This is a genomic window from Geomonas propionica (assembly GCF_016458235.1).
Classification (GTDB): Bacteria; Desulfobacterota; Desulfuromonadia; order Geobacterales; family Geobacteraceae; genus Geomonas; species Geomonas propionica.
On sequence record NZ_JAEMHK010000022.1, the window covers coordinates 1 to 44158 of the forward strand.

Below are 44158 nucleotides of genomic sequence, written 5' to 3' on the forward strand. Positions count from 1 at the left end.
GGAAGTTAAGCCTCTCAGGGCCGATGGTACTGCATTGGTAACGATGTGGGAGAGTAGGTCGCCGCAGGGAATTTAATAGAAAAAGCCCCGTCTGATTCCAGACGGGGCTTTTTTCGCGTCCTGAGTCAGCAGGTTTTCTTTCTTGGGCAGCGTTCACCCAATTCCTATCTCCTCCCCGTATCTTCTGTGCTGGTCTCCCAACCTGCGCGTTGCAAAAGCCAGCATGCTGGTTAAAATTGGCGAGTGCTAATTCTATCCTCTGGAGGTTCCTCTTGAAACTCTCCTTACTGGCTATTTCTGCTGTTGCCCTTATGCTGTCCGGTTGTGTCACCAAGGGCTACGTCAGCAGGCAACTAGACCCCATCTCGTGCAGAGTAGATGTCCTGGAAACAAAAAGTGCTTCCCTCGACCAACAGGTGAACGCTCTTGAAAGCAGGCTCGCCACGTTAGAGAGCACAGTCTCTCAGGCACAACTCGCGAACAAAGCCATGCTCGACGACGCTACTGCCAGGGCAGCTGACAGTGCTCAAAGGGCCGAGGCTGCTGCGGCAGCGGCAACACAGGCCGCTGATAAAACGGAAAAGATGTTCGAGTTGGGCCAAAAGAAATAATCACTATAACCGCCATGGTAGGACGGATCTCTCTCGTCTTCCGCGCAGCAGCGGCGGCGTTGGTTGTACTGACCATTTTCGCAGGCCCAGCTCAGCCAGCCGAGTCGATGCCCTCCACTTACATTGGTGGGTATCTTGGCGAATTGCGTCAGTACAAGGTGCGTCAAGGTGAGTCTCTTATCGAAATTGCACGCAGGTTCGACCTCGGGTACAACGAGATTCGTGACGCCAATCCTGGAGTCGACCCGGTCATCCCTGCGCCTGGCACTGTTGTTACCATACCTTCTGCCTGGATTTCCCCGGCAGTTATCGAACGTCCTTCCATCGTGGTGAATTTGGCGGAACTGCGCCTTTATGTCTTTTCAAAAATTGGGGATGCCGCGGTTCAGTCTTTTCCGCTAGGCATTGGTGATGAAGGTACCGACACTCCGGTCGGTAAATTTGTCATAGTTGAAAAGATCATCAACCCCAGCTGGCACGTCCCGCAATCAATCCGACGCCAGCGACCGCAACTCCCTGCCGTAGTTGCACCTGGAGCGCGAAACCCTTTGGGGCGGCATGCGTTGCGCCTGTCACGTCAAGACATTCTTATTCATGGGACTAACCGGCCTTGGGGAATTGGCAGACGGTCGAGCCATGGTTGTCTCCGCCTCTATCCCAAGGACATTGCTTCGCTGTTCGCAATGGCCCACAAAGGAATGCAAATTCAGATCATATACCAGCCTGTGAAAGTAGGAACTAAAGAGGGGAGGGTGTTCATCGAATTCCATTGTCAGGGTAGAGATGCAGTTGGTGTTGGAGATATCCTGCACATGATGGCTGACCGGAATTTGCTGCGGCGAATCGACATGGGGAAACTGGTTCGTGCCTATTATGAGAATAAAGGGTACCCGATAGACATCACTTGGACTGGAAAGTGAGGGGGCTGGTGAGCCCCCGGGAACAGGTTTGCATCAGCTACTTCTTGGGCTTCAAGGGGCTGTCCTTGTAGAAAATGCCCAAAACCGACTGCTCGTCCGCCGTCAGTTTTACCCCTTTGAGTTCCATGCGGTGCTGGATCTTTTGCATGTCCTTCCCTGCGGCTATTGCGCTCTCGATGCGCTGGGCGGTGTGGCAGGAAACGCATTTCTTGTCGATAACAAGGTGTGCCTCCTTGAACACGCCCCCGGTGACACTGCCGAGATTGGTCCCAGCTGTGGGCGCTGATTTGGGCGCTTCCTGGGCTGCGTAGAGTGAGGTAATGGACAGTGCAGTTATCGCCAATGCCACAACTATTCTATTTTTCATTGCATCTCCTTTGACTTCTGACGTGAAGGTAAAGCTTTGTATAAGATATATCAGAAAAACATCGCCTCGCTCTGAACAACTGTGACCTAACACTTCTGTGTGGGAAAAGCATCGATTACTGGAAGATAATTGGCGTTATTATAATGGCCTAAGAGTCGGATGTGCCGGCAGCGAGGCCATTAACTCAACAGCCGATACCTTCCACTGGAGCGGGAAGCCCGGTAGTGTATCGCAATAAAGACGTGGTAAAATCTGTGTGTCCAGCAGTTCATTGGGATGGGTTCCATATGAGGTGGGGGACTAAAGGAGATACAGGGATGTTAAAGCTAAAGCGCATACTGTTGGTTGAAGACAACGCCAACGATGCCGAACTTACCTTGGAGGCATTGGCTGAGCATAATTTAGCCAATGGGGTCGACGTGGTTAGAGACGGCGCCGAAGCGCTTGATTACCTTTACCGCCGGGGAAAGTATGCTGGGGAGCCGCCGGCGAACTTGGCTGTCATACTCCTGGACCTGAAGCTGCCCAAGGTCGATGGCCTGGAGGTGCTCAGCATCCTCAAAGCAGATGAAAGGCTTAAATTCACCCCGGTGGTGGTGCTGACCTCTTCTCGAGAGGAAAGGGATGTCGTCGACAGCTACCGGTTGGGGGTCAACGCCTATGTTGTAAAACCGGTGAACTTTTCCGAGTTCATCACCGCAGTCAAGGAACTCGGCGCCTTTTGGGCCATCATCAATGAGCCGCCTCCGATGTCTCAGAAAGGGCAATAGGCAATGAAACAGGAGCGTCTGCGCATATTGCATCTTGAAGATGATCCAATGGATGCCGAACTGGTTCTGCTGACACTTACCTCCGAAGGGGTTGATTGCGAGGTCCAGGTGGTGTCGAGACGGGATGAGTTCAGTGTCGCCTTGGAACGCGGGGGCATGGATCTCATTCTGGCTGATTTCGCGCTTCCGGCTTTCGACGGCATGACCGCATTGGCCATGGTGCGCCAGAAACTGCCCGATCTCCCCTTCGTCTTTGTTTCAGGAAAGCTGGGTGAAGAGGCGGCCATCGAATCGCTGAAAAGCGGAGCGACGGATTACGTCCTGAAGAGCCGCTTGTCCAGGTTGGTCCCGGCGGTGCAGCGCGCGCTGACCGAGGCGCAGGAGCGATCCAAGCAACGGCAAACCGAGCGCGACCTGGAGGTGGCCCATGCCGAGATCGAGAAACGTGCCGAAGACTATCGCAACCTCTTTAACAGCATCCGCGACGTTATTGTCGTCGCCGACCATAACCGCACCATCCTCCATGTGAACCAGCCAGCGCTACAGGACATCTTCGGCTATGACTCCCCTGACGTCATCGGCCAGAGCAGCGGAATTCTCTATGCCAACGACGAGGATTACGAGCGTACCGGCAAAGAGGTTTTCGACGTCAAAGCCCCGGTGAAGGGAAAGCTGGTGGAACTGCACTTCCGCAGAAAAAGCGGCGAGGTCTTCATCGGTGAGCTTTACGCGATGAAGCGCCTGGATCGATTTGGCAACGTGACTGGCAACATCTCAATCTTCAGGGACATCAGCGAACGCAAAAAAGCAGAGGCAGCCCTAAGGGAGAGCGAGTTGCGCCGCATGCAACTGCAACTGGAACTGGTCTACGCCGCCGAGATCCAGGCCAAGCTGCTGCCGCGCGTTTATCCGCAGATTGGCGGCTTCGAGATTTCCGCCCGCTGCCTTCCCGCCAAACAGGTCGGTGGAGACTTCTACGATTGGCAGCAGGTGTCGCCCACGCTCATCAACCTGACCCTTGGCGACGTGATGGGTAAAGGGATGGCCGCCGCCATGCTGATGGCCACTGTGAGGGCCGCCCTCCATGCCGTCACTCTCTACAACCGGCCAGCCCAGGCGGTATACCTGGCCGAAAAGGCGCTCTACGAGGATCTTGAGAACTCGGAAAGCTTCGTGACCCTCTTCCATGCCCAGTTGGACGCCACCGCCCGGACCCTCTCGTTTGTCGACTGCGGCCATGGGTATGTTTTCGTGAGGCGCCAAGATGGTGCAGTAGAAACCCTGAACCCGCGGGGGCTTCCTCTGGGTGTGCAGGGGGATGAGGTGTATCAGGAGGGGACGGTGCGGCTCGGCAAGGGCGATGTGGTGGTCCTGTACAGCGATGGGCTGGTCGATGCGAAGCCGGAACTGGAGCTCACCCACGAAGCGCTTGCCAGGCAGCTTGCGGGAAAGAAGAGTGCGCAGGAAATGGCAGACGCCTTGATCGCACTTACCGGTAAACCCGATCCGCAGCCGGACGACATCACAGTTCTGGTGCTGCGGGGGCTGTGAGATGAATACCTGCTATTCGCCGATGATCTTTACCAGTACCCGTTTCCTACGCAAGCCGTCGAATTCCCCGTAGAACACCTGCTCCCAAGGCCCCAAATCCAGCTTTCCTGCAGTGACGGCGACCACCACTTCACGTCCCATGATGGTCCTTTTCAGGTGCGCGTCGCCGTTGTCCTCGCCATGGTTGTGGCGGTACCGGCTGTGCGGTTTCTCCGGTGCGAGTCCTTCCAGCCACTCTTCGAAGTCCTGGTGCAGCCCCAATTCGTCATCATTTATGAAAACACTGGCGGTGATGTGCATGGCGTTACACAACAAGAGCCCTTCCCGTATGCCGCTTTCGCGAAGGGCGGCCTCAAGTTCAGGGGTAATGTTGACAAAGCCGCGCCTACTCTTGATCTGGAACCACAGTTCCTTCCGGTGATGCTTCATCCTCTCTCCTTGCTGGTGTCGTTGGTTCAGTATCAGGTGTTCTTGCTAGGGCGCGACGCGGCGACGAGGCCGCGAAGGCGGCATCGAGCAGGGCCGGTGCGGCACCCCACCGGTTCCTGGAGTGCATGATCACCAGGAGGACCCTGGTGTCCTCGCGCTGGGCAATGGCCACAAGGCATTGCCCAGCGTTGGGGGTCGTCCCCGTTTTCACCCCAATGGCCCCGGGATACCTTCCAATCAGCCTGTTTTTGTTCCTCAGATAATAGCTGCGTCTGCCGTCGATCGTGGTGATGCGCATGTCGTGCCTCGCCACTATCTTCGCGAACTGCGGCAGTTGCATCGCCCTCTCCGCCAAGCGCGCCAGGTCGTGTGCGTTCGAGTAGAGCGCCCTGTTGTCGTGGCCGCAGGCGTTGGCGAAGTGGGTATTTTCGAGGCCAAGCGTTCTAGCCCGGGCGTTCATCTGTACCACGAAATCCCCTTGATTGCCACAGGCGTGATCGGCGAGGGCCCGGCAGGCGTCGTTGGCGGAAACGATCAAAGTGGCCGCCAGCAGGTCGCGCACCCGGAATTTTTCGCCGCGTCTCAGGCCGATTCTGCTGCCGGTTTCGCGTGCGGCGCCGCGGCTTACCACGACCACCTCGTCCAGCCCGCATTTCTCGATGACAACCAGAGCGGTCATCATCTTAGTGAGGCTCGCCGGGGGGCGGCGGATGCCGGCATTCTGCTGGCGGAGTACCTGGCCGTTGACCTTGACGAGGTAGGTAGTGGCGGGGTGGTAGCTGCGGGCTGCGGCTGGCTGAGGAAGGACCAGGGCTGAGATGATGGACGCTGCAAAAACGTGTCTCTTGGCCGATGAGAAAAATTTCATGCAGCATGTTATAGCATCGTTTCCCGCTCCCGCAATGAGCGCTGCGCTGAGCACATGAAGCTGCCTGCCCCATCGAATCTTGGATTTACAAAGGGGCGCCGGTTAAGGTATCTTGCTCACTTCGATTACCGCAGCGTGAGGTCGACATTGGCAACCAAGATCCGAATACTCCCCGAAAACCTGACCAACAAAATTGCCGCCGGCGAAGTCGTGGAACGCCCCGCGTCCGTGGCCAAGGAACTGGTGGAGAACGCACTCGACGCGGGCTCCAAAGAGGTCGTGGTCGAGATCGAGTCCGGCGGCAGACGGCTGATCAAGGTCACCGACTCCGGTAGCGGGATGTCGCGCGAGGACGCCCTTTTGGCGCTCGAGCGCCACGCCACCAGCAAGATCGCCAGTGACGAGGACCTGTTCGCCCTCTCCACCCTTGGTTTCCGTGGTGAAGCTCTGCCGTCGGTGGCCTCGGTGTCGCGACTCACCATCTCCACCCGCACCGGCGACAGCCTTGAGGGAACCGAGATCTACGTGGAGGGGGGGCGCATCAAGGAGGTCAAGGAGTGCGGCATGGCTCCCGGCACGGTCATCGCCGTGCGCAACCTCTTCTTCAACACGCCGGCCCGGCTTAAGTTCATGAAAAGTGCGGAGACCGAAGGGGGGCATGTCGGAGAGCTGTTGACCCGGCTGGCCATCTCCCGGCCCGATGTCCGCTTCACCTACAAAAATGACGGCAAGACGGTGTTCCGCGCCCTCGACGCCGACCTGAAGGAGCGAGTGGCGACGCTGCTTGGCCGCTCCATCGCCTCCTTTCTCTATCCCGTCTCGTATGCGGAGCAGGGGGGCGTGCGGGTGACCGGGCTGGTGGCCGCGCCGGAGTGCAGCCGTAGCGCCGCCAGCCATCTCTACACCTACATCAACGGCCGCTTCATCAGGGACAAGGTGGTGCAGCACGCCGTCCTCCAGGCCTACCGCAACTTCCTGGAGCGCGGTCGCTACCCAGTGGTCGCGGTATTCATCGACATCGCTCCGGGCGAAGTCGATGTGAACGTCCATCCGACCAAGCACGAGGTGAGGTTTCGCGAACAGGGGAAGGTGCATGACGCGATACAGTACGCGGTGGAAAGCGTGCTGAAACAGACACCCTGGCTAAAGCGCCCGGCCACGCCGGTTTCGGCCGCCTCGACTGCGCAGCCGGCGAATGGCGAGCTTCCCACCGGGAGCGCCAGTGCGGCACGTCTGTCCGTTCTGGCCCCGGCAGGTGCCCCGATGGGGGCGCAGCCGCAGGTCCTGACTCCTCCCCGTGAGGCAGCAAACCCCGGTCCGGAACCGGTTCCCCTCGCGGAGCCTGCAATGCGGTCGGTCAGCGACGCCAAGGTCGCCGAGATCCGCGAACTGCTGGTGGGGTATCAGCCCAAGCCGCAACCGCCGTTGCGACCGCAGTACCACTTCGAGGCGCCTGCCCACAAGGCCGAGGAACCCGCCCTTCATGACACTCTTGAGGAACCTGTGCCCGCCCCTGGCCCGGAGAGCGAGCCGCCTGGCTACTTCTCATCACTTGCGGTAATAGGGCAGTTCAACGCCTCCTACATTTTGTGCCAGCGGGGTCCGGACCTGGTGCTGATCGACCAACACGCGGCGCACGAGCGGGTGGCTTTCGAAAAGCTCAAAGCGGAATTCGTCGGCAAAGAGGTGGACAGCCAGGGGCTACTTTTCCCGGAAACGCTGGAACTCTCCTTCCGGGAGTCGGCGGTGCTCAGGGAGAATCTGGAGGAATTGCGCCGGCTCGGCTTTTCGTTCGAGGAGTTCGGCGGCAATACCTGGCTTTTGAACGCTGTGCCTCAAATGCTCTCCGGCACCGACTACCTGCGCACCATCCGCGACATCCTCGAGGAGCTCTCCAGCTTAAGCCGCAGCCGGACTTTCACCGATATCCAGGAGGATCTGCTGGCTCGGATCGCCTGCCACAGTGTCGTGCGCGGCCGCCGCACCCTGACCACCCAGGAGATCGCGGCGCTTTTCAGGCAGATGGACGAGACGGATTTCTCCAGCAACTGCCCGCACGGCAGGCCGGTGATGCAGACCCTTACCCTGGTTGATGTGGAGAAGATGTTCAAGCGGGTGTAGCGCCCGCACGGCAGCCGGTAACGCTGCGGTAGATGAGAAGCCATGACGCAAAAAAAGATAAAGCTGCTGGTGGTAGGGGGACCGACCGGGTCCGGCAAGAGTGATCTCGCCTTGAGGTTGGCGGAGCAGATCGACGCAGAGATCGTAAACGCAGACTCGATGCAGATCTATCGCGGACTGGACATCGGGACCGCCAAGCCTTCGCCGGAAGAGCTGGCGAGGGTGCCGCACCACCTGATCGATATCGTGTCTCCGGACCAGGATTTTACCGCTTCCGACTTTAGGCGCGAGGCCGCGGTCGCCATCGAGGACATCGACCGGCGGGGCAAAAAGGCGATCGTGGTCGGCGGGACCGGCCTGTACCTGCGCGCCCTGTTGGAGGGGCTGCTCGACTCCCCGACCGGCGACCCAGAACTGCGCCGCCAGTTCGACGACATCCCCGGCGAGGAACTGCTCAGGCGCTTGGCGGAGGTCGACCGCGACACCGCGGCGAGACTGCACCCCAACGACCGCGTGCGCCTGGTGCGCGCCCTCGAAGTCTATACCCAGACCGGTCGCCCCATCTCCGCCTTCCGCGCCGAGCATGGCTTCTCGGGAGACCACTACCGTCCCTTGAAGCTGGCCATCACCGTGGACCGGGGTGAGTTGTACCGGCGTCTTGAGGCAAGGGTGGACAGGATGCTGGAAGAGGGGCTGGTGGATGAAGTGCGTAAACTTCTTCTGCAGGGCTACAGCCGGGATCTGAAGTCAATGCGCTCCATAGGGTACAAGGAGATGACCGCCTATCTGGCAGGTGAAATGACGCTGGATGAGGCAGTTACGCTGATCAAGCGGGACAGCCGCCGCTATGCCAAGCGGCAGATGACATGGTTCGGCAGGGAAAATGATATTTATTGGCTTGAATATCCCGCAGCATTTGCTAGTATCCTTGGTCATGTGATTGAATTTTTTGGGTAAAGGAGCGGAACAATGCCTAAAACGCCTTTTAACATCCAGGACCAGTACCTTAACCAGTCTCGCAAGGAGCGCGTGAAGGTCTTGGTACAGCTCATGTCCGGTGAAAAACTGGAAGGGCATATCAAGTCGTTCGATAACTTCTCGGTGCTGATGGAAGTTCACGGCGATATCCTCATCTATAAGCACGCGATCTGCAGCATCACTTCTGTGGATGGCGTTTTCCGACTGCACCAGTAGCAATATGGATGGTGCAGAAGCGGGTGTCCGGATCAGCAGCAGTGACACGGACGGCACCTGCTCGTCACGACAGTAACTCCTCCCAGCCGGCTCTAGAGGGCCGGCTCGTTTTTTATCTGTTGCCAAATTCCTCCTTCTCCACCTATCATTAAAGTCTGCGCGCCGCCGCTCTCATGCCAGTTGCCTCGCAGGGAATCCTGCGACTGCTGTTCCCGCAGCCGAAAATCTTCTCCTCCGCTGCCGGGGCGCGCACACCAGGAGGGATTCATGTCAGGTTTGACTATAGATAAGGTGATGCCGGGAAGTATCGCCGAAGAGCTGGAGCTCGAGCCGGGGGACCGGCTGCTGTCTGTGAACGGGCACCCCTTGCGGGACGTCATCGATTACAACTATTTCGCCTCCGACGACGAACTGGAGCTGGAAGTCGAAAAGGCGGACGGCGAACTTTGGGGAGTCGAAGTGGAGCGCGAAGAGGGGGAGCCCCTGGGGATCTCCTTTCAGGCGCCGGCACCGGCGCGCTGCGGCAACAACTGCGTCTTCTGCTTCGTGCACCAGTTGCCCCGCGGGCTGCGCGGCCCCCTTTACGTGAAGGACGAGGACTACCGGCTCTCCTTTCTCTACGGCAACTACGTCACCATGGCCAACATCGGCCGGGCCGAGCTGGACCGCATCAAGGAGCAGCGCCTCTCCCCGCTCTACATCTCCGTGCACGCCACCGACGCCGCCCTGCGCGAAAAGCTCTTGGGCAAAAGCGGCATCCTCCCGATCCTGGACGTCATGCGTGAGCTGGCCGAGGCGCGCATCACCATGCACACCCAGATCGTACTTTGCCCGGGGTGGAACGACGGTGAAGCGTTTGCCCGCACTGTGGCGGACATGGCCGACCTCTTCCCGTGGGTGGCATCCCTGGCGGTCGTGCCGGTGGGGTTGACCGAGCACAGGCACAACCTGCCTGCTCTGGTCCCGGTCACCAAGGACTTCGCCGCCGAGTTCATCGGCACGTGGTATCCGGAGTCCCGGCGGCTCGAGGAGCGACTGGGGGCTCCCTTCCTGTTTCTGGCCGACGAATTCTACATCAAGGGAGACCTCCCCTTTCCGGCGCTGACCGATTACGGAGAGCTGCCGCAACTGGAGAACGGGGTCGGCATGATCCCGCTGTTTCTGTCCGAAGCGGAAGAGGTGCTCCAGGAGGCGGAAGCCCTGAAGCCGGGGAAACTGACCGTGGTGACCGGCGAGTCCCCCTATCGGTATCTCTCAGATTTTCTGAAACAACTCTCCGACGCCACCGGGGTGGCCATGCAGCCGGTGGCGGTGCGCAACAGGCTCTTCGGCCCCACGGTAACCGTTACCGGACTGGTCTGCGGGGCCGACGTCGTCGCCGCCCTGCAGGGGATGGAACTGGGAGATCTGGTGCTCGTGCCCGACGTGATGTTGAAAGAGGGAGAAGGGGTATTCCTGGATGACCTCACTCTGGACGACGTGGAGCAGCAGCTAGGGGCGGAGGTCCAGGTAGTGGAGTCGACTCCGTACGGTATCTACGAGGCTTTGGTGCAAAGGCTGGGGTAGGGCGAAAAGGACGTGAAACGAAAAGAGCCGGAGGGGATGCGCGATCCCTCCGGCTCTTTGTGTCTGGTGCGTGCGTTTTAGCGACTCATGGCGTCGATGACGTCGAAGTCGAAGACGCTCTCGGCGGTGGACTTGATCAGGTCGATCTTTTCATTGTCGTCCGCCGTGATCTTCGATACGTGCTCGGTAAGGGTGATGAAGGCATCGGCCGTGTTCTGCGAGGTGCGCAGGTAGGGGATGTTGCTGTCGTCTAGGATCCGCTGGGTTATGGCCGACACCGGTGCCGACCCGGGGATCACGATGCCCGCCAGCTTGCGCCGGTAGGCCGGGATGTTGTACAGGGCGGACGCGGTGACAATCAACTCGTCCCTGGAACTGGTGGTGATCAGCAGCGTGGAGTCCTGCAGGGTGTCGATGACCCGCTGCGAAGATGCCGCCCCCAGTTGAATGTGGTTGATGATCCGGTTCTTCCCTTCCTGGTCTCCCTGCAACGGCAGCTTCAGGAGCTTGGAGAGGTCCAGCAGGGTGGGGTTCGCCAGGGTGGGGGAGTAATCGAAGGCGCCGGCGACGCTCTGCTGGCGGCTCTCGAAGAAGGTCCTCAGATAGCCCAGCGTTTCCTCGCGCTTGTTGGCCAAAAGCTTGTTGACCAGGACCAGCTTGACCTGCGCCCCCTGCTGCTGGAACAAAGAGAGGTTCAACTGCACCGAGTCGATGACGCAGCCGATGCCGCCGCTGGCTACCATGATCACCGGTGCGTCCAAGGTGCGGGCGATCTGGGCGTTGTTGATGCCCACCACGGAGCCGACACCGCCGTGACCGGAACCCTCGATGATCAGGAAATCGTTCTTCGCCTCCAGCTCGCTGCAGGCTTTCTTGATGGCCTCAAGCGGAGCCTCTGGGGCGATCTCGCCGGAGAGATACTTCTTGGTGTACCCTTTCCCGACCACAACCGGCGACATAAGCTGCCGATCCGCCTCCATGCCGTAGATGGAGGCGATCAGGGCGGCATCCATATCCATTTCCACGCCGTCCAGCATGAAGACCTTGGGGCCGATCGGCTTTATGAAGCCCACCCGGGCGTATTTCTTTTTGGCCAGATGGAGCAGCGACAGACTGATGGTGGTCTTGCCGCAATGCTGGCCGGTGGCAGCTATGAAGATCTTTTTGCACATATGTCTAAGCCTCGTGGACTTTCTTTGCGAACTCGCACGCTATCATCCGGATTATACTTTTTTGGAAAAATAGGGGCAACATGGTATACGGTACCGGACCCGATGCCTGCCAAAACCGCCTTTCTCTTTGACTGCAGCGCCACGCACTCGCCTCCCTGCTGAGCATGCGCCAAGTCCTGTTATCTTCTTGACGCTTCCGCCATATTCTGTAATAATCCGCCGGTCCAAACGCCTGTTTGTTTACATCAAATCTTTCTAAGCTTCACCATCACTTACCACAGCATAGAAAAGGAGCGTAAACGTGAAAAAGATCTGGGTTGTCCTGTCGTCTCTGCTCGTCCTTGCCTGTGCCGTCTCTGCCTTTGCCGGCGACGGTTCCTTCAAAAGGGTCAAAAACCAGGGTGCTCTGACCATCGGTCTCGATGATGCCTTTCCGCCGATGGGGTACCGCAATGACAAGGGGCAGTTGGTCGGCTTCGACATCGATGCCGCCGAAGAAGTGGGCAAACGTCTGGGCATCAAGATCAACTGGCAGCCGACCGCATGGGACGGCGTCATCCACGCTCTCAACTCCAAGAAATTCGACTGCATCTGGAACGGCATGACCATCACCGACGAGCGCAAGAAGGAAGTCGCCTTCACCAAGCCGTACAAGATGGACGGCCAGGTCGCCGTGGTCCGTTTCGCCGACAAGAAGATCAAGAAGCTTGCCGACCTGAAAGGCGCCAAGGTAGGCGTTCAGAAGGGCTCCTCCGCCGTCGAGGCCGTCAAGAAGCTTCCGGCAGCCCCCGCCGAGGTGCGTGAGTACGAAGACAACCCGAAGGCGCTGCTCGATCTCGAATCCGACCGTCTCGACACCGTCATCATCGACGACGCCACCGGCCGCGACTTCATCGCCAAGCGCCCCGGCAAGTTCCGGATCCTTCCGGGCAACATCACCAAGGAGCCGTTCGGCGTCGCCTTCCGCAAGGAAGACGTGGAGCTGCGCGAGGCGGTCCAGAAGACCCTCGACAAGATGGTCAAGGACGGCACCATGGCTAAGATCTCCAAGAAGTGGTTCGGCGAGGACATCACCAACCCGAAGAAGTGGAAATAGTTAACGCTTTCCCCTCCCCGTACGCGGGGAGGGGGACTGCCACAGTTAATCAGGTGTGCCGATGAAATTTTTTACCGGCAGGGTCGTCACCAAAGCGATCCTGCTTTTTTCATGCTTGCTGTTACTCCTGGCCTCGGTCTGCTTCGCCACGGATTACGATCAGCTCTTCACCGACGCCAACGACGCCATGGCGCAGGGGGATCTCCCCGCAGCCATCACCCTGCTGAAAAAGGTCGAGTTCGAGAAGGGTGACGAAAGCGGCGCCTTCGTCAGGAGCAGGATGCAGATCGCCAGGCTGCAGTTCGCCCTGAAGGACATGGAAAAGGCGAGCTCCGCCGCCAAGGAAGTCCTTGCCGTCTACCCCGACAACAGCGAGGCGCTCAACTTCCTTGCCTCGGTCAAGCAGGAGCAGACGCCCCGCTACCAGGTGTTCGTTCAGGACTGCCTCCGCTTCCTGCCGCAGTTGTTGAAGGGCGCCGTGATGACCATCACCCTGGTGGTCTGCATCATCCTGATCTCCCCTGTCGGCGGCCTCCTGATCGCGCTGGGGCGCATCAGTACCTTCAAGCCGGTGTCGTCGATCTGCTGGTTCTTCATCTGGCTCTTCCGCGGCACGCCGCTGTTGCTGCAGCTCTTCTTCATCTACTACGGCCTCCCCTCCATGGGAATCACCTTCAAGCCGTTCACCGCCGCCATTCTCGGTCTCGGCCTCAACTATTCCGCCTACCTGGGCGAGATCATCCGCGGCGGCATCCAGAGCATCGAGCACGGCCAGATGGAGGCCGCCAAGGCGATCGGCATGAGCTACTGGCAGGCGATGCGCCGTGTGATCATCCCGCAGACCTACAAGCGGCTCATGCCCCCCATCGGTAACGAGTTCATCGCCCTCATCAAGGACACCGCGTTGGTCTCCACCATTGCCATGGTCGAACTCATGCGCTCCGCAGACCAGATGTTCAACGCCTACTTCAACGTGACTGCGTTGATCCTGGCGGCGCTCATCTACCTCTTGTTCACCACCATCTTCACCTTCGTCTTCGAAAAGATCGAGGTTCGGGCCGGCATCTATGAAAACCGCTAACCAACCGTTGTTAAGCCTCAAGGGGATCACCAAACACTTCGGATCGCTCACCGCCGTGAACGGCGTCGACCTCGACGTCTGCCCCGGGGAGATCGTGGTCATCATCGGGCCGTCGGGTTCGGGCAAGTCCACCTTGCTGCGCTCGATCAACTTCCTCGAGGAGATCGAGGAGGGGACCATCGTCTTCGAAGGGGAGGAGATCGGTTACGTCACCAACAAGCATGGGCGGCGGCACCTGGACGCGCCGCACAAGATCTGCGCGCTGCGCTCCGAGATAGGCATGGTGTTCCAGCACTTCAACCTGTTCCCACACATGACCGTCCTGGGCAACGTGATGGAAGGGCCGCTCACCGTGCAGAAGAAGAGCCTGGAGGAGGCGCGGCACATCGCCCTCGACATGCTGGCCAAGGTCGGCCTCTCCGACAAGCGCGATGTCTACCCGGCCACCCTTTCCGGGGGGCAAAAGCAGCGCGTCGCCATCGCGCGAGCGCTCGCCATGAGGCCCAAGCTGATGCTCTTCGACGAGCCCACCTCGGCGCTGGACCCGGAGCTGATCGGCGAGGTGTTCGACACCATCCGCGACCTCGGCAAGGAGGGGATGACCATGATCATCGTCACCCACCAGATGGGGTTCGCGAAGGAAATGGCCGACCGGGTCATCTTCATGGAGAAAGGCTCTTTCGTGGCGCAGGGAACTCCGGAAGACTTTTTCGCCAACCAGATGGAACACGAACGCATCAAATCCTTCCTGAACCGCATTCTTTGACCCCTGCGGCGGCAGCGCCCCTGCCGCCGTTTTTCTTTCCCACCCTTTCTTCTCTATCTGCCCGCTACACGTTCCCGTCCCGCCCGCGTTCGACAACATCCCTCCCCATGCTACAATGTATCCGTTCTTTTCTCGGCGTTTATTAATGTCAAGCCCCGGCTGTTCACATGGGAATCCGACCGTTTCCGAAGAACGAGCTGGGAAAGGGGGAGAGGCATGATCAGAGCGGAAGAGGTCATCGGAACCATTCGGGCCGCACTCGAGCGTGAACCGCGGGTGAACCTGCACGGCCATCCCATTGAACTGGACTTTGCCGATGGTGTGGTCACCGTGGCAGGGGAGGTCGGGGGTATTGCCGCCAAGAAGCTTGCTCTAGAGATCGCCGCCAAGCCGCAGCCGGTGACCGGCCTCGTGGACCGGCTGCGTGTCGAACCGTCCGAGCAGATGGAGGACGGGACCATCCGCGACCATGTCTGCAACGGACTCGCCAGCGAGCCCGCCTTCATGGAGTACGCCGTCCAGGCCGTCGTCAAGCAGGATCTGGAAGAGGTGCGGGGCACAGCGCAACGGGGGCTCGACCGGGTCATCGAGGTCGAGGTCAACGACGGCCTCGTGACCTTGAACGGCCGGGCCGAGAGCATCTCCCACAAACGTCTGGCCGGTGTCCTGGCCTGGTGGGTGCCGGGGAGCAGGGACGTGGTCAACGGGATCGAGGTCTGGTCCGACCCGGAGGAGAACGATGACGAACTGGTGGACCTGATCAGGATCGTTCTGGAGAAGGATCCGCTGGTGAACGCGGCGCAGGTCTCGATCCACTGCAAGGACGGGGTGGTGACTCTGGACGGGGCGGTTCCAACCCCCAACAACAAGCGCGCCGCCGAGTCGGACGCCTGGTACGTGCTGGGGGTAAACGAGGTGGTCAACAACCTGGTCATCACCGGGTGAAGCAGCGACCCAGGCAGCCTTTCGTGCCGCCGCGGCGGGACGATACTGTGCGCCAGGAGCTGACCGCATTGTTGCGGGAGGAGGACCTGACCGCGTGGGAACTTTCGGGGCTGGTGGGGATTTCGGAAAAAGAGGTGCTGGAGCACCTGGAACATCTAAGAAGCGCACTCCACGGCCGGTTGGATATGACCCCCTCCCGCTGCCTGGAGTGCGGTTTTTCTTTTCAGAAGAGGGAGCGCCTGAAAAAGCCGGGGCGTTGCCCGGTCTGCCGCAGCGAACGTATCACGGACCCTTCCTTCACCATCGGCTGAGCCTACACGTCCAGCACCACCGTCGCCCGCCACCCCTCCGGCACCTGCTCCACCTTGTAGCGCAGCATGGTCACCGCTTTCACGTCGGTCCTCAACTCGTGCCGGGTCGGGGCGATCTCCTCTCCCGACAGCGTCGCCCGCACGGTGAGGCCGCTGTCGCTGGGTGAGATCTCGATTTCGTCGGGGAGCAGGATCAGCCTCCGTGCATCCTTGTAGAAGATCAGTTCGTTGAGAAAGTCGAAGAGGAGCATCTCCTCGTTTTCCTGTTCCAGTTTCAACTCCAGCGACTGGGCCGGGCGCACCTGGTCCAGGTTCTCCACCATCACCTCCATGGTGGCGCGCGCCGCTTCCCGGAACAGCCCTTCCAAGGTCGGCGCCCAGGCGTCGAAGGCGACGTCGGCGTGCGCGATGTCGCCGCGGTACTCAAACGGCATGACTTGTCCCCCTTACCCCTTGATATTGCCGATGGGCACCAGGCGTGCCACCCGCTTGCTCAGGCCTGCCAGTTCGGTCGCTTCCACTACATCGTCGATGTTCTTGTACGCCGCGCCCGCCTCCTCGGCGAGCCCTCCGAAGGAATCGGTGCGCACGTAGATGCCGCGCTGCTCCATGTCGCGCTGCAGCTTGTCGCCGCGGAAGCTCTTCTTCGCCTCGTGCCGGCTCATGGTCCTGCCGCTGCCGTGCGCAGTGGTAAACCATGCGTCCCCTCCGGTCGACATGCCGGCCAACAGGTAGGAGCCGGTCTCCATGCTCCCCCCGATGATCACCGGCTGTCCCGTCTTCTGGTAGCACTCGGGCAGCCCCGGCAGCCCCGGCCCGAAGGCGCGGGTGGAACCCTTGCGGTGCACCAGCAGTTCCTTGCGGCTGCCGTTGACAAGATGTCTTTCCAGCTTGGCGGTGTTGTGGGCCACGTCGTACACCATGCGCAGGCCTAGTTCGTCCGGCGAGGCATGGAACAGGTCGGAGAATACCTCGCGGATCCGGTGCAGGATAACTTGGCGGTTGGCGAAGGCCATGTTGACGGCGCATTTCATGGCGCTGAAATAGGCTTGCCCCTCCGGAGAGTGGAAGGGGGCGCAGGCGAGCTCCCGGTCCACGATCTTGATGCCGTACTTGCGCTCCATGACCGAGAGGAACAGTTTCAGGTAGTCGGTGGCGACCTGGTGCCCGAACCCGCGGCTGCCGCAGTGGAACATGATCACCACCTGGTTCGGGACGGTGGTCAGGCCGAAGGCGTCGGCGAGTTCCCGGTCCATGATGTTGTGCGGCTGCACCACCTGGATCTCGCAGTAATGGTTGCCGCTTCCCAGAGTCCCCAACTGGTTGTAGCCGCGCTCGACCGCCTTCTGGCTGATGTGGGAGGCGTCCGCCCCCGGGAAGCAACCTCCCTCCTCGGTCATGTCCAGGTCTTCCTGGCTGGCAAAGCCGTTTTTGAGGCACCAGCGCGAGCCATGCTGCACCACGGAACGAAAATCGTCACCTTTCATCTTGATGAAGCCGTGGCAGCCGACCCCAGTGGGGATGCGTTCGAAAAGTCGGTCGATTAGTTGGTGCAGTTTGGGCTGGACCTGTTCGGCTGTCAGGTTGGTGAGTACGAGCCGCATGCCGCAGTTGATGTCGAATCCGATGCCGCCGGGAGAGATCACTCCCGAGCCGGGGTCCATGGCGGCCACTCCGCCGATGGGAAAGCCGTACCCCCAGTGGCCGTCGGGCATGCAGTAGGCGTAGCGCTGGATACCGGGGAGCGTGGCCACGTTGCTCACCTGCTCGAATACCCCCGCGTCCATTTGATTGATCAACTTCTCGCTGGCGACGATCCTTGCCGGAACCAGCATCCCTTCCTTGTGGCTCACCGGCAGTTCCCATATTGTTTCGCTGATCCGCTTCAGGGCCGCTGGTACGTTCATAGGACCTCCCTTCGCGACAGGTGGCGATGCACCGGGAGATGTTACCACAACTGGAGTTGCTTCGCGGGAGGGCGCCCAGGTTTTCTAGGAGGTCTAAGGCGGGGGGCAGCAGGGGATTTCTGGGCAAGCGCGTCGACCGATGGCCGCCCCGGGGGGCGGCCGTCGAGCTTCATGGGCTACTCAGGCCGAGATGTGTCGGGAAGGGAAAGGGGTAGGTAGAGCCGCTTCTTCCTTTTTACTCCAGTGCCCGGATCTGTCATAACCGATGATGCAGCCCGTCGACAGCAGGTGGTCCAGGAAGTAGTCGTTGATCACGTCATAGGTGAAGTCGTCGTAGCAGACCAGTACTCCCATTGTTGTGTCCTCCCATACAGCAGTCAGTTTAAGAGATGCAATACCTATCGGAATCTGGTCGCCCGACCTAAAGAAAGATTTGCTTCCGGAGATCCCCTGCTGCCCCGCGCCTTGTACGCGGCTCACGCTGGCTCTGAGAAGTGTGACAAACATCGATTGTGAGCGGCTCAAGTAGTTGACAAGGGTACGGGGTCCCCTGTATGCTCCATGAGTGCTAAAGTGCGCAACAACTACGTTGAAGAGGTACTTAAATGGATAACGATCACAGGGAAGAGATGGAAACCGAAGAGGAGAGCTTTGCCGATCTGTTCGAGCGGAGCCAGAAGGACGCCGGCCGGCTGGAGCCGGGCGCCAAGGTCGAGGCGACCGTATTGCAGATCGCCAAGGACTGGATCTTTCTGGACACCGGCCGTAAAGGCGAAGGGGTCCTCGACATCAAGGAACTCCTTGACGCCGATGGCAACGTGAGCGTCAAGGTCGGTGACAAGGTCACTGCCTGGTTCGTCTCTTCGCGCAACAACGAGATGCGTTTCACCACCAAGCTCGGCGCCGGGGGCAGCCACTCCGCCGGCAACGCACAGCTCGAAGAAGCTTACGCCGCCGGCATCCCGGTCCAGGGCGTGGTCGAAAAGGAAGTGAAGGGTGGCTTCGAGGTGAAGGTCGCCGGTTCCCGCGCCTTCTGCCCGTTCTCCCAGATCGCCCTGAGAAGGGTGGAGGACACCGCTGCCCTGGTGGGCAAGCAGATGTCCTTCAAGGTCACCGAGTATTCCGAGAAAGGTCGCAATATCGTTGTTTCCCACCGGGCCCTGCTCGAGGAGGAAATGCAGCAGCAGAAGGATGCGCTTAAGGAAACCCTCAAGGTGGGTGACCGCGTGAAGGGGACCGTAACGTCGCTGCGCGACTTCGGCGCCTTCGTCTCCATCGGCGCCGTCGAAGGGCTCCTGCCCGTTTCCGAGGTGGCATGGGCCCGCGTGAACCACGTCAGCGAAGTCCTCACCGTCGGCCAGGAAGTAGAGGTGGTGGTGAAGGGTATCGACTGGGAGAAGAACCGCATCTCCTTCTCGCTGAAAGACACCCTGGCCGATCCCTGGGAAGAGGCTGCGAGCGCCTTCCCGGAGGGTTCCTACCAGAACGGCAAGGTGGCAAGGCTTACCCCGTTTGGTGCATTCGTAACCCTGGCCAGCGGCGTCGACGGCCTGATCCATATCTCCAAGCTGGGGGCGGGCAAGCGCATTCAGCATCCGAAGGAGGTTCTCTCCGAAGGGCAGGAGGTCGAGGTGAAAGTCGAGGCGGTGGATCGTGAGGCGAAGAAAATCTCGCTCGCCCTTGCTTCGGTTAGCCGCGCGGCGGAGGAGCAGACTCAGAGCATGGACGCCTACAAGAAGACCGTGGCGGAGGCCCCCAAGGCGATGGGTACCCTGGGCGACCTGCTCAAGGCCAAGCTGAAGGGGTAGCCGTTGGAGGATCTTTTTCCCGACCCCACCCAACTGCTGAGGCTGGCCCGCACCCGGATGCCCTACGGCAAGTACGCCGGGTCCCTGCTGGTGGACCTGCCAGAGCCGTACCTGGTCTGGATGAGGCAGAAGGGTTTCCCCGAAGGAGAACTCGGAGCCATGCTTCAGTGTATGTACGAGGTTAAGGCCAACGGCCTGGAGTACCTGTTCGATCCGCTGCGTCGCGGCTGATCGGCATTTTAAAAACAAAAAGCCCCTCTTGCCGCAAGGCAAGGGGGGCTTTTCTTTGCGCGCCCGGCAAGGTCAGCGGCTCCACTCCACCCGTACCATGCGCTGCTCGTGGCTCCACTTGTAGTGCAGTTCGCCGCGCTGCGACTTGTACAGCTCGCGTCCGATCTTCTGTGCCAGCTTGTCCTCTGTAGTGGTGACGACGATGCCGCCATCCTCTTCCCTGATTTCCATGATGCGTCCCAAGGGGTTTTTCTCCCGGTGCTTGGTCTCCTGCTGTCTCACTGTGTTCAGGATCTCCTCCCTGTGTTGGGATAGGTACGGTCCCGAGAGGGTGACAACGCCGGCGGGGTCTTCGCCCACGATGCGCTGACAGGCCGGGCAGAGGATTTCGCCGCTGGGGGAGGCGGAGGACGCGTCTTGAATCTGCCAGCGCTTGTTGCGGTAGACGATGCCGCACCCTTTGCAGACGGTTCCCTCTGGCAGCCCGCGTTTGGGCAGGTATGGTTCGAGGCTGCGGATGGTCCTTTGTCCTTTCTCTTCCATGGTTATTCTGGATCCGCGTGGCATGGCTACCTCCATTGTTTTGGGCTAACAAAATTAGCACCGGCTAAGTATAGCACTCGCGCCCAGCAGGGGAAGCCGTACGGGAATGAAAGCGACCGCAGAGGGGAGGGGAACGGGAAGGAGCCCGAAACGAAAAAAGACCCGATGCTTTTGCATCAGGCCTTTCCTGGAAAAATGTAACTGGCGCTTAAATCTTGAGATCCTTTACCCCTATCCGCCGGTGGAAGCTTTTTCCTCGCGGCGTAATGACATGCTCCGGCGGGACCATGTCACCCGTGTCGCGCGGGTTCTTCCCCTTTTTGAAGCGGTTTGCACGCGCATGACGGATGAGATTATTATAGGCCAATCGGCTTGATCTCCTTAAGCGCCAGCTACTAGCTCCAGAGTGCCGTACAGGTTTATGTGGGACCACGCTCTTTTGTAAAGCATCTCCCCGGAAAACGCTTCAGGCTTTTCCTCTACATTCAGGGAATGGCACACCACGTCTGAAACCTGGGAAATTTTAAGTGTGGAATAATCAGGGTACCCCACGCCACCTCTACCTGTACCCCAGAGCTGTTTTCAAAGACCAACTCTTTGCTACGATTTAAGTGTACGCCTGGCAGTAATAAGAGTCAACAGGTTGATTGATCGAGACTTTTGGTAGTATCGTTGGTGCGATTTAATCGGTAGGGCGGGGCGCTGCTACTGTGCTGACAGTTTTAAAGCCGGATCATCGCGCTCCGGCCGGAACGCTTGTAGCAGTGGAGGGGCGTGGTAGCATTGAGGTTTTTGAACTTTGCGGAGGGAACCATGTCCAGCAACGCGAAAAGGGAACTAGCTGCGCGGAAGGAGCGAATGCTGAGCCAGCACCTGGCGGGGCGGGGCGTCGTGGACCAGGCGGTGCTGAAGGCGATGCGCGAGGTGCCGCGCGAAGCCTTCCTCCCGCCGGGGATGGAATATCTTGCCTACGACGATGGTCCGTTGCCGATCCAGGAAGGGCAGACCATTTCCCAGCCCTACATCGTCGCCTACATGGTCGAGGCGCTGGAACTGCAAGGGGGCGAGAGGGTCCTGGAGATCGGCACCGGCTCCGGCTACGCGGCAGCCGTCTTGAGCCTCTGCGCGGCGCAGGTTTTCACCGTGGAGCGGATCCCTTCCTTGTCACACCTGGCCGCGGAGCGACTGCGCGAACTCGGCTACGGCAACGTGACGGTGCATCTTGGCGACGGCACGCTGGGGTGGCAGGAACACGCCCCTTACGATGCCATCGTGGTCACGGCCGGGGCGCCGGAGGTACCGGAAGAACTCGAGCGGCAACTGGCGCCGGGGGGACGGCTGGTGATCCCGGTGGGGCCGACGCCGCATCTGCAGGACCTGGTGCGGGTGCGCCGGGACCGTAGCGGGAGCCTGCACCGGGAAACCCTCTGCGCGGTCCGGTTCGTGCCGCTGATCGGCGCGCAGGGGTGGGAGTACTAGGAAAGCGCCAGTGCCTCGGCGGCCGGGACGTCGTTCAGCGTCTTCAGGAACGCCTCTTCGCCCACCGCGCCGCAGCGGGTGGCGAGCCGCACTAATTGTTCCGGCAAGGGCGCCGGGATATCGATCTCTTCACTGGTGGCGGGGTGCACCAGCGTGGTCCGGAAGGAGTGCAGCGCGTGGCCGGTGAAGCCGGAAAGCTTCCTGCCGCCGTAGCGCTTATCGCCCAGGATCGGGTGCCCGATCAACCTGAAGTGCTGCCTGATCTGGTGCATGCGCCCAGTGAGCGGGTACACCGCGAGCAGCGCTACACCGCCCCCCTGGAAGAGCCTCACGTAACTGGTCTGGGATTCCTTGCCGTCCAACGCCGCATCGATGGTCCCCTGCTTCTGCAGTTTCCCCTCCACCATGGCGAGGTACAGCTTGCCGAGCCCTTCTTCCTGCACCATCTTGCCGAACATCCCCGCAGCGACCGCGCTCTTGGCCAGGATGATGGCGCCGGAGGTCCCCTTGTCGAGCCGGTTCACCGGGCGCAGCCTGCCGACGCCGTCGCGTTTTTTCAAAAGCGTCTCGGCCAGGTCGACCAGGGTGATCTCTTCCGGGTCCTCGGTGCGGTGCACCGCGAGGCCGGCCGGCTTGTTGAAGCAGATAATCCAACTGTCCTCGAACAGGATGTCGAGTTCCGGGGTGAGCCGGGCGAGGAACGCTGCCGTCTTGCTGCTTTCCTTGAGGGTGACCTGGTCGGCGTAGTGTAGCATGTCGCCGGGTTCGGCGGGAGCGCCGTTCACCTTTAGGTGTCCCGAGTTGATCAGCTTTTTGATGTAGGAGAACTGCGCGGTGGGAAGGAGGTTGCGCATGAAACTGTCCACGCGCCGCAGGTGGTCTTCAGCCGTTATCTGGTAAGTTAACATGGGTCGGAGTATACCTTCATGAGGAAGAAGGCGCAAGGGAATCCAGCCGGGAAGTGAGAGCTTGGGATAGCTGCGCTGGTCCTCCTCCCGTCAAGGGAGGAGAGGGGTAAGGAGCGAACACAAAGGGCGCACCCTGGTGAGGGTGCGCCCTTTGTTACAGCAAGCGGACGTGGTCCGTTATTTTTTCACGTTGTAGAAGACTTCGGCCCCTCTGAACAGGGCGACTTCATCCAGCTCGTCCTCGATCCTCAAGAGCTGGTTGTACTTGGCGACGCGGTCGGTGCGGCAGAGCGAACCGGTCTTGATCTGGCCCGCGTTGACGGCAACGGCGAGGTCGGCCAGGGTGACGTCCTCGGTCTCGCCGGAACGGTGCGAGATGACGCAGGTGTAACCGGCGCGCTTGGCCATCTCGATGGCGTCGAGGGTTTCGGTCAGGGTGCCGATCTGGTTCAGCTTGATCAGGATGGAGTTGGCGATCCCTTTCTTGATCCCTTCCTTGAGGATGGAGGGGTTGGTCACGAAGAGGTCGTCACCCACGATCTGGATGCGCTTGCCCAGGCGGTCGGTGAGCTTCTTCCAGCCGTCCCAGTCGTTCTCGGCCATGCCGTCCTCGATGGAGATGATCGGGTACTTGTTGACCAGGTTCTCGTAGAAGTCGACCATCTGGTCGGCGGTCTTCTTGGACTCGGCCTCGTTCTCCAGGGTGTAGACCCCGTTCTCGAACAGTTCGGAGGATGCCACGTCGAGTGCGAGGAGCACTTCCTCACCCGGCTTGTAGCCCGCCTTCACGATGGCCTCCATGATCACCTCGAGGGCCTCCTCGTTGGATTTGAGGTTCGGCGCGAAGCCACCCTCGTCACCGACGGCGGTGTTGTACCCCTTGGACTTCAGCACCGACTTCAGCGCGTGGAAGATCTCGGCGCCCATCCTGAGGGCCTCCTTGAAGGTCTTGGCGCCGGCGGGCATGATCATGAATTCCTGGATGTCGACGTTGTTGTCGGCGTGGGCGCCGCCGTTGATGATGTTCATCATGGGCAGCGGCAGTTCTTTGGCGTTGGAGCCGCCGATGTACTGGTACAGCGGCAGGCCTACCTCGTCGGCCGCGGCCTTGGCCACTGCGAGGGAAACGCCGAGAATGGCGTTGGCGCCCAGGCGGCTCTTGAACTCGGTGCCGTCGAGCTCCAGCATCTTCTTGTCGATGCCGACCTGGTCGGTGGCGTCCATGCCGGTAATCTCGTCAGCGATGATGTCGTTGACGTTGGAGACGGCTTTCTCCACGCCCTTGCCGAGGTAGCGCCCCTTGTCGCCGTCACGCAGTTCCAGCGCTTCGCGCTCGCCGGTGGAGGCGCCGGAGGGAACCGCGGCTCTGCCCATAGCACCGGAATCCAGGAACACTTCGACCTCAAGTGTCGGATTCCCCCTGGAATCAAGTATTTCCCTGGCGTAAACGTCGGTTATCTGGCTCATCTCTACCCCCCCTGGAATGTAATTTAATTGTGAACGGGCTGCGCCGCCCGTCCTAATGGAGCCTCCGTTATATAACATATCTGCCCTCAAAGGGAAGCAGCTTTTGTAAAATTTTGCTAACATGGCGAAGCCACAGCGGTTCCCAAGGCATTTGGTTTAGATTGACAGTACTGAAATAAACGGGATATATTGTCCCCTTGCTGCTATTCTCGCAGTCTCTGTCCTTATGACACGGGAACCATTGAAGATAATGCCCACCGAAAGCGGCGACAAACAGACAATTCAGAAGAGTTCGCTGATCCGGCTCTGCGACAGCTGGCTGGAAGCGGTTGCCCAGGGTCTCACCTGCGACAGGAATGAGAAGCGCAGCCGCTTCATCATGCTCTTCCTCACCGCCTTATTCCTCACCCTGTTCATCATTCCCAGCCCGCAGTTCCTCTCGGTGCACTACCGCGAGGGGGATATCGCCACCTCCGACATCCGCGCCACCCAGGACTATCTGATCGAGGACCTGCTGCTGACCGAGAAGAAGAGGTCGGAGGCTGAGGGCGCCGCGCCGTTTGTCTATTCCCTCGCCGTCAACGGCAACATCGAGCTGGTGCGCCGCTTCGAGGACGCGCTCGATCTCATGGACGACGCCACCCTGCATGGCGACGCCAGGCGCAAGGCGGCGGTCGGGGTGCTCGGGGTGGATATCTCCGAGCCGGAGTTCGCGGCGCTCTCCCGCGTCAAGCAGCAGCGGGCTTTCCTTTCCGACCTGGCGCGGCAGTTGGCACCGCTGTACCGGCAGCGCATCGTCGCCGACCGCGGCCACTTTGCCGCCGATCTCCGTCACGGCATCGTGGTGGTCGACGAAGCGACCAGGCAGGACGTCGCCGGAGGTGACTACAGCGCGAGCATTGACCTCCCCGCCGCCCGCCGTGTCTTCTCCCGGGCCGCCCTGACCCAGGGGGCGGCGCCCCACGACCTGGAGCTCCTCAAAGGCGTGGCGCTGCGCATGATCGCCCCCAATCTCTCCTTTGACCGCAACGGCACCGACGCCAAGAAGAGCGAAGCGCGCGCCGCGGTGCGCCCGGTGCTCTTCAAGATGAAGCGCGGCGAGATGATCGTCCGGGTCGGGGAGCGGGTGACCTCCGAGCAGGCGATGAAGCTGGAGAAGATCTTCAAAAGCAGGAACAGTACCCCCATCCTCACCGGACTGGGGATCTTCGGCCTCATCCTGGTGCTCTGCTACGCCCCGTACCGCTTCGGCCGCAAGAACATCAGGAAGTTCAACCCGAGCAACAAGGACATCCTGCTGCTGTCGCTTCTGACCGTGGGCAACTTCGCCGTCCTCAAGCTGGTGTCAGCGGTTTCCACCGCCCTCGGGGGGCTCTTCCCCTCCATCGACACGGCGAGCTATTTCTATCTCTTCCCTTTTGCGGCCTCCGCCATCATCGTCAGGATCATCCTCAACTCCGAGGTCGCCCTGGTCTACTGCGCCATCACCGCGCCGCTCACCGGGATCATGCTGAACAACTCGCTCCAGGTGGTTGTCTACGCTCTCCTGGGCGGCATCGTCGGCGCCCACGGCGTGCGCCAGTGCAAGGAGCGGGGCACGATCTACAGCGCCGGCTTCAAGGTGAGCGCGGTGAACATGGCGCTGGCGGTCTGCTTCCACGTCTACAACGACACGCCGCTCTCCCTGCAGGCGCTGTACTGCATCATCTTCGCCCTGCTGGGCGGTCTGATCAACGCCGTCTATGTCTCCGGCACCATTCCGCTCATCGAGGCGCTGTTCCAGTACACCACCGACGTGAAGCTCCTGGAGCTCGCCAATCTCAACTCGCCGCTTTTGCGCGAGCTGATGATCCGGGCGCCGGGCACCTACCACCACAGCGTGCTGGTGGGGAACATGGTCGAGGCGGGCGCCGAGGCGATCAGCGCCAATCCCCTTCTGGCCCGCGTCGCCGCCTACTACCACGACGTCGGCAAGCTCAAGAAGCCGCAGTACTTCATCGAGAACATCCGCGACGGCGAGAACCGCCACGACAAGCTCTCCCCCAGCATGAGCGCCCTCATCCTCATCTCGCACATGAAGGACGGGGTCGAGCTCGCCAAGGAGCACCGCATCGGGCAGCCGATCATCGAGATCATCCGGCAGTCCCACGGCACCTCGCTGATCAATTACTTTTACCTGAAGGCGAAGGGGCTGGAGACGCCCGGCTCACCTCCCGTGGAGGAACGCGATTTCCGCTACCCCGGTCCCAAGCCGCAGACCAGGGAGGCGGGGCTCGTGCTTCTGGCCGACTGCGTGGAGGCCGCCTCGCGCACCCTCACCGACCCGACCCCGGCCCGGATCCAGGGGCTGGTGCAGAAGATCATCAACAACATCTTCATCGACGGGCAGTTGGACGAGTGCGAGCTGACCCTGAAGAACCTGCACGAGATAGCCAAGAGCTTCAACCAGATACTCGCGGGGATCTATCACCAGCGCATCGATTACCCCGAGCCTGCCTACAAGGAGAAGACGATTGCCAAGAAGCCAGAGGATTTCGATAGCGAACCGCCAAAGGCGGATGCCGGTCGCGAAGACGCAGCTGCGAAAGGTGGCGCAGAGGATCTTAGACGCCTTGGGATGTCCTGAGGCGGAACTTTCCGTCAGCATCGTGGGGGACCGGTCCATCCGGGTCCTGAACCGGGAATACCTGGGGCGGGACAAGGCCACCAACGTGATCTCCTTCGCCATGCAGGAGGGCGAGTTCGGCGCCATCAACCCCGAGGTCCTGGGCGACGTGGTCATCTCCGTCGACACCGCGGCACGCGAGGCCGAGGAGTCCGGGCAGACCTTCCTGGAGCGCCTCTACTTCCTGCTTTTGCACGGCATCCTGCACATCACCGGCTACGACCATGAAAGAAGCGGGGAGGCCGAGGCCGCCCGCATGGAGGCCAAGGAGCGGGAGATCTTTTCCCTGCTGGTCGAGGAAGGGCTTGTCTAGCCGGGGCAGGGGCTTGCCGGCCGCTGCCTTGGCGAACCCCGGCCTGCCGGCCGAAGCCTCAGCGAAGGCCGGAGGCTCGATATGAAGCCCACCCGCTTCATTGACTCCGTCAACTGCGCCATAGAGGGGATCCTCCACACCACGCGCACGCAGAAGCACATGCGCTACCACTTCCTCGCGGCGGTGGCCGTGCTGTTCGCGGCGCTCTTGTTGCGGGTCTCCTCGGTCGAGTTCATGCTGCTGGCCCTGGCCATCAGCTTCGTCCTCTTCGCGGAGCTCCTCAACACCGCCATCGAGGTGGTGGTGGACATGATCTCCCCGGAGTTCCACCCCATGGCCAAGCTCGCCAAGGACGTGGCGGCGGGAGCCGTGCTGGTGGCCGCCTTCGGCACCGCCATCATGGGCTACCTGGTGCTCTCTAAGTACGTGCTTCCCTGGCAGCGGCTTGGCCTTGAGATGGTGGGGAGCGAGTCGGAACTGGGCATGCTGGTCTCGGCGGTCCTGGTGCTGATCGTGGTGGTGATCCTCAAGGCGCGCAGCGGGACCGGTAAGCCCCTCGAAGGGGGCGGCGTCAGCGGCCATTCGGCGGTCGCCTTCTCCATCGCCACCTCGGTATCGCTGCACACCCAGGACCCGCTCATCGCACTTTTCTGCTTCATCCTGGCCGCGATGGTGAGCCACTCGCGCCTCCTGCTCAGGATCCACCGTCCCCGCGAGGTTGTGCTGGGGGCGGGCGTCGGACTGGGGATCACCCTGGCAGTGCACCTGCTGTTCCGTGCCTTCTGGCGGTGCGGACTATGACGGATAATGCTTCAACATTAAGGAGACACATCCTTGGAAGAGGGTAACGGACGCAAGGGCCAGGGAATCATGGAATCCTTGACCCGGCTCTTATACGGCAAAAAGAAGGTAACCGGGGCGGAGATCCAGGAGATCATGGACGCCGGGGAGGAAGAAGGGCTCATCAACCAGGAGGAGAACGCGATGATCCGTTCCATCCTGACCCTGGGTGATTCCATGGTGCGCGAGATCATGCTGCCGCGTATGGAGATGGCCTGCGTTTCTATCGAACTCGAGGTGCGCGAGGTGCTGAAGTCGATCATCGCCTCCGGCCACTCCCGGCTTCCGGTCTACGAAGGGACCATCGACAACATCATCGGCCTCATCTACGCCAAGGACCTGCTCCGGTACTGGGGCGAGCCTGATGACGCCATCGAACTCAGAAAGCTGATCCGCCCCCCCTTTTTCATCCCGGAGACCAAGAACCTGGAGGAGCTGCTGCACGACTTCAAGAAGCGGCGCGTGCACATGGCGGTGGTTATCGACGAGTACGGCGGCACCGCCGGCCTGGTCACCATCGAGGACCTGCTCGAAGAAATCGTGGGGGACATCCAGGACGAGTATGACCTGGAGACCGAGCGCCTCTCGGTGCAGGGGGACGGCTCCATCGTCGCTGACGGCCGGCTTCCCATCGAGGAGCTGGAGGAGCACTTCGACGTCGGGATCGAGAAGGAAAACTTCGAGACGGTGGGGGGGCTCCTGTTTCACCTGACCGGGCGCATTCCCGCGGCCGGCGACGTGATCGAGAACGACTCGCTGGTGCTCACCGTGCTCGAGGCGGACGAGAGACGGATCGCCAAGGTGCACATCGCGAAGAAGCAGGAGCCGGTTGGGGAGTCTGAGGAGTCGTGACCGCGAGGACGGCCATCGCAGGCGAGGCAACCGCCGGACGTTACCTGCTGGCGCTGCTCTCGGGCGTGTTGCTGGCACTTTCCTTCCCGCTGCCCGGTGTGTCGGCGTTGGCGTGGGTCGCCTTCGCGCCGCTTTTACTGGCTGCCGACCGCGTTTCGCCGAGGCTCGCGTTCCGGCTAGGCTTCACGGCCGGCTGCGTCGCCTACGCCGGCATCCTTTACTGGCTGAACGTGGTGATGATGAACTACGGGAAGCTGCACTGGACGGTGAGCGTCACGCTCTACCTCGTCCTGGTCGGCTACCTGGCGCTCTACCCGGGCGCGGTGCTCTGGCTGGTGCGCCGCTGCGAAGCGAGCCGCATTCCGCTTCTGTGCTCCTTTCCGCTTTTGTGGGTGACCGGCGAAGCGATTCGCTCCTACGTCCTGACCGGCTTTCCCTGGGCGAGCCTCGGGTACTCCCAGTATCGCACCCTGCCGCTGATCCAGATCAGCGACCTGACTGGTGTGTACGGGGTGAGCTTCCTGATCGCGCTGGCCAACGTCGTGGTTTACCGGATCTGGGTTTCCATGCGCTACCGCAAGCCCTACCCGGTGCGCGCCCTGCTGCTCCTGGTGCTGCTTATGGCCGCTACCATGGTCTACGGCGTCGCCGCCCTGACCCGCAGCGACAAGGGCGAGGTGCGCAGGGTACTGCTGGTGCAGGGGAACATCCCTCAGGACCGGAAGTGGGACCCGGCCTTTCAGGATGCGACGCTGAAGACCTACGAGCGGCTCACCCGGGAGGGGAACCCGGAACCGGGCACCCTGGTGGTCTGGCCCGAGAGCGCCCTGCCGTTTTTCCTGCAGCAGGAGCCGGCCTTTGCCGCCCGGGTCAGCGCCCTGGCCGTCGAACTGAAGAGCCCGCTCGTGGTGGGAAGCCCGGCCTACGAACTGCGGGAGGGGAGGGCACGCTACCTGAACAGTGCCTTCCTCATCTCCGAGCAGGGGGGCATCGCCGGGAGAAGCGACAAGCTGCACCTGGTCCCCTTCGGCGAGTACGTGCCGCTGGCGCCGCTGCTCCCCTTCGTGAACAAACTGGTGACCGGCATCGGCGACTTCTCCCCCGGTAAGCAGGCCGTGGTGCTGCCGTCCTCCGTGGGGAAGCTGGGCGTGCTGGTCTGCTTCGAGGGGATCTTTCCCGAAGTGGCCAACGCCTATGTCGAAAAGGGTGCCCAGGTGCTGGTGAACATCACCAACGACGCCTGGTTCGGGCGCAGTTCCGCCCCCTACCAGCACCTCTCCATGACCGTGTTCCGGGCCGTGGAGAACCGGGTTCCCCTGGTGCGCGCCGCCAACACCGGGATCTCCTCGGTGATCGACAGCAAGGGGCACATCCGGGGCATGACCCAGCTCTTCCAGGAGGCGACCTTGAGCGGCGAGGTGAGGCCCGGCACCGGGCGGACCTTCTACAACCGTTTCGGCGACCTCTTTGCCCTGATCTGCCTGGCCGGCAGCATCGGCATGGGCATCGCCTGTTATCGCGGGCGCCGCTACTGATTTTTTGCCACCATCAATGATCGCCATACAGGCGATGCGACCATAAAGGAGTTTCCAGATGTTCAGAGAAGAAATTGCCAAAATCGAAGACCTTGCCGAGCGAATCCACAAACTCCGGGGGTCTCTTTGACGTAGATGACAAACGGGAGCGGATGCATGAGCTCGAGGAGCTGACCTCCCGCGCCGATTTCTGGAATGACGCTGACAAGGCGCAGAAGGTGCTCAAGGACCGGATGGCGATGGAGAAGGACGTCACCACCTGGGAAAGCCTCGACCGCCAGGCCCGCGACATCCAGGAACTGATCGAGCTGGGGAGCGAGGAGCAGGACGAGGCGACCCTGGCCGAGGTTCACGCCATGAACGAGCAGTTGGAGAGCGGGGTGAGCCAGGCGGAGTTTCGCAGGATGCTCTCCGGTCCCCACGACGCCTCCGGCGCGTTCGTCTCCGTCAACTCCGGGGCCGGCGGCACCGAGTCGCAAGACTGGGCCGAGATGCTCTTGCGCATGTACCTGCGCTACTGCGAGAAGAAGGGGTGGAAGACCGAGATCACCGACTACCAGGAAGGTGACGGCGCCGGCATCAAGGGGGTGACCTTCGCGGTCACCGGCGAGTTCGCCTACGGCTACCTGAAGGCGGAGGCGGGCATCCACCGGTTGGTGCGCATCTCACCCTTTGACAGCAGCGCACGGCGCCACACCTCGTTCGCCTCCGTGTTCATCTTCCCGGTGATCGAGGAAGAGGACATCGAGATCAAGATTCCGGAGAGCGACCTGAGGATCGACACCTACCGTTCCTCGGGCGCCGGCGGCCAGCACGTCAACACCACCGACTCGGCCATCAGGATCACCCATCTCCCCACCGGCACCGTGGTGGCCTGCCAGAGCGAGCGCAGCCAGCACATGAACAAGGCGACCGCCATGAAGGTGCTCCGCTCCAAGCTCTACGAAATGGAGATCAGGGAGCGCGAGGCCAAGGCGGCCGACATCGCGGGCGAGAAAAAGGAAATCGGCTGGGGGAGCCAGATCCGCTCCTACGTGCTGCACCCCTACAAGATGGTCAAGGACCTGCGTACCGGTGTGGAGAGCGGCAACCCGGACAACGTCCTGGACGGCGCCCTCGACGATTTCGTGGTCCCGTACCTGATGGGCGTGCGCCGGGAGACCAAGGATATTTAGGGGCATTCAGGCGAAAGTCTCTTTCCCCCTCCCAGCCCTCCCCCTCCGGGGGCGGGTGTAACACAAGGAACAATAATGCTTAAGACGGCAAGACTGTTGATCATATATCTTCTCCTCCTGGCACCTGCGGCCACCGGCTGCGCCGCGCAGCGCGCCGGTCTTTCCAGCGTCGGCTTCGCCATCCAGGTGGGCGCCTTCTCAGACGTGAAAAACGCCGAGCGGCTCACCCGGAAGCTGCAGGAGCAGGGGATAGAAGCCTTCTACTTCAAACGGGAAAACGGCATCTACGCGGTCCGTTTCGGCGACTTCGCCCGGCGCGAAGAGGCACGCAAGGCGGCCCAGAAGCTGGTGAAGGAGCACACCATCGGCTCCTATTTCATCGCGCCGCCGCAACCAGACCGCACCGTGCTGGTGCGGGAGACCGTGATCGAGAAGGCACCGTCCCCGTCCATCACCAAACCGACCAAGCCGGTGCCCCCGGGCAAAAGGAAAGAGGAACCGGTAAAGCGTGACCGCGGCGACATGGGCAATATCGCCGCCCGCACCGCCGAGCGTTTCGTTGGCATCCCGTACCGCTGGGGCGGGGACACCGTCGTCGACGGCATGGACTGCAGCGGTTTCGTGCGCGCGGTCTACAACCTGTGCGGCATCAACATTCCGCGCACCTCCCGCGAGCAGTACCGGGTGGGGGATGCCATCGCGCGCGACGAGCTTAAAGACGGCGACCTGGTATTCTTCGGCGCCTCCAGCGACGAGATCAACCATGTCGGCATCTTCGTGGGCAACGGCCGCTTCGTCCATGCGCCGCGCCGCGGCGATGACATCAAGGTGAGTTCCATGGACGAGTCCTACTTCCAGAAAAAGTTCGTGGGAGCCAAGCGCTATTTTTAATACTTGCGCCTCAAGCACCGATAAGGTCCAGGCCGGGCAAATGTAGAGCAAAGGGGGACAGGCACCTCCGGAGCCAGTCCCCTCCCGAGCCTGGGACGTTAACGCAGAACATAGAACGTAGAACCTGATTACATCGACACAGGAGCAGTTATGGCATTTATCAAGCCGTTCAAGGCGGTACGCCCCAAAAAAGAGCTGGCCGAGAAGGTCGCCGCTCTTCCCTATGACGTGATGAACACGGACGAGGCCATTCAGATGGCCGCCGGCAACGCGGTCAGTTTCCTGCACATCTCCCGCCCCGAGATCGATCTCCCCAGGGAAATCGATGTGCATTCGGACCCGGTGTACGTCAAGGGACGCGACAACCTCGAGAAATTCCTGGCGGAGGGCGTGCTGCTGCAGGACGAGACCGAGCGCTACTACGTGTACCGCCAGAAGATGGGGAACATCACCCAGACCGGCCTCGTGGTCTGCGCCGGCGTGGACGACTACCAGACCGGCACCATCAAGAAGCACGAGCTGACCAGGGCGGACAAGGAGGAGGACCGCGTCAAGCACATCGACGCGCTCAATGCCAACGACGAGCCGGTCTTCTACACCTACCGCAACGACGCGGCCATCACCGCGACCATCGACCAGGTCACCAAGGCGGCGCCTCTTTACGACTTCACCACCGATGACGGCGTCTCCCACGCCCTGTGGGATATCGCCGATCGGAAGTTGGTCGACTCCCTGACCAAGAGCTTCGCCGCCATCCCGACACTCTACGTCGCCGATGGCCATCACCGCAGCGCGGCCGCGAGCCGGGTGCGCGACCTGAGAAGGGACGCCAACCCGAAGCATACCGGCAGCGAGGAGTACAACTACTTCCTCACCGTGATCTTTCCGGACAACGAGATGACCATCATGCCCTACAACAGGGTGGTAAAGGACCTGAACGGCCGCGGCGTCGCCGAGTTCATGGCGCGCGTGGGCGAGCGTTTCGAGGTCACCCCGGTTGCCGGCGCGGTCAACCCGGGGGAACGCCACCAATTCGGCATGTTCATCGGGGGCAAGTGGTACGAGCTCACCCCGCGCGAGGATTCTTTCCCTGAGGACGATCCGGTCGCCTCCATGGATGTTTCCATCCTGCAGGACAACCTGCTCAGCCCGGTCCTCGGCGTGCGCAACCCGCGCACCGACCAGCGCATCCACTTCGTCGGCGGCATCCGCGGCGTCGAGGAGCTGGAGCGGGTGGTGAATTCCGGCGAGTACATGGTCGCCTTCTCGCTGTTCCCGACTTCGATCGAGGAACTGATGGCGCTGGCCGACGAGGACAAGATCATGCCGCCCAAGTCGACCTGGTTCGAGCCCAAGCTCAGAAGTGGCCTCTTCATCCACCTGTTGGATTAACAACTATCGAAACCTGACGGAGGAAAGTTGATGCGCAATGTAGAGAAGTTCCTCGTGCTGCTGCTGCTCATGGCGGCGATAGCCATTCCCGCCTGCTCCCAGAAGGACCCTGCCAAGCAGCCGGCAACCGAGAAGACCGCAGCCAAGGCCGCTGCCGGGGCGGTGACCACCCCCTCCGGCCTTTCCTATACCGACCTCGTGGTGGGTACCGGCCCGTCCCCGACCTCGGGCAAGGGCGTCAAGGTGCACTACACCGGCACCCTGGAAAACGGCACCAAGTTTGACAGCTCGCTCGATCGCGGCCAGCCGTTCATCTTCCGGATCGGCGCCGGCGAAGTGATCCCGGGCTGGGACGAGGGCGTCATGTCCATGAAAGTGGGGGGCAAGAGGAAGCTGGTGGTTCCGCCGCAGCTTGGCTACGGTGCCAACGGTGCCGGCGGGGTGATCCCCCCCAACGCCACCCTCATCTTCGACGTGGAGCTGATCGACGTAGAGAAGTAATCATACCGGCGGCTTGCAAAGGTTCCGGGGCACTGTAAAGTTGTGCTTTGTGTTTTTTTCATCCCCCGGGTCCGTTCGTTGCGAGGTGCCCCATGCGCCTGTTGCCGCTGGCTTTTGTGCTGCTCCCGATCCTGATCTGTCAACAGGCCCAGGCCGGACCGAAGAGCGTCACCCTCTTTATGGATGGTGCGCGGGTGGAGCAGGAACTTCCCGCGGCAGGCGGCTTCCTGGAGCTTCCCCTGCCGGACGGCTTCGCAGCGGGGTCGCTGCGGGTGAAGGCGCCGGGGGGGATCGTGCAGCGGGTTGAGCTGGTCCCGGCCGAGCAGGATCGCCGCCGGTCGGGCGTGCTAGTCCGCCTCCGGGAGCGCCGGGGCGAGTTGCAGGACCGCATGGACGCCTTGAACCGGCGCGAGGAGATCTTCTCCGCCGCCGCCAAGTCGCAAAGCGGCAAGGCACCCAGGAAGACCAAGGCCAATCCCGATCCGGTGGTAACGCTGCAGCAGGGGACCGAGTTCGCCCTGAACCAGATGGAGGCGGTGTACCGCAGCAAGCGCAAGTGTCGGCTGGCACTCGATGCCGTGGAGCGGGAGCTCGCGTCGGCCGCCAAGGGGGTCGCCTCGGCTCGCATCTGGGTCACCGGCAACAAGGCCCGGGTCTCCTACGTCGTGGGCAGCGAGCGCTGGACCCCCAGTTATGACCTCCGTTTCTCGGGGGAGGGGGGCGCCGAGTTGCTGCTGCACGCGAAGCTGCCGCCGCGCGAGAAAGGTGTGCAGTATCAGGTGGTGCGCGGGACGGCGGCAAAACCGGGTGCGGTCGAGGCGGTGCGAGGCGATTTCCCGATCCTTGCCCGCTGCCCGCTCAACATTTCCGCTGCCGTCGGTGCGCAGCCTCCCGAGCGCTTCTCTTTCGCACCGGTCGAGGCGGGACTCCCTCCCGGCGAAGCCGCCTTGTACTGGAAGGGCGAGTATATCGGCAGCGCCCCGTTCGCCGGGGGAGGGAGCACCGGGTTCTCGTTGGGGCAGTAGCGAACATCCTTGCCATTGTATGATTAAGATGTTATAAGGAATCGGCTTTTTTTATGTGATTTGATATTCCCACCAAAAGGAGGAGATATGACTGCAACATCTTCAGATTTCGTCAAAGCGCTGGAAGTAGGGCGTCCCCCCAACGTAGCGAAACTCTTCCCCAATTCAAAAGCATTGCTGGTCAGCGGCAAGGTCATCGACCGCGCCATGAACGCCAAGGGGCACGCCCTGGCGCTGGCCGCCAACGGCCGTAACCACTTCGTCATCCGCGGGGTGCTCGCTGCCGCCCAGAAAGCCAACGCAGCCGTCATCATCGAGATCGCCAAGAGCGAGGGTGGCCAGAAGGCATACTGCCCGGTCAACTACTGGAACATGGCCCGCCAGGTGGACGCCGTCGCCAACGAGCTCGGCATCACCATCCCGGTCGCCATCCACGCCGACCACTACGGTATCAAGGGCGAGGCGGACGTAAAGTCTGCCAAGGTCGAGATCCCGAGCATGTTCGATGCGGGCATCACTTCCATCGCCATCGACGCCTCGCACCTCCCTGATGAGGAGAACCTCCTCGCCAACATCGAATTGAGCAGCGTGATCCCGGCCTGGTCCGGCCTCGAGACCGAGGTGGGCGAGATCAAGGGGAAGGAGGGGCTCTCCACCGTTCCCGAGGCGCTCTTCCTGATCCGTGGCCTTAACGCCCACGGCATCTTCCCGGACTGGATCGCCCTCAACAACGGCACCACCCACGGCATCGAGGCTTCCGACGCCGGCATCCAGGTGGACCTCACCGCTAAAATCCACGAGGCGATCACGCAGTACGGGGTCAACGGCGCCCAGCACGGCACCTCCGGCAACAGCTACGACAGGCTGCGCGAGATCGCCCAGAAAACCCGCACCACCAAGGCCAACGTCGCGACCGCACTGCAGTTCGTCTCCTGGGGCCTCGAAGTCAACGAATACGGCAACGCCAAGCTCGACGAGAACGGCAACTTCATAAAGGTGAAGGGCGAGGGGATGACTGAGGAACTCTGGGCCGAGATGGTCGCCTTCGCCGACTCCAAGGGGTGGAAGAAGGGGGACTACAAAAACCTCAACCTCCCGTTCGAGAACAAGCTGCTGGCCCAGCCCAAGGAAGCGCGCGAGCGCATGAGCAAGAGGGTCGAGGACTTCGCCTACAACCTTATCGCCAACGTCTTCAACTCCGCCGACACCGCCCCGCTTGCCATCGACGCCATCGTCAAGGCCGGCTCCTACGACCTCGGCCCCAAAGGGAAGCGCATCGAGAACCCCGCGGAGTGGACCAAGGAGCAGCTCCCCAAGCAGGCCCAGGGGCTTTCCAAGGATAAGGGACCCGAAGGGAACTTTGAGGACTAGCACCGCATCAAGCTGAGCAACACCGGAGGGGGCCTCGCGCCCCCTTTTGTAGCTGGCTCTGTGAAGGGGGAAGACGATGACGACAGAAAAACGTAACTTTTCACGCGTTGATTTCAGGGTTTCCGCGCTGTTGCAGGCGGAGGGGATGGCTGTCAAGGGTGAGGTGACGGACGTCAGTCTGCATGGTCTCTACATGGAGACGCAGGAACGGATCCTGGTCGGTACGCCGGTCGAGGTGACCATCTACCTTTCCGCGGCTCCCGACCCCGTCGTCATCAACGTGAAGGGGACGGTGGCGCGTCTGGTCGAGGGAGGCATCGGCTGCGCCTTCGACAAGATGGACGTGGAATCCTTCGCCCACCTGCGCAGCATCATCTCCTACCAGGGTGGCGACGAGTCCAAGGTGATGGCCGAGTTCTCCGAGTACGTGGTCAAGAAGATGCACGATGAGTAATGCGGTATCCCTGCCGGACCTGGCGCCGCTGCGCGACTGGTTCAGCTCCTACTGCAACTCCTTCCGCAGCACCGATCTGGAACTGCAGCGCAACTTCGACCTGAAGGAAGAGCACACCCGCAATGTCTGCCGCGACGCCCTGCTCATCGCACACGGCATGGGGGCGCGCTTCGAGATGCTGGCCGAAGTCGCCGCGCTCTGCCACGACCTAGGCCGCTTCCCGCAATTCAGGGACTACCACACCTTCAAGGACAGCGAATCGCTGAACCACGCCCACCTTTCTGCGCAGGTCATGAATCAGCACCACCTGCTCGATTTTCTACCCGCTGAGGAGCGCGGCTGTATCGAGGTCGCCGTGCGCGTCCACAACGCCTTCCTGGTGCCGGAAGGACTTCCCGCGCTGACCGCCGACCTGCTCCGACTGCTGCGGGACGCCGACAAGCTGGACATCTGGCGGGTCTTCATCGAGTACTTCAACGCCCCCGAGGATGAGCGCGCTTCCGGCGCCGGACTTGGCTTCCCCGATCTCCCCGGCTGCTCTGCCGAACCCCTGGCCGCCGTGGCCGCCGGCAGAATGGTCCAACTCGCCACCCTGAAGAGCCTCAACGACTTCAAGCTGCTGCAGGTATCCTGGATCTACGACATCAACTTTCCGGCGACACTGCGGCTGATCCGGCAAAGGTCGGTGCTGGAGCAGTTCCGCACCATGCTCCCCCAGGACCGTGAGGTCCTCGACGTCGTGGCGCAGGTGGAGCGATACCTTGACGCGAAGTTGCGCGACTCTGCGGACTGACCCGCACGCACAAAGGAAACAGCAGTGGAACTGCATTACGCGAGGCTGTGGTTCAGCTTCACCCTGAAACATGACCTCACCGATCCCTACGCCTTCTACGCAACCCGGGCCGACTTCGAGTCCGCCTTTCGCACCGCCGTCTCCTGCAAGCGGGGGGACTGCGCCGGCTGCCGGCGCGACGACTGCGACTTTGCCGCCACTTTCGCGCAACCGGTCGCGGATGACCCGGAAGCAGTCCGGCGCCACCAAAAACCACCCCTCCCGTTCGTCTTCGATTTCCCGACGCTCCCGCCCGCTCCCAACCGCGGGGGCGTCTGCGAACTCGCCCTCACCCTGGTCGGCAGCTCCGTTCAGCATCTCCCGACCTACCTCGCGGCGGTCCGGCTTCTCATCGAGAGCAAAGGAGGCGTACCTTCCGGCGTGGCAGCCGAATCACCCGGAGGAGAGCGCGCCGGGTACGCCGGTGACGGATCGCAGCCCCTGCCGCTGCTCGGTTCCCTGGACCCGTCCCTCACCGGGCCGCTGCCGACTGAAACGGTGACCATTTGCCTTGTGACCCCCCTCAAGCTGGTGCGGGACGGGCGCCTGCTCAAGAGCCTCACCTTTGCCGACTTCACCCGCACCCTCATGCGCAGGGTGTCCTCCCTCGCCTACCACTATGAAGGCGCCGAACCGGCGCTCGATTACCGTTGGCTGTCCGGGCAAAGCGAGTCGGTGCGCACTGTCGCCTCCGATTGCCGCTTCATATCCTGGAACGGCCGCCCCGCCGGTATTCTCGGTACTGCCCGCTTTGCCGGCGACCTGGAACCCTTCCACCTGTTGCTGCAATTGGGGCAAGCCACCCATCTCGGCAAAGGCGCCTCGTTCGGTTTCGGTTGTTACCGTGTGGAAGGGTAGGGAGCCGTGCCTCGTTTTGAATAATTAGAATCTTGTAATATCCTTCTGCTTGGCTAGAATTCGAAAGTGTCTTTTTCAGCCCAGTTGGAGGAGCAGGGTCATGGCGCAAACCTTTTGGAGGCCGTTACTGATCACCGCCTTGTTCGTTTTGCTGCTCGACCTTTTTTACGGGACGATGGTGAAGCAGACGGCGGAGCGTGGGGCGGAAATAACCTATAGCCGTTTCCGCGCCGAACTTGCCGCCAACAACATCATCAGGCTCACCTTGCGGGGCAAAAACGCCAAGGGGCAATTCCGCACCCCCATCCGGGTCCCGGCGGCTACCGTCGAACAAAAAGGGCAGAACGTCGACGTCAGCAACTTCACCACCACCCTGCCATCCATCGAAGATCCTTCCCTGCTCCCCGAATTGAGCGCCCGACGCGTCGACGTCAACGTCATTTCCACCGAAGGCTCCACCATGGGGTCCATTGTCCTGTACCTGCTGCCGTGGTTCATCATCATCGGTGTATGGCTCTTCGTCATGCGCGGGATGCGCAAGCAGGGGCCGAGCGGCATGATGGGAGGCTTCGCCCGCTCGGGCGCCAAGGCCTACACCTCCGAGCGGATAGAAGTCACCTTCGCCGATGTGGCCGGCATGGAAGAGGCGAAACAGGAACTGCGCGAGGTGGTCGAGTACCTGAAGGATCCCCGCAAGTTCCAGCAGATCGGGGGGAAGGTGCCCAAGGGGGTGCTCCTGGTGGGGCCGCCGGGAACCGGCAAGACCCTTCTGGCCCGGGCGGTGGCGGGCGAATCGGGGGTGCCCTTTTTCTCCATTTCCGCCTCTGCCTTCATCGAGATGTTCGTCGGCGTCGGCGCAAGCCGGGTCCGCGACCTTTTCGCGAGCGCGCGCAAGATGCTTCCCAGCATAATCTTCATCGACGAACTCGACGCGGTGGGAAGAAGCCGCGGTGCCGGCTTCGGCGGCGGCCATGACGAGCGCGAGCAGACCCTGAACCAGCTTCTCTCTGAGATGGATGGCTTCGATCCACATACCGAGGTGGTCGTGATAGCGGCGACCAACCGCCCCGACGTGCTTGATCCTGCCTTGCTGCGCCCCGGCCGTTTTGACCGCAACGTGGTCATCGAGCGACCGGACTGGCGGGATCGGGAGAAGATCCTCAAGGTGCACACGCGGAGGATCCCCCTGGCGCCGGAAGTGGAACTCTCCGTGATAGCCAAGGGAACCCCCGGGATGACCGGCGCCGATCTGGAGGGGCTGGTGAACGAGGCGGCGATTCTGACCGCTCGGGACAACAAGCTCGTGGTGGGGCTGGAGGAGTTGGAGCGGGCGAAGGACAAGATCCTCATGGGCGGCGAGCGCCACATGGTGATCTCCGACGAGGAGAAGCGGATCACCGCCTACCACGAGGCCGGGCACGCCTTGGTGGCGCGGCTTCTGCCTAGCACCGACCCGGTGCACAAGGTGACCATTCTGCCCAGGGGACGCGCCTTGGGCGTCACCCAGCAGTTACCCGAGGATGATCGGTATCATTATCCTCGCGCCTACCTGGTGAACCGCCTCTGCGTGGCATTGGGGGGGCGGGTCGCGGAGCGCATCGTGTTCAACGACGTCTCATCTGGCGCCCAGAGCGATCTGAAGCACGTCACGGAACTGGCGGAGAAGATGGTCTGTCAATGGGGGATGAGCGAGAAGATCGGCGCCATGACGTTTCCCCGCGGAGAGGAACACCCGTTTTTAGGGATGAAGCTTGCTGAAGAAAAGACCTTTTCGGAAGAGATGGCGTGGTTGATCGATCAGGAGATAGCATCCCTGATCCATTCCGCGGAGGGGAAGGCGATGGAACTGCTCAGTGGCAACCGCAGCAAGCTGGACGCGCTGGCCAACGCCCTGTTGGAAGAAGAGACCCTTAACGGCGAGCGGGTGGACGAGATCCTGGCTACCGCCTGACCGGCACGCACGCGCAGAGCCACCTCACAGTGCACCGGCGTCAGGCAGTCGGCCGTCAGAGCAGGTCCCGCCAGTGGGCCAGGTAGAGCAGCCGCCGGATCCCTCACTAGTAGATGATGATGTAACCCTTCTTGCTGGCGATCCCCGTTATCTCAAGCGTATCCTTGATCTTGAACGTCTCGCCATCCAGCGTGAAGATGTACCCATCCCCTTCAGGTACCGCCAACTCAATCAGTGACTCAAACGATGCTGTCTTAATGGTTTCCATGGGCCGCACTATACCATTTGGCGCGTAAGCCGTAAAGGCTTTGCATCATTGCATTACAACCGATTTATGTCATAGTGATGTCTGCTCATTTTCCGGCACCGTCTTTTGTTGCCCATTTCAATGCAATCGAGGTCTACATGGTAAGAAAGAGAAAGAGCGGGATACTCTTGCATCCCAGCTCACTGCCTGGCCCGGGAGGAATCGGTTCCTTCGGTGAAGAAGCAAAGAGATTCGTAGATTTTCTGCACAAGTCAGGACAGTCCCTGTGGCAGATCCTTCCCCTTGGTCCGACAGCATACGGTAATTCTCCATACTCCTGTTACTCGGCTTTCGCCGGGAATCCCTTGTTGATCAATCTGGAGATACTGCAGGACGAGGGCGACCTGCTGCCTGAGGAGGCCGGGGAGGAACTGAATTCCGAGCGGGTCGATTACGGCGCCACGGAGATCTACAAGATGGCCCGCCTCAAGGAGGCCGCTGCCCGCTTTTTCATGGAGACTCCGCAAAAGCGCAAGGAAGAATTCTGGCACTTTTGCGACACGACCTTCTGGCTGCACGACTACGCCCTGTTCATGGCACTGAAGGAACAGTTCAAGGAGATGAGTTGGAAGGAGTGGCCGGACGCCCTGGCAAACCGGGAACCTGAGGCCCTCTCCTCCTGGAGCGAGAAGCTGGGTACGGCGATAGGCGAGCAAAAGTACATGCAGTGGCAGTTTTTCCGCCAGTGGAAGCAACTGAAAACCTATGCCAACGTCCTCGGCATCTCCATCGTCGGTGACCTCCCCATCTTTGTCGCCTACGATTCCGCCGACGTTTGGGCCAATCCCCACCTGTTCCACCTGGACGAGAAAGGTGTCCCCATCGTCGTTGCCGGCGTTCCCCCCGACTACTTTAGTAAGACCGGTCAGTTGTGGGGCAACCCGCTTTACAACTGGGACAAGATGGCGGAGCAGGGGTACGACTGGTGGATTGCCCGCCTACGCAACGATCTCTCCCTCTACGATATGGTGCGCATCGACCACTTCCGCGGTTTCGAGGCCTTCTGGGAGGTGCCGATGTGGGAGAAGACCGCCATAAACGGCCGCTGGGTCAAAGGTCCGGGCGAATCCCTATTCCACGCGTTGCGCAACGCCCTGGGAAGTCTGCCCATCATCGCCGAGGACCTGGGCATCATCACGGCCGAAGTGGAATCGCTGAGAGACCAGTTCGGGTTCCCGGGCATGAAGATCCTCCAGTTCGCCTTTGGGTCCGGCGCCGAAAACCCGTATCTGCCGCACAACCATGTCAGGTCGTGCGTGGTCTATACCGGAACCCACGATAACGACACGACCGCCGGGTGGTTCCACTCCCTCAAGGCGAAAGAGCAGAAGAACGTGCTGGCGTATTTTGATCGGGACGGCAACGATATCGTCTGGCAGATGGTGAAGTGTGCTCTCGCCTCCGTGGCCGATTACGCCATCATCCCCATGCAGGATCTCCTGGAACTCCCAAGTAGCGGCAGGATGAACGTGCCGGGCGTTGCGGGAGGAAACTGGAGCTGGCGCTGCCCGGTCGACGCGTTCTCCGGCAGGCTGGCCACGAAACTCGCACGCGCTACCGAGCTTTATGGAAGACTGCCGGACTAAATCGGTAGAGTTTTTAATGGCAAATTTGTTGACACTGTGGCTGCGGTTTTTGTATAGAGAATACATCGCGTATTCTTTATAAAAAAGCTTCGGAAAAGGACGGGAGAGAACTATGTCAGAGAAAACTTTAGGTTTTGACACCCTTGCACTTCACGCCGGCCAGACTGTAGATCCGACCACTTTGTCCCGTGCCGTACCGATCTACCAGACCTCCTCCTACGTCTTCAAAAGTTCGGAACATGCCGCCAACCTCTTTGGACTGAAAGAGTTCGGCAATATCTATACTCGATTGATGAACCCGACCACTGACGTGCTGGAGAAGAGGGTAGCCGAGCTGGATGGCGGTGTCGCCGCCCTCGCCGTGGCATCCGGACAAGCTGCCACGACCTACGCGGTCCTCAATATCGCCAGTGCGGGCCAGAACATCATCTCCACGAGCTACCTGTACGGCGGGACCTACAACCTGTTCCACTACACCCTGCCGAAGCTCGGCATCACGGTGAAGTTTGTCGATTCCTCCGATCCGGAGAACATCCGCAAAGCCATCGATGAGAACACCCGCCTGGTCTACAGCGAGGCCATCGGCAACCCGAAGAACAACGTGGACGATTTCGAGGCGATCGCCAAAGTCGCCCATGACGCCGGCATCCCGTACATCGTAGACAACACCGCGGCGACGCCGTTTGTGTTCCAGCCGTTGAAGCACGGCGCCGACATTGTGGTCTATTCCCTGACCAAGTTCCTGGGCGGGCACGGCACCAGCATCGGCGGTTGCGTCGTCGACGGCGGCACCTTCCCCTGGAACAACGGCAAGTTCCCCGAGTTCACCGAGCCGGACCCGAGCTACCACGGGCTCAAGTTCTGGGATGCCCTGGGTAACATCTCCTACATCATCAAGATGAGGGTGGAGTTGCTGCGCGATATGGGCGCCTGCATCTCGCCTTTTAACGCGTTTCAGATTATTCAGGGGATCGAGACACTGCATGTCAGGATGCAGCGTCATGTCGAGAATGCACAAAAGGTAGCCGAGTGGCTGGAGCAGAACCCGCTGGTAAGCTGGGTCAACTATCCCGGTCTGGCGAGCCACAAAGATCACGCCAACGCGAAGAAGTATCTCAATGGTGCTGGGGCCATCATCGGCTTTGGTATCAAAGGCGGGCTGGAAGCGGGAATGAAGTTCATCGACAATGTGAAACTGTTGTCGCATCTGGCCAACATCGGCGATGCAAAGAGCCTTGTCATTCATCCTGCTTCCACGACCCATCAGCAGCTTTCGGCTGACGAGCAGTTGGCCACCGGTGTCAGCCCTGACTTCATCAGGCTTTCCGTCGGCATTGAGGACGTGAAGGATATCATAGCCGATATAGAGCAGGCGCTGAAGGCTGCCCAAGCATAGCAACGAACAGGAACACCGACGCCAAAGGGGCGATGCGAAAGCATCGCCCCTTTGTTTTTTGTTTAGAAGATCCCGGTCCACGGATGTCCACCGGGTCCACCAG

44 protein-coding genes and 1 rRNA gene are annotated in these 44158 nt (G+C 61.1%); 34 read left to right on the plus strand and 11 right to left on the minus strand.

The genetic code is table 11. The annotated features are described in order from the left end of the window. The 3 genes from rrf to JFN90_RS21035 form a co-directional block, all read left to right on the plus strand. Positions 1–70, plus strand: a 5S ribosomal RNA gene (gene rrf, locus JFN90_RS22690); the annotation flags it as partial. 202 nt (positions 71–272) lie between these two features. After that, positions 273–611 carry a hypothetical protein gene (locus JFN90_RS21030; RefSeq protein ID WP_199397091.1) on the plus strand — a complete coding sequence of 113 codons (339 nt, stop codon included), beginning with the start codon at positions 273–275 and terminating at the stop codon, positions 609–611. 59 nt (positions 612–670) lie between these two features. Beyond that, a complete protein-coding gene (locus JFN90_RS21035) occupies positions 671–1531 on the plus strand; it encodes a L,D-transpeptidase family protein (protein ID WP_236019106.1) in 861 nt (286 codons plus the stop codon). A gap of 37 nt (positions 1532–1568) precedes the next feature. On the opposite strand, the gene JFN90_RS21040 is transcribed toward JFN90_RS21035, so the two are convergent. Next, complete coding sequence (locus JFN90_RS21040) at positions 1569–1898, minus strand: cytochrome C (protein WP_199397093.1); 330 nt, start codon at positions 1896–1898, stop codon at positions 1569–1571. Positions 1899–2215: 317 nt separating this feature from the next. Between JFN90_RS21040 and JFN90_RS21045 the strand changes: the two genes are divergently transcribed. Beyond that, positions 2216–2668 carry a response regulator gene (locus tag JFN90_RS21045; RefSeq protein ID WP_199397094.1) on the plus strand — a complete coding sequence of 151 codons (453 nt, stop codon included), beginning with the start codon at positions 2216–2218 and terminating at the stop codon, positions 2666–2668. 3 nt (positions 2669–2671) lie between these two features. Then, a complete protein-coding gene (locus JFN90_RS21050) occupies positions 2672–4219 on the plus strand; it encodes a SpoIIE family protein phosphatase (RefSeq protein WP_199397095.1) in 1548 nt (515 codons plus the stop codon). Positions 4220–4231: 12 nt separating this feature from the next. On the opposite strand, the gene JFN90_RS21055 is transcribed toward JFN90_RS21050, so the two are convergent. Together JFN90_RS21055 and JFN90_RS21060 are read right to left on the minus strand one after the other, a co-directional pair. Further along, on the minus strand, positions 4232–4648 hold the full coding sequence (locus tag JFN90_RS21055; RefSeq protein WP_199397096.1) for a secondary thiamine-phosphate synthase enzyme YjbQ: 417 nt from the start codon (positions 4646–4648) through the stop codon (positions 4232–4234). Further along, entirely contained in the window at positions 4605–5516 is a 912-nt protein-coding gene (locus JFN90_RS21060) for a D-alanyl-D-alanine carboxypeptidase family protein (RefSeq protein WP_199397097.1), read from the minus strand. The genes JFN90_RS21055 and JFN90_RS21060 overlap by 44 nt, the downstream gene beginning before the upstream one ends. Before the next feature lie 147 nt (positions 5517–5663). On the opposite strand from JFN90_RS21060, the gene mutL reads away from it, so the two are divergent. From mutL to JFN90_RS21080, 4 genes are all read left to right on the plus strand, one after another. Next, the gene (gene mutL, locus JFN90_RS21065) at positions 5664–7637 is read left to right on the plus strand and encodes a DNA mismatch repair endonuclease MutL (protein WP_199397098.1); all 1974 of its coding nucleotides are present in this window, start codon (positions 5664–5666) and stop codon (positions 7635–7637) included. Positions 7638–7679: 42 nt separating this feature from the next. Next, positions 7680–8594: a tRNA (adenosine(37)-N6)-dimethylallyltransferase MiaA gene (miaA, locus tag JFN90_RS21070; protein ID WP_199397099.1), complete on the plus strand. Its 915-nt coding sequence runs from the start codon at positions 7680–7682 to the stop codon at positions 8592–8594. A gap of 12 nt (positions 8595–8606) precedes the next feature. Beyond that, positions 8607–8831 carry an RNA chaperone Hfq gene (gene hfq, locus JFN90_RS21075; RefSeq protein WP_012529414.1) on the plus strand — a complete coding sequence of 75 codons (225 nt, stop codon included), beginning with the start codon at positions 8607–8609 and terminating at the stop codon, positions 8829–8831. A gap of 267 nt (positions 8832–9098) precedes the next feature. Continuing rightward, positions 9099–10397: a DUF512 domain-containing protein gene (locus JFN90_RS21080; protein ID WP_199397100.1), complete on the plus strand. Its 1299-nt coding sequence runs from the start codon at positions 9099–9101 to the stop codon at positions 10395–10397. Between the two features lie 77 nt (positions 10398–10474). On the opposite strand, the gene JFN90_RS21085 is transcribed toward JFN90_RS21080, so the two are convergent. Next, positions 10475–11569, minus strand: coding sequence for an AAA family ATPase (locus JFN90_RS21085; protein ID WP_199397101.1), 1095 nt, complete (start codon positions 11567–11569; stop codon positions 10475–10477). Between the two features lie 301 nt (positions 11570–11870). Here JFN90_RS21085 and JFN90_RS21090 point away from each other — a divergent pair, with 301 nt between their 5' ends. The 5 genes from JFN90_RS21090 (at position 11871) to JFN90_RS21110 (ending at position 15768) form a co-directional block, all read left to right on the plus strand. Further along, complete coding sequence (locus JFN90_RS21090; protein ID WP_199397102.1) at positions 11871–12665, plus strand: amino acid ABC transporter substrate-binding protein; 795 nt, start codon at positions 11871–11873, stop codon at positions 12663–12665. Between the two features lie 61 nt (positions 12666–12726). Beyond that, positions 12727–13746, plus strand: coding sequence for an ABC transporter permease subunit (locus JFN90_RS21095; protein WP_199397103.1), 1020 nt, complete (start codon positions 12727–12729; stop codon positions 13744–13746). Then, positions 13733–14512: an amino acid ABC transporter ATP-binding protein gene (locus JFN90_RS21100; protein ID WP_199397104.1), complete on the plus strand. Its 780-nt coding sequence runs from the start codon at positions 13733–13735 to the stop codon at positions 14510–14512. Before JFN90_RS21095 ends, JFN90_RS21100 begins: the two co-directional genes overlap by 14 nt. 216 nt (positions 14513–14728) lie before the next feature. Further along, the gene (locus tag JFN90_RS21105; protein WP_199397105.1) at positions 14729–15457 is read left to right on the plus strand and encodes a BON domain-containing protein; all 729 of its coding nucleotides are present in this window, start codon (positions 14729–14731) and stop codon (positions 15455–15457) included. 47 nt (positions 15458–15504) lie between these two features. Then, positions 15505–15768 carry a transcriptional regulator gene (locus JFN90_RS21110; protein ID WP_328756005.1) on the plus strand — a complete coding sequence of 88 codons (264 nt, stop codon included), beginning with the start codon at positions 15505–15507 and terminating at the stop codon, positions 15766–15768. A gap of 2 nt (positions 15769–15770) precedes the next feature. Here the strand turns inward: JFN90_RS21110 and JFN90_RS21115 are convergent, their stop codons facing one another. From JFN90_RS21115 to JFN90_RS21125, 3 genes are all read right to left on the minus strand, one after another. Continuing rightward, a complete protein-coding gene (locus JFN90_RS21115) occupies positions 15771–16202 on the minus strand; it encodes an archease (protein ID WP_199397107.1) in 432 nt (143 codons plus the stop codon). A 12-nt stretch (positions 16203–16214) separates the two neighbouring features. Further along, complete coding sequence (locus JFN90_RS21120) at positions 16215–17675, minus strand: RtcB family protein (RefSeq protein ID WP_199397108.1); 1461 nt, start codon at positions 17673–17675, stop codon at positions 16215–16217. Between the two features lie 180 nt (positions 17676–17855). Beyond that, positions 17856–18029, minus strand: a complete 174-nt coding sequence (locus JFN90_RS21125) for a GSU3473 family protein (RefSeq protein WP_199397109.1) — start codon at positions 18027–18029, stop codon at positions 17856–17858. Positions 18030–18280: 251 nt separating this feature from the next. Between JFN90_RS21125 and rpsA the strand changes: the two genes are divergently transcribed. Together rpsA and JFN90_RS21135 are read left to right on the plus strand one after the other, a co-directional pair. After that, positions 18281–19483 carry a 30S ribosomal protein S1 gene (gene rpsA, locus JFN90_RS21130; protein ID WP_199397110.1) on the plus strand — a complete coding sequence of 401 codons (1203 nt, stop codon included), beginning with the start codon at positions 18281–18283 and terminating at the stop codon, positions 19481–19483. 3 nt (positions 19484–19486) lie between these two features. After that, positions 19487–19714, plus strand: coding sequence for a DUF3820 family protein (locus JFN90_RS21135; protein WP_199397111.1), 228 nt, complete (start codon positions 19487–19489; stop codon positions 19712–19714). Positions 19715–19786: 72 nt separating this feature from the next. Here the strand turns inward: JFN90_RS21135 and JFN90_RS21140 are convergent, their stop codons facing one another. Further along, a complete protein-coding gene (locus JFN90_RS21140) occupies positions 19787–20281 on the minus strand; it encodes a BCAM0308 family protein (RefSeq protein ID WP_199397112.1) in 495 nt (164 codons plus the stop codon). A 789-nt stretch (positions 20282–21070) separates the two neighbouring features. On the opposite strand from JFN90_RS21140, the gene JFN90_RS21145 reads away from it, so the two are divergent. Further along, on the plus strand, positions 21071–21736 hold the full coding sequence (locus tag JFN90_RS21145; protein ID WP_199397113.1) for a protein-L-isoaspartate(D-aspartate) O-methyltransferase: 666 nt from the start codon (positions 21071–21073) through the stop codon (positions 21734–21736). Here JFN90_RS21145 and JFN90_RS21150 read toward each other — a convergent pair. Together JFN90_RS21150 and eno are read right to left on the minus strand one after the other, a co-directional pair. After that, a complete protein-coding gene (locus JFN90_RS21150; RefSeq protein WP_199397114.1) occupies positions 21733–22644 on the minus strand; it encodes an RluA family pseudouridine synthase in 912 nt (303 codons plus the stop codon). The genes JFN90_RS21145 and JFN90_RS21150 overlap by 4 nt on opposite strands. Positions 22645–22821: 177 nt before the next feature. After that, positions 22822–24111 (minus strand): phosphopyruvate hydratase, encoded by a 1290-nt coding sequence (gene eno, locus JFN90_RS21155; RefSeq protein ID WP_199397115.1) that lies wholly within the window; start codon positions 24109–24111, stop codon positions 22822–22824. Between the two features lie 250 nt (positions 24112–24361). Between eno and JFN90_RS21160 the strand changes: the two genes are divergently transcribed. The 15 genes from JFN90_RS21160 (at position 24362) to ftsH (ending at position 40766) form a co-directional block, all read left to right on the plus strand. Then, complete coding sequence (locus JFN90_RS21160; protein WP_199397133.1) at positions 24362–26737, plus strand: HD family phosphohydrolase; 2376 nt, start codon at positions 24362–24364, stop codon at positions 26735–26737. Then, positions 26670–27089 carry an rRNA maturation RNase YbeY gene (gene ybeY / locus JFN90_RS21165; RefSeq protein ID WP_199397116.1) on the plus strand — a complete coding sequence of 140 codons (420 nt, stop codon included), beginning with the start codon at positions 26670–26672 and terminating at the stop codon, positions 27087–27089. The genes JFN90_RS21160 and ybeY overlap by 68 nt, the downstream gene beginning before the upstream one ends. A gap of 81 nt (positions 27090–27170) precedes the next feature. Further along, the gene (locus tag JFN90_RS21170) at positions 27171–27890 is read left to right on the plus strand and encodes a diacylglycerol kinase (RefSeq protein WP_199397117.1); all 720 of its coding nucleotides are present in this window, start codon (positions 27171–27173) and stop codon (positions 27888–27890) included. A gap of 33 nt (positions 27891–27923) precedes the next feature. Beyond that, positions 27924–28781, plus strand: a complete 858-nt coding sequence (locus JFN90_RS21175; protein ID WP_199397118.1) for a hemolysin family protein — start codon at positions 27924–27926, stop codon at positions 28779–28781. After that, positions 28778–30316, plus strand: a complete 1539-nt coding sequence (gene lnt / locus JFN90_RS21180) for an apolipoprotein N-acyltransferase (protein ID WP_199397119.1) — start codon at positions 28778–28780, stop codon at positions 30314–30316. Before JFN90_RS21175 ends, lnt begins: the two co-directional genes overlap by 4 nt. Before the next feature lie 58 nt (positions 30317–30374). Beyond that, a protein-coding gene (prfB, locus tag JFN90_RS21185) for a peptide chain release factor 2 (RefSeq protein ID WP_199397120.1) occupies positions 30375–31491 on the plus strand; the annotation gives its coding sequence in 2 pieces (ribosomal slippage) (positions 30375–30443 and positions 30445–31491; 1116 coding nt in all). 75 nt (positions 31492–31566) lie between these two features. After that, on the plus strand, positions 31567–32382 hold the full coding sequence (locus JFN90_RS21190; RefSeq protein WP_199397121.1) for a C40 family peptidase: 816 nt from the start codon (positions 31567–31569) through the stop codon (positions 32380–32382). A gap of 150 nt (positions 32383–32532) precedes the next feature. Beyond that, entirely contained in the window at positions 32533–33774 is a 1242-nt protein-coding gene (locus tag JFN90_RS21195) for a DUF1015 domain-containing protein (protein ID WP_199397122.1), read from the plus strand. Positions 33775–33804: 30 nt separating this feature from the next. Further along, complete coding sequence (locus tag JFN90_RS21200; RefSeq protein WP_199397123.1) at positions 33805–34275, plus strand: FKBP-type peptidyl-prolyl cis-trans isomerase; 471 nt, start codon at positions 33805–33807, stop codon at positions 34273–34275. 92 nt (positions 34276–34367) lie between these two features. Beyond that, a complete protein-coding gene (locus JFN90_RS21205) occupies positions 34368–35300 on the plus strand; it encodes a hypothetical protein (protein ID WP_199397124.1) in 933 nt (310 codons plus the stop codon). A gap of 87 nt (positions 35301–35387) precedes the next feature. After that, the gene (locus JFN90_RS21210; protein WP_199397125.1) at positions 35388–36671 is read left to right on the plus strand and encodes a class II fructose-bisphosphate aldolase; all 1284 of its coding nucleotides are present in this window, start codon (positions 35388–35390) and stop codon (positions 36669–36671) included. Positions 36672–36747: 76 nt separating this feature from the next. Beyond that, a complete protein-coding gene (locus tag JFN90_RS21215) occupies positions 36748–37125 on the plus strand; it encodes a PilZ domain-containing protein (RefSeq protein ID WP_199397126.1) in 378 nt (125 codons plus the stop codon). Further along, positions 37118–37918 (plus strand): HD domain-containing protein, encoded by an 801-nt coding sequence (locus tag JFN90_RS21220; protein ID WP_199397127.1) that lies wholly within the window; start codon positions 37118–37120, stop codon positions 37916–37918. The genes JFN90_RS21215 and JFN90_RS21220 overlap by 8 nt, the downstream gene beginning before the upstream one ends. A 24-nt stretch (positions 37919–37942) precedes the next feature. Then, the gene (cas6, locus tag JFN90_RS21225) at positions 37943–38815 is read left to right on the plus strand and encodes a CRISPR system precrRNA processing endoribonuclease RAMP protein Cas6 (RefSeq protein ID WP_199397128.1); all 873 of its coding nucleotides are present in this window, start codon (positions 37943–37945) and stop codon (positions 38813–38815) included. 100 nt (positions 38816–38915) lie between these two features. Further along, entirely contained in the window at positions 38916–40766 is a 1851-nt protein-coding gene (ftsH, locus tag JFN90_RS21230) for an ATP-dependent zinc metalloprotease FtsH (protein WP_199397129.1), read from the plus strand. A gap of 106 nt (positions 40767–40872) precedes the next feature. On the opposite strand, the gene JFN90_RS21235 is transcribed toward ftsH, so the two are convergent. Beyond that, positions 40873–41034 (minus strand): hypothetical protein, encoded by a 162-nt coding sequence (locus JFN90_RS21235; RefSeq protein WP_199397130.1) that lies wholly within the window; start codon positions 41032–41034, stop codon positions 40873–40875. Positions 41035–41171: 137 nt separating this feature from the next. Between JFN90_RS21235 and malQ the strand changes: the two genes are divergently transcribed. Next, positions 41172–42659, plus strand: a complete 1488-nt coding sequence (malQ, locus tag JFN90_RS21240) for a 4-alpha-glucanotransferase (protein ID WP_199397131.1) — start codon at positions 41172–41174, stop codon at positions 42657–42659. Between the two features lie 112 nt (positions 42660–42771). After that, the gene (locus JFN90_RS21245) at positions 42772–44055 is read left to right on the plus strand and encodes an O-acetylhomoserine aminocarboxypropyltransferase/cysteine synthase family protein (protein ID WP_199397132.1); all 1284 of its coding nucleotides are present in this window, start codon (positions 42772–42774) and stop codon (positions 44053–44055) included. The last annotated feature ends 103 nt before the right edge of the window (positions 44056–44158 follow it).

Excerpts from the sequence above, each read along its gene's own strand:
- JFN90_RS21045 (WP_199397094.1), top strand. The coding sequence starts at position 2,216 with ATGTTAAAGCTAAAGCGCATACTGTTGGTTGAAGACAACGCCAACGAT.
- JFN90_RS21150 (WP_199397114.1), bottom strand. The coding sequence starts at position 22,644 with ATGTTAACTTACCAGATAACGGCTGAAGACCACCTGCGGCGCGTGGAC.
- miaA (WP_199397099.1), top strand. The coding sequence starts at position 7,680 with ATGACGCAAAAAAAGATAAAGCTGCTGGTGGTAGGGGGACCGACCGGG.
- JFN90_RS21205 (WP_199397124.1), top strand. The coding sequence starts at position 34,368 with ATGCGCCTGTTGCCGCTGGCTTTTGTGCTGCTCCCGATCCTGATCTGT.
- JFN90_RS21060 (WP_199397097.1), bottom strand. The coding sequence starts at position 5,516 with ATGAAATTTTTCTCATCGGCCAAGAGACACGTTTTTGCAGCGTCCATC.
- JFN90_RS21220 (WP_199397127.1), top strand. The coding sequence starts at position 37,118 with ATGAGTAATGCGGTATCCCTGCCGGACCTGGCGCCGCTGCGCGACTGG.
- JFN90_RS21170 (WP_199397117.1), top strand. The coding sequence starts at position 27,171 with ATGAAGCCCACCCGCTTCATTGACTCCGTCAACTGCGCCATAGAGGGG.
- ybeY (WP_199397116.1), top strand. The coding sequence starts at position 26,670 with ATGCCGGTCGCGAAGACGCAGCTGCGAAAGGTGGCGCAGAGGATCTTA.
- JFN90_RS21235 (WP_199397130.1), bottom strand. The coding sequence starts at position 41,034 with ATGGAAACCATTAAGACAGCATCGTTTGAGTCACTGATTGAGTTGGCG.
- JFN90_RS21085 (WP_199397101.1), bottom strand. The coding sequence starts at position 11,569 with ATGTGCAAAAAGATCTTCATAGCTGCCACCGGCCAGCATTGCGGCAAG.
- JFN90_RS21095 (WP_199397103.1), top strand. The coding sequence starts at position 12,727 with ATGAAATTTTTTACCGGCAGGGTCGTCACCAAAGCGATCCTGCTTTTT.
- JFN90_RS21105 (WP_199397105.1), top strand. The coding sequence starts at position 14,729 with ATGATCAGAGCGGAAGAGGTCATCGGAACCATTCGGGCCGCACTCGAG.
- JFN90_RS21120 (WP_199397108.1), bottom strand. The coding sequence starts at position 17,675 with ATGAACGTACCAGCGGCCCTGAAGCGGATCAGCGAAACAATATGGGAA.
- JFN90_RS21080 (WP_199397100.1), top strand. The coding sequence starts at position 9,099 with ATGTCAGGTTTGACTATAGATAAGGTGATGCCGGGAAGTATCGCCGAA.
- JFN90_RS21140 (WP_199397112.1), bottom strand. The coding sequence starts at position 20,281 with ATGCCACGCGGATCCAGAATAACCATGGAAGAGAAAGGACAAAGGACC.
- ftsH (WP_199397129.1), top strand. The coding sequence starts at position 38,916 with ATGGCGCAAACCTTTTGGAGGCCGTTACTGATCACCGCCTTGTTCGTT.
- hfq (WP_012529414.1), top strand. The coding sequence starts at position 8,607 with ATGCCTAAAACGCCTTTTAACATCCAGGACCAGTACCTTAACCAGTCT.
- JFN90_RS21190 (WP_199397121.1), top strand. The coding sequence starts at position 31,567 with ATGCTTAAGACGGCAAGACTGTTGATCATATATCTTCTCCTCCTGGCA.
- malQ (WP_199397131.1), top strand. The coding sequence starts at position 41,172 with ATGGTAAGAAAGAGAAAGAGCGGGATACTCTTGCATCCCAGCTCACTG.
- JFN90_RS21245 (WP_199397132.1), top strand. The coding sequence starts at position 42,772 with ATGTCAGAGAAAACTTTAGGTTTTGACACCCTTGCACTTCACGCCGGC.
- JFN90_RS21100 (WP_199397104.1), top strand. The coding sequence starts at position 13,733 with ATGAAAACCGCTAACCAACCGTTGTTAAGCCTCAAGGGGATCACCAAA.
- JFN90_RS21215 (WP_199397126.1), top strand. The coding sequence starts at position 36,748 with ATGACGACAGAAAAACGTAACTTTTCACGCGTTGATTTCAGGGTTTCC.
- JFN90_RS21195 (WP_199397122.1), top strand. The coding sequence starts at position 32,533 with ATGGCATTTATCAAGCCGTTCAAGGCGGTACGCCCCAAAAAAGAGCTG.
- eno (WP_199397115.1), bottom strand. The coding sequence starts at position 24,111 with ATGAGCCAGATAACCGACGTTTACGCCAGGGAAATACTTGATTCCAGG.
- JFN90_RS21200 (WP_199397123.1), top strand. The coding sequence starts at position 33,805 with ATGCGCAATGTAGAGAAGTTCCTCGTGCTGCTGCTGCTCATGGCGGCG.
- JFN90_RS21050 (WP_199397095.1), top strand. The coding sequence starts at position 2,672 with ATGAAACAGGAGCGTCTGCGCATATTGCATCTTGAAGATGATCCAATG.
- JFN90_RS21040 (WP_199397093.1), bottom strand. The coding sequence starts at position 1,898 with ATGAAAAATAGAATAGTTGTGGCATTGGCGATAACTGCACTGTCCATT.
- JFN90_RS21125 (WP_199397109.1), bottom strand. The coding sequence starts at position 18,029 with ATGGGAGTACTGGTCTGCTACGACGACTTCACCTATGACGTGATCAAC.
- JFN90_RS21055 (WP_199397096.1), bottom strand. The coding sequence starts at position 4,648 with ATGAAGCATCACCGGAAGGAACTGTGGTTCCAGATCAAGAGTAGGCGC.
- rpsA (WP_199397110.1), top strand. The coding sequence starts at position 18,281 with ATGGATAACGATCACAGGGAAGAGATGGAAACCGAAGAGGAGAGCTTT.
- JFN90_RS21115 (WP_199397107.1), bottom strand. The coding sequence starts at position 16,202 with ATGCCGTTTGAGTACCGCGGCGACATCGCGCACGCCGACGTCGCCTTC.
- JFN90_RS21210 (WP_199397125.1), top strand. The coding sequence starts at position 35,388 with ATGACTGCAACATCTTCAGATTTCGTCAAAGCGCTGGAAGTAGGGCGT.
- JFN90_RS21145 (WP_199397113.1), top strand. The coding sequence starts at position 21,071 with ATGTCCAGCAACGCGAAAAGGGAACTAGCTGCGCGGAAGGAGCGAATG.
- JFN90_RS21160 (WP_199397133.1), top strand. The coding sequence starts at position 24,362 with ATGCCCACCGAAAGCGGCGACAAACAGACAATTCAGAAGAGTTCGCTG.